This window comes from Rhodococcus sp. 852002-51564_SCH6189132-a (assembly GCF_001665495.1).
Taxonomy (GTDB): domain Bacteria; phylum Actinomycetota; class Actinomycetes; order Mycobacteriales; family Mycobacteriaceae; genus Rhodococcus; species Rhodococcus pyridinivorans.
This window is the reverse complement of record NZ_LZMJ01000004.1, coordinates 57,672-115,342: the sequence shown is the minus strand read 5'-3', so window position 1 is coordinate 115,342 and position 57,671 is coordinate 57,672. Positions and strand designations below refer to the sequence as shown.

The following is a 57,671-nucleotide window of genomic DNA, read 5'->3' as shown; positions in this document are numbered from 1 at the left end:
TCCGCGCCATCCTCGGCGGTCACCTGCACTACTCGACCTCGGCCACGTTCGCGGGCATCCCGGTGTCCGTCGCCTCGTCGACCTGCTACACGCAGGACCTGAACGTCCCGGTCGGTTCGCAGCGCGGGCACGACGGCGCGCAGGGTTTCAACCTCGTGCACGTCTATCCCGACACGATCGTGCACTCCGTGGTGCCCAGCGGAAGTTACGCCACCGCCGGGCAGCCCCACACGGCCGAGGACGCGGCGCGGCGTCTGGCCGAAGCCGGCATCCGCATCCCCGAGAACCCCGACCTCACCGTTCGGATCTAACCGACGTCCGGTCGGCCCGGGTGGCCGGTCTCCCAGGGTGCCGGGATCGGGTAGTACCGCTCCAGGAACTGCGTGACCTTCGCGGTGCGCAGCTCCAGGTCGACCTCGGGCGTGCTGCCGTCGTTGAGGCAGAACAGGTCGAGATTGCGGCGCGCCAGGATCGTGTCCAGATGTCGCAGACCGGACTTCACAGTGGTGTCGACGTACTCCACCTTCGCCGCGGTCTGCTGCACCGCGCGGCCGGTCAGCAGCGTGTAGTAGTGGTAGAAGGAGTTCGTCACCGAGATGTTGTCGGCCGCCCGGAACGGGCTCGCCGCCGTCGCAGCGAACTCGTCCCCGAACTCGCGTTCCATCTCCGCCATGATCGACCTGCGCAACGGGACCGGGGTGTGTTCGAGGTGCCGAGTGATGGTGACCCCGAAGCGATCCTGCAGGAGCTTGCGGTTCATGCGGGCGGAGTTCTCGAATCCGCTGCGCGACGGGTCGTTCCGACCCAGCCCGATCCGCACGTCGCACTCGATGAACTTGCTGACACCCCCGCCGGAGAAGAACAGGCTCGGGCTCACCCGGCGACCGAAGAACATGTCGTCGTTCGAGTACAGGAAGTGCTCGGACAGCCCCGGGATGTGGTGCAGTTGCGACTCGACCGCCATCGAGTTGTAGGTGGGCAGCGCTGACGGGTCGGCGAAGAACTCCTCGCTCCGCACGAACGTCACACGCGGATCGTCGGCGAGCCACGCCGGTCGCGGCGAGTCGGTGGCGACGAAGATCCGCCGCACCCACGGCGCGTACATGTGGACCGAACGCAGGGCGTACTTGAGTTCGTTGATCTGCCGGTAGCGCGCCGGCGAGTCGTCACCCTCACCGACGACGTAGTTCTGCATCAGCTTCGCGCGCTCGGCCTGGAACGACTTCGATGACCCGTCCACCCACGAGAACACGAGGTCGATCTCGAACGGGATGTCGCCGGGATGGCGGTCGAACATGCCCTCGATCGTGGGCCACAGTTGTCCGTACCGCTCGACCGTCGTCCGGCGCATCTCGTCGCGCAGGGCGATCGTGCGGGTGAGGGCGTTCGGGCGAGGCATGATCACCTCGTCGTCGGTGTAGGTCCACAGTTCGATGTCGACTCCGTTCGACGCGCCGTACCGCATCCCGCTGGTCAGTTCGACGCGCGGGCGGAACAGCCGGAACACGCGGTCCTTCCTGTCGCGTGAGAGCCGTCCGTCCGACACCGGAACCGGGCGTCGCTTGGAGCCGACAGCCTTCGAGTAGAACGGCTCGTCGGCGCATCCCTCGGCGAGCGCGGCACGCAATCTCTTCCGATCGGCACGGTCGATCGCCAGGATCGGGCGGTCGCTGTCGTCGCGGACGAGCAGGTAGTCGATGTGCGCCCGGTCGAGGGCGCGGCGCAGGAGCAGTACGTCCTCGATCTGCGCTTCGTTGGGCGTCGTGGTGGTGATGGGGATCGCGTAGCGATCCTCGAACCATACGACGTCCTCGTGGCGCGCGGGTCCGCGGACCGGGGCACGGTCGAGCGGCGGGGCGTCTCCGACCTGCTGGGAAAGGGAGACGTAGGGAGCGTTGTAGGGGGCCGGCGTGTGCGTCGGAATCTCCTTTCACGGGTCGGGGCAGGAAAGGCTCATTTTAACGCCGATCTGAGCTAAGTTCCCGGGTCGGTGATGTGACGATCCGATGAATGCCGACGCCGACGGTCTCGACGGGGTCGAGATCCCGAGGTGTAACCTGTGCGCAGGACTCGACACGGGGTGCCGGACACGGCTGAGAGAACACCCGTCGAACCTGATCTCGATTATGCGAGCGAAGGGATGCCGAGCCGGCGACAGGCCTGAGGTCTGTCGCCCTCACGCACCCTTCCCGACACAGGGAAGGCACAGAAGATGTCATTGCAGAACCAGGTCGTCCTCGTCACCGGTGCCGGTCGCGGCCTCGGCCACAGCATCGCGCAGGCGTTCGCCGACGAAGGAGCCGCCGTCGTTCTCGATTACCGGCGCAGCGGCGAGAGCGCGCACGAACTGGCCGACAAGATCGGACCCGAGCGGGCCGTCGCTCTGAAAGCCGATGTCACCGACCGCGCCGACGTCGAGTCGCTGTTCGCGCGGGCCCGCGAGCACTTCGGGCGACCCGTCACCACGGTCGTCAACAACGCCCTGCCCGACTTCTCGTTCAACGGCGACGCCCGCGCCAAGGCGGACGAGATCGGATACGCCGAATTCGGTGCCCAGTTCGACGGGGTCGTCGGTGGTGCCGTCAACGTCATCCAGGCCGCGCTGCCGGGCATGCGGGAAGCCGGCGGCGGCAGCGTCGTCAACATCGGCACCAACCTGTTCCAGCACCCCGTCGTCCCGTACCACGACTACACCGCCGCCAAGGCCGCGCTGCTGTCGCTGACCCGCACCTTCGCCGCCGACCTCGGCCCCGACGGGATCCGCGTCAACATGGTCTCCGGTGGTCTGCTGCGCACGACCGACGCATCGTCGGCGACCCCCGAAGCGGTGTTCGACCTCATCGCGTCGTCGACGCCGCTGCGGAAGGTCACCACCCCCGAGGATTTCGCGGCCGCGGTGCTGTTCTTCGCCTCCGACTGGTCGCGGGCCGTCACCGGGCAGAACCTGGTGGTCGACGGGGGACTGGTGATGAACTGATGACCGGACCACGCACCCTCCACCTCAACGCCTTCCTCTACGGCGTCGGGCACCACTCGTCGGCATGGCGGCATCCCGACTCCGCGGCCGAACGCATCGGCGACATCACGTATTTCGAGGAACTCGCACGCACCGCCGAACGCGGATGTCTCGACGCGGTGTTCTTCGCCGACGGTCACAGCGTCAACCCGAAGTACACAGCGGGCACCACCTGGTTCCTCGAACCGCTCACCGCACTGTCGGCGATGGCCCGCGCGACCGAGCGCGTCGGTCTGGTCACCACCGTTTCTGCAAGCTTCTTCACGCCGTTCCACGCGGCACGGATGCTCGCCTCGCTCGACCACATCAGCGGGGGACGGGTGGGCGCGAACATCGTCACCTCGATGTTCGACGAGGAAGCCCGCAACCACGGATTCGACGCGCTCCCGCCGCACACGGAGCGATATGCCCGGGCGGAAGAGTTCATCGAAGTGCTGTGCGCACTGTGGGATTCGTGGGACGACGGCGGTGTCCTCGTCGACCGGGTCGGCGGCAGGTTCCTGGACTCCTCCGCGATCTGTCCGATCCATCACCGGGGCAAGCACTTCCGCGTCGACGGTCCCCTGACCGTGCCGCGGTGCCCGCAAGGCCGACCCGTGCTGTTCCAGGCGGGGGCGTCGGAGACCGGGCGCAACCTGGCGGCCCGCCACGCCGAGGCCGTCTACTCCGTCGCGTGGGACATGACCGCGGCGATCGAGTACGCCACCGACCTGCGCGCGCGGATCGCCGCGGCCGGCAGGGATCCCGGTACGGTCGCCATCCTGCCCGGACTCGTCACCTACGTCGGTCGCACCGAGGAGGAGGCGTGGGCGAAGAAGGCGGAACTCGATGCGCTCCTCGACGTCGATGCCGCCGTCACCCAGCTCGGCGTCTTCACGGGTCAGGACTACACCGGCCACGACCTCGACGCTCCCGTCGACGACCTGCCACCCATCGAGGAGTTCACCGGGCCGCAGGGGCGCTACGCGACGGTGCAGCGCATTATCGAGACCCGCCGTCCCACCCTGCGCGAACTGCTCGGCTACCTCGCCGCGGGTGGTGGTCACGCGACGATGATCGGCACCCCCGAATCCGTCGCCGACAGCATCGAGGAATGGTTCAGCGCGGGTGCCTGCGACGGCTTCAACCTCATGTGCCCCGCCTATCCGGATTCCCTCGACGACTTCGTCGACCTCGTCGTCCCGGAACTGCAGCGTCGCGGCCTGTTCCGGACCGAATATCCCGGCTCGACCCTGCGCGACTCGCTCGGTCTGAAGACGGTATAGCGGAGCGCGAAGCGGTCATCGGAGCGGGTTGTAGCGCGCGCCGATGACCGTTTCGCGCTCCAGAGCAGCCCGACGTGCCTGCTGCCGACGACGTGCGCGCTCGAACCGATCGACGACGACGTGGAATCGCGACAGCTCCGCCCAGTTCCAGCGGATCACCTCCAGCCCGAGATCCCGTAGCGCATCCTCGCGCTCCTTCTCAGCGAGCAGATCGTGGCGCTCGGTGTACTTTCCGGCACCGTCGAACTCGCCGACGATGCCGAGTTCGCGCCACAAGAAGTCCACGCGGTACCGGCGTCCGTCACGAACGACGATCTCGTGCTGCAGGTCGGGCATCGGTAGACCCGCCTCGATCATGTGCAGCCGCGACAGCGACTCCCCGACACTCTCGCTCCGGCCGTCGACGAGGCGCGCGACCGACTCCGCCGCGACGATCCCGGTCCTACCTCGACATGCAGCAAGGATCCGGGGCAGGTCGAGATGCGCCGTCGGATCCGCACGCAACGCCGAATCGCCGATGACGAGAGCACGCGGACGCGACAGCGTGCGCGCGACGTCGACGACGGTACGAGCGAGCGACGTGACGCGCAGACCGTCCACGTCGACGACGTCGCCGTCCAGGTCGGAGGTGTGGATGTGCAGGTCGTCGCTCACCCGGCAGCTGCGCGTCGGTGGGCGCGTGACGTGGATCCGTCCCAGCGGCGCGTCCCACACGTCGAGGCCGTGGACGACCGCGGCCGTCACATGACTGAGCGCCTCGTCGACATCGAGACGAGAGCCGACGAGGCGTGCCCGGGCGAGGTGAACTCCCACGGGGCCGAGGGCGTCGACGTCCTCTCGTGTCATGTACGTGCCGCGAGCGATCCTGACGAGCCCGCCGTGCCGGAGCCGTGTGCGCACCGCACGATCCGATATGCCGGCCTCGGCGAGCATCGCCCTCGTCCACACCTGTCGGGTCATGGACCCGATCTTCGGGCACGGCCGGACCCGATCCGGGGCCGTCGCACTCCGATCGCCTCGGTCTGTGGAGAACACGAATGCCTGTGGACAACCACGTGACGCGGCCGTGCTCGCCCACCGGACGCCGGTACGATCAGCCTCCCGGCGTCGGCACGGGAGTGCTTTCCTCCGCTCCGGGAGCGCGTGCCGGATCGCTCGGCGCCTGATAATCGGAGCCGTAGAAGATCGGCAGGATGCCCTTGACGAGGGTCAGCGCCGAACCTTCACCCGAGGGCACCGTCGACAGATTCGTGGCGATGACGATCGTCAGGTCGGTGTCGGGGTCGTGTCCCATGAAGGTCATGAAGCCGGGAAGCTGACCGTCGTGCCCGAGCAGGGGACCGAACTGCGCCATGCCGAGTCCGTATCCGGCGGTTCCCCCGCCCACCGACTGCACGCTGTCGAGCCGGGTATTCTGCATCTGCTCATCGAGCAGACCGCCGCCGACCAGTGCCTTCACATAGGTGGTCATGTCGTCGACGGTGGAGATCGCGGCGCCCGCGGTCCACGCCCAGGAGGGATTGTCGTCGGTCACGTCATTCGGCTTCAGTGTTCCGGCGAGCGCTGCGGCCTGCTGGTCGTCCGGCAATTCGAAGGTATCGATGGTGGAGACGTTGGTGCCGAACATGTAGCCCCGCGGATGCGGATCCGGGATCGAGGAATCCTCGATCGCCGGGAACGAGGTGTTCCCGAGTTCGAGTGGAGCGAAAATGCGCTCGTCGAACGCATCCGCCACCGGCATGCCCGTCAGTTCCTCGATGACGAGCCCGAGCAGCACCGTATTGGTGTTGCTGTATTCGAACTGTTCCCCGGGCGGGAAGTTCACGGGCCGAGAGAACGCGATCTGCAGCAACTCCTCCTGCGTCCACACCTTCTCGGGTTCGCGGTCCAGTGTCGCATTGAACTCCGGGTCGAAGGTGTAGCTGTACAGGCCGCTCCGCATCTCGGCGAGCTGCGCGATGGTGATGGTGTCGCCGTTCGGGACACCGTCGATGTACTTCGAGATCGGGTCCTCGAGCGACACGCGACCTTCCTGCACCAATTGCAGGATGGCGGTGACGGTCATCGTCTTCGTGTTGCTCCCGATCCGGAAATGATCGTCGGCGGAGATCGGATCGTCGGTGTCGAGGGTGGACGTGCCGAACGTGCCGGTCCAGTCACCGCGGTCGGGGGAGCTGATCTGTATCACCGCGCCGGGAATGGCGTTGTCGCGCATCAACCGGTCGACGGTCGATTCCACCTCCGCCACATACTCGGGCCCGGCCTCCTCGGAGGAGGCAGGGGGCGTCGCGGATTCGGGCTCGGTGGTGTCGGAACTGCACGCCGAGACGGCCAGTACGACCACCGCCACGAGTGAGGTTGCGAGTGTCTTCATCGATCGTCTGCTTTCGGGATCGGTGGTCCCCGAAAGAGCAGGGGACTCTGTGGTGGTGTCACGAATCCGGACATGTCCCGCTGTCGAGGTGAATTTTTCACCCCCTCCGAACGATTCCGATCGCAGTGTCCCTCATGTCATCCTTGGAACAGGGCCGAATCCGTGTACGGAGGTCAGATCATGAAGGCACTGGTGTTCCACGGGCCGGGGAAGCGATCCTGGGAGGACGTTCCCGACGCAACCATCCAGGACAGTACCGACGCGGTGGTGCGGGTCGACGCGGTCACCATCTGCGGCACCGACCTGCACATCCTCGGGGGGGATGTGCCCGAGGTGACCGACGGCCGGATCCTCGGCCACGAGGCCGTCGGCACCGTGGTCGAGGTGGGGGACGGAGTGCAGACACTCGCTCCCGGCGACCGAGTGCTCGTCTCGTGTATCACCGCGTGCGGTACGTGCCGCTTCTGTCGCGAGAGCCGGTACGGGCAGTGCCTCGGAGGCGGCGGCTGGATCCTCGGGCACCTGATCGACGGCACCCAGGCCGAATTGGTCCGAGTTCCGTACGCCGACAATTCGACCCACCGCATTCCCGACGGCGTGAGCGACGAGCAGATGCTCATGCTCGCCGACATTCTGCCCACCTCCTACGAGGTCGGCGTACTCAACGGCTGTCTTCGACCGGCCGACGTCGTCGTCGTCATCGGAGCCGGACCCATCGGACTCGCCGCGATCCTCGCCGCACGACTGTTCAGCCCGAGCCGCATCGTCGCCGTCGACCTCGCCGACAGTCGCCTCGACGCGGCGAAGGCGTTCGGGGCTAACGTCGTGGTCAACAGCGGTCGCGAGGACGCGGCGGCCGTCGTCCGAGATCTCACGGGAGGTCTCGGCGCCGATGTCACCGTGGAGGCCGTCGGCTATCCCGAAACGTTCGAGCAGGCGGTCGCGCTCGTCAGGCCGTGCGGACACGTCGCGAACATCGGCGTGCACGGCAAACCTGCGACCCTGCACCTCGAGGACATCTGGATCAAGAACCTGACGATCACCACCGGCCTGGTCGACACCTACTCGACGCCCACACTGATCGGTCTCGTGAGCAGTGGTCAGCTCGACACGTCGCCGATGATCACGCACCGGTTCGCGCTCGACGAGTTCGAACAGGCCTACGACGTGTTCTCCCGTGCCGGCGAGACCGGTGCGCTGAAAGTACTCCTCACGGCCGGGTCGTGACGCTCATTCCTGCTGATCGGCGATATCGAGAAGTTGCTGGATCTGCTCCGGCTCGACCCCCGGAGCGAACCCGGCGAGACGACCGAGCGGCATCGACGCCGCCATCTTCAGAACACTCTCGTCGACCCCGACCTCGCCGCCGAGCGAACCGAACGCCTGCAGGACGATCTCGGCGGCCGCGGGGTTCTGGAACAGTTCTCCGAGAGACGACTCCATCGTCAGCGGAATTCGCACCGCGTCGCCCGTCACGTCGACGGTGAGCGTCTGCCGGATGTCGCGGCTCGACGCACCGATGTCGATGCTGTACGTGCCACCTTCGACCACCCAGGAATCGACGCGGGTGTCCCAGTAGGCGAGGTCGTCGCGTCGGATACTCACGGCCACACGTTGCGATTCGCCGGAATCCAGACGGACCTTGGTGAAGCCCTTCAACTCTCGCGGCGCCCGAGCAACGGACGAACCGGGTGCACCGGCGTACACCTGCACGACCTCGGCGCCCGCACGCCCACCCGTGTTGGTGACGGTGACGTGCACCGTGAGATCGCCGTCGGATTCCACAGCGGCATCGGAGTATTCGAACGTCGTGTACGACAAGCCGTGACCGAAGGGGAAGGACACGTCGAGGCGACGCGCGTCGTACGAGCGGTATCCGACGAACAATCCTTCTCCGTACCGCACATGGCCGTGTTCGCCCGGGAAGTTCGTGTGCGCCGGGGTGTCCTCGAGCCGGATCGGGACGGTCTCCGCGAGGCGGCCGCTCGGATTCACGTGCCCGTAGAGCACGTCGGCGACGGCGCCGCCACCGGCCTGCCCGAGCAGCCACCCTTCCACGATCGCCGGAACACGGTCGGCGAAGCCGCTGAGCCGCACGACACCGCCGTTCGACAACACGACGACGACGTTCGGGTTCGCCGTCAGCACAGCATCGAGCAGCGCGGTTTGACGCTGCGGGAGTTCGAGGTCGTCGCGGTCGAAACCTTCGGATTCGAGTTCGGCGGGTACACCGAGGAACGCGACCGCGATATCGGCGTCTGCGGCACGCTTCACTGCCTCATCGACGAGTTCGGCCGAGTCCGATCCGTCGAGCGCGTAACCGGCGGCGAAGGGAACGTCCCGGCCGGACAGCGACCGGATCTCGTCGAGCGCGTTGTCGAGGCGCGTCGGTTCGATCCGGGACGATCCAGCGCCCTGGTAGCGCGGCGTGCGGGCCAGTTCGCCGATCACCGCAATGTTCGCGTCGGTGGCGAGGGGGAGCAGGTCGTTCTCGTTGCGGAGCAGCACGATGCTCTGCCCGGCCACCTCGCGTGCGAGGGCGTGATGGGCATCGGCGTCGAAGGTCGCGCGGGGATCGGACGCAGCGACGGCCTTCTGCACCAGTTCGATCACCCGCGCGGCTGCCGTGTCGAGGACCGATTCGTCGACCGTGCCCGCCCGTACCGCCGCGACGATCTCGGCGTCCGTACGACCTCCTGTGGACGGCATCTCGAGATCCAGACCTGCCGCGAGGGACGCGACGCGGTCGTCGACAGCACCCCAATCACTCACGACCAGACCCTCGAAACCCCACTCGTCGCGCAGGACGTCGGTGAGCAACCACGGGTTACGGGACGAGTACACCCCGTTGATCCGGTTGTACGAGCACATCACCGTCCACGGCTGCGCGTCGCGCACGACCCGCTCGAAGGCACGCAGGTAGATCTCCCGCAGTGGCCGCGGGTCGACGTCGGCGGAGACCCGCATCCGGTCGGTCTCCTGGTTGTTCGCCGCGAAGTGCTTGAGTGACGCACCGACACCCTGCGACTGCATGCCGTGCACGAGCGCAGCGCCCAGAACACCCGAGAGCAGCGGATCCTCCGACAGGTACTCGAAGTTCCGGCCGCACAAGGGGGAGCGCTTGATGTTGATACCGGGCCCGAGCAGGACACCGACCTGCAGTGCGCGGGCCTCCGCGCCCAACGCCGCGCCGACGCGCTCGAGCAACTCCGGGTCGAAGGAACACCCCAGCGCGACGGCAGGCGGGAAGCAGGTCGCGGGCACGGACGAGTGCAGACCGAGATGGTCGCCCTCGGCGGTCTGCTTCCGCACACCGTGCGGCCCGTCGGTGAGCATGATCGAGGGGATGTTCTCGCGCGCAACCGGTTCGGTGTGCCAGAAGTCGAGGCCGCTGGTGAGCGACGCCCTCTCCTCGACGGTCAGTCGCGCCACGATCTCGAGGGGTGAGCGGAGGGCCGGTTCGGTCATGAGACTCCTTCTCGAAGCGCGGTCGGATCCATCCTGGTCGAGTCTCGATCATGTCCGATCGCGCCGGTGAAGGCGCGGGCAAGTTCCTCCATCACGTGCGGCCACGGAATCCGCTCCTGCTCGAGGCGGAGTCGTTCCACGCGCAACCGCGTGAAGACCTCATTTTCCGCGGGCGTCAGTCGCATCGGCACGTGCGAGCTGGGGGACGGTTCCTCTACCGCGAGAGCACTCCACGCTTCCAGGGTGTGGAGGTCCATGAGGAAACTGCGCACGTCAGGCAGGTAAGCGCGGAAACGGTCGAGAATCACGAAGCCGTGCGTGTCGAGATCACCCCAGTAAACGACATCCGAGTCGGCGAGCCAGGATAGTGCGGCCAGTTCGTGCACTGCGTAACCACTGCCGTGTACGGCCACGGTGCCCGGCAGATCAGGCAGCGCATGGAGGCCCTCTTTGTTCTCGAGGACCAGTATGCGCTCCGGGTGGAGCGGCAACTCGGCGAGCTCGTCCAGCGGCGCTGCACAATGTCGCGGTGCCGTGGGTAGCAAGGTGCGGTCACAAACCGCAATTTCGCACAATCGAGGCACCGAACGCACACCGAGGTCACGATTCCCCACAGCGCCTTCGAGAAGTACCTCGACCAGTCCGCGATGCCGCGAAATCCACTTGGTATCCACACCGGGCACCGGAAGCTGCCGAATGAAAACGCCCGAAGCCGGATGGTCGGCCAGCCACCGGACCACGCCGACAAGGCGCACGAAGTCGGCTTCGCCGAGTTCGAGCCACCGTGAAAGCGTCGAGCCGATCGCGTCGGCAAGCGCGGGGGTACCGGGTGCCAGAATCTCCACCAACTGCACCCGCCGGGCGGTGAGCCTGTGCCATTCGGACATCCGGCCTGCCGCGGCGGCAATCTCACCGGGACCTGCAAACACGACCCGCACCGGCACATCCTGCGTGCCGAAGCTCGGCCAGCGCCGCGTCTCCCAGTGCACGCGACCGATTCCGCGGTGCATCTGCCAGGCGCGCACCCATGCGACCACGGCGTCGGGATCCTCCGCGACCTGCCGTTCCGAGGGTGGGTGCAACGCAATCGACAGTGAATCGGATTCGGCTGCAATTGGATCGGCCACCCACTTGCTGCGACGATTCCGGTAGGCCGTCTCTGCCCTGGTACTTACGGCTGACGGCGGCACGCACACTGTACTCACTCGCGGGACTCCTCCGCGCTGCGGATCGGCAACAAGGCCAGCTGCGAGTACTTCTTGTCCCTGATGCTCACCGCGGCCACCCCATCAATGTAATCGTCGAGGGTTTGCAGCAACTTCAGCGGCGTCGCGAGCACCATATGGAAACCGAATCGGGTGAACACGTCGAGTGCTCGCCGCGTGTACGCAGGATCTGCACGGTCGAATGCCTCGTCGAGGATCACCGTGCCGTAGCGCGGCAACTCTTCCCCCGATGCCGCCAGCTGATAGCGCAGGGCGGCGGCGAGACAGAAGAACACCAGTTTCTGGGCCTGCCCACCCGACAGGCCGGAGCTGGAGTCGTGGAAATTGACGTCCACGCCCTCCCCGTCGACCTCGACTCCGATGAAGCCGACGTGCAGGCGGGTGTCCAGTACCAACTGCCGCCAGCGCCGGTCGGCGGGTTCGCCCGAGTCGAGGCGTTCGAGGATCCGCTCCATCTGTTCGAACCGTTGCTCGGCGGCGACCCGGTCCTCTTCCTTGAACGAGCCGCTGACAATGCGCTGCAGTTCCGCGAGGAAATCGGCCGCGGCAGGCGAACGCCGATCCTTCACATCGATCCGCAGAGTCCGGTCGGTGTCGAACGGAGAACGCCGGAGCGATTCGTTCACCGGCTCGATACGGGAACGGATCTCGCCCGGTGCCCTGCGGATCGCGCGGGCCAGCTCTCCGATGTTGCGGCTCGATTGGTCGTTGAGTAGCCGGAAGAACTCGTCCTCGTATGCGGGTAATCCGTCGTTGCGCAGTCGAGTGAGCACCGCGAGAGCATCGTCTACGTACTCTGCGTCGGAGCGCATCTCGGCGCGTCGTGACTCCCATTCGGCGAGATAGGCGGTGAGGATCGCGGTGATGCGCCGCTCGGCGTCCGTGGTTCTCGTGAGCGCCGCACGGTGCTCGTCGGTGATGGTTCGTCCGACGGTATGCAGCAACCGGTCGATGTTCTCGCTCGTCGGTCGACGTGCGGCAGCATCGAAGCGTGCGCGGATGCGCTTGTCGATCCCGTCGGGGACCGCCGAATCGGCGTGTGCTTCCACTTCTGCAAGCCGCTGCCGAGTGTGCTCCACATCGCCACGGTGGCGTTCGAGACCGGATCCGGCTGCGGTATACGCTGCGCGGGCCTCCTTCTCCTCGGTTTCCGCACGGGCAAGATCGAGCGTGAGCGAGGCGTACTCGGCATTGCCCTGCAACCATCCCTCGAGTCGATGCTCGATCGCGCCAACCGCTGCCTCGGCCGCTTCGACGTCGATGTCGGCCCAGGTCGTGTCGAGGATGATCTCCGCCGCGTGTCGACGCTGCTGTACCGTGCACTCTGCGTGCTCGAGCAACTCCTGCCGACGTTGCAGGCGGGCGATCTCGGATTCGACCTCGCCGATGCGGCGACGCAGATCGGAGAGCTTGGTTTCGTTGTCGAACCCGAGCACCCATCGGCTGCGGTCGTCGACGCGGTACCTGTCGTCCTTCTCGTGCCGCTCGCCGCCGTGCTTGACCTGACCGGCCCGGGTCACGCCGCGCGGCACACCTCGCAGGTCGTCGACGGTCGCCACGCACGCATAGTCGAAACGCTCGGCGAGGTGGTGCTGCAGCCACGCTGCGAGCGGTCCCGGCCGCACGTCCAGTTTTCGAACCAGCGATTCGTCACCGCTCGCCGGGGTGGCAGGCCGGCCGGAACGAGTACGCACCCGGCGGTACACCAACCGGGTGCCGAGATGCTGCGCGTCGACCACTGCTGCAACGCGTGAATAATATTCGTCGGGTACGAGCATCGTGCGAGCAAGCCCGCCGAGTACGCGCTCGATGGGGCCGGTCCACTCGGCATGCTCGGAGCGCACTTCGAGGAGTTCGCCCGCGAAGTGCAACATGTCTTCGCTGAGACCAGCTGCGGTGCAGACCAGTTCGCGTATCCGCAGTAGAGCGGGATCGAGATTGGAGCGTCGCCGGGCGAGCAGCTCTCGGTCGGCGATGAGTTGTCGGTGTTCGGAACGCAGTGTGCCGAGTGCTCGCACCACCTCGTACACATCGTTTCTGCGTGTACCGACTGTCGCGTCGAGCTCACGCAACTCCGTTTCGAGCTGGGCTCGCAGATGCGCGAACTCCTCAGCGGTGGTCGGTGCCTCTGCTTCCCACGATCCGACGGCGGTGTCGAACCTGCTCCGTGACTGTACGGTCCGAGTCAGGTCGGCTTCCGCCGCGTCGCGTTGCAGCCTGAGAGTGGACAACCGTCCACCGTCGGTGGTTTCGAGCCGCACCCGCAGATCGAGGGTGCGCTCGGCCGCGCGCTCGGCTTCGACCGAGGTCTTGTCGACGGCAGTCTGCAACAGTCCGATCTGTGCGTAGGCCTCGTCGAGCTTCTCTCGCAGCAGATCCACCGTCATCCGGGCATGCACGGCGTCGAGGTGGTCGTTCTCTTCCTGTAGTTCGCGTTGTTGCTGGAGGCCTCGGCGGCGAACCTCCGCGAGACCGACAAGGGGATCGAGTGCCTCGACTTGCCGACGCGCGTCGACGACGACACGGTGCGCCTCGCGCAGGTCGCGGAACTGGGACGTCGCGCGATCGGCCATCGCGAAGGTGTCGGGCTCGTCGAGCATGTAGTCGCGCAGCAACTGATCGAGACTGTTCAGACTCTTGGCCGACAGTGTTCGGTGCAACAACCGTTGGGCCGCCTCCGACGAAATGCCCAGCTTCGTGCGGAAGGCGCGAGCGAACGCCGTGTAACTGGGATTGACAGTAGCCCCGGGCCAACGCTTTCGGATGCCCCGGGTGTCGATACCGCGGCCCGCGAACGGCTCGAGATCGATCAGGTCGAAATCAAAATCGAAGATCAGATGCAGGTGAGAGACATCGTTGTTCGCGTTGGCTCCACGCCGCAGGTGCATGAGCTTGACGAGCGTCACGGGCGCGGCACCGTCGCCGGTGCGGTAGGTGAGCGCGACGGCACTCCAGGTGGCGCCCGTACGTAGATAGGAAGCGGTCAGGGAGTCGGTATCGACGTCGGCTTCGCGCCGCCACGCACCGCGGATGTAACTGACGAAGTTGCGCCCGGAACCGGCCGCGGATTCCTGCGCGGCCGCGTTGAATCGGACACTGCCGCCCGGCATGAGCACCGTGGAGATCGCATCGATGAGAGTGGATTTTCCGGATCCCGACGCGCCGGTGATCAGGAAACCCTTGCGCGCAATCGGAATGTCGTGGTGACCGTGTAAGGTTCCCCAATTCACCACCTGCACGCGGGCAAGCCGGAACTGGGACGGGTGGGGAGGGGTGGCCGTCACGGCTGACTCTCCGCGACGATGTGCCGGAACTCCGCTTCCACAGCAGCAACCTGATCGGCATCGAACAACTGCCGCAACACCGGAGAGACTTCCATCCGACCCTCCGTCGACGTCGACGCGAGAAGGCTGTACTTCTTCAACTTCTCCCACGAAGCGTTGACCCTGCGCCGGAAACCGGCCGGGTCGGTACTCGTGGCCGCACGGTACATCTCGAGCTGCCCGGCCATTTCGTCGAAATCGACGATGACCCGATCACCGGGTTGTGCGCGGAGGAGCAGCTGCCGCAGCGACAACAGCATCACGGTGTCCATGAATGTCAATCGCTCGGTGCGCAACACTGCGGGGGCCTTGTGATCGCCGGTTTCGGCGGGACGGGTGAATGCGAGCTGTTCGTCCTCGTCGACGACGAGATCGAGAAACACATCGGCCAACCGAGAACGCAGCACGCGCTCGTCGCGGATCACCGTCCGCCACACCTCGGGATGCTTGCCGGCGGTAATGAGCGGACCCTTGAGGAGCTGGACCAATGCGCGCCGGGTGTCGAGTTCGAGTTCGCCGGTGTCGCCGGGATACAGCCCGGTCGTGGTGTCGGTCATAGGCTGTCCTGTTCCAAGGTGGTGAAGGCAGGATCGGTGGGATCGAACAGATGCCGGCGTACCGTGGCCACCCGTTCGACGCCGGATGGGGAGCTCCAGCAAATCTCCTCATCGCCCTCCACGCGGTGTCCGTGCTCGACGGCGAGAACCAGAAGCCCGATGGCGCTTGCCAACCCTTGGGTTGCGGGATGTTCGCGCAGGACCTCGCCGATCGTCGCGCTACCGCGCACGCGCAGTGTGGCCGCTATGCTACCGACCAGCTCGTCCATGTCGATTTCCGATTCGCGGACGATGCGCCGCAGATCGTCGAGGTCGACCTCACCTGGCGTCTGCGACACCACCGGTTCGGCCACCAGATCGTCTGCGGGATTGTGCAACTGTAATGCCGCGACCGATTCGATACTCATGCCGATCCGCACCAGGTCGAGGTCGAGCGGTTCATAAGGCTTGCGGTGGGGTGCCACCTGCAGAGCGTGCTGTTGCGCCGAGCGCAACAGACGTTGCAATCGGCGATGTTCCTCGTAATGGCGGGACTGCACGAAATGCCGCAGTGAGCGTGACAGCGACGTCATCGTCGCATGCACTTCGCCACCTGCGTCCTCCATCTCGGTGAGCAAGGATCGGAACCGATGACGTTGCTCGGGAGACAGGCTCCGGGCGAACGGACGAGTCAGTACCGCCTCGATCCAGTCGTCGAGCTGTGCAGACCGTTCAGGATCGATGATCATGTCGTAGAACCCGGTGAAGCTGCGTCCAGCATCGGAACTGCCGATGAGGTCGACACCTCGGAAGACCTCGCCCAGAGTGTCGCCGCGGTCGCCTTCGTCGTCGAGGATCCGTGCGCGCAACTCGCGATTGAGCCCTTCGAGTTCGGCCCGTACTCGTGCGAAATCCCCGGGGATCTCGCCGGCAAGCGCGAGGATCTCCGACACGCGTTCCGCGGCCCGTGGGCCATCGAGGACAGGGAAGTCGCCGGATTCCACCGCTGCGATCTGCCGGTCGAGTGCGTCGCGCTCGGCCCGCAGCGTTGCCAGACGGGTTTCGCTCCGTGGGTCCGAATCGCGAGCCAGCGCCTGCAACTGGCTCGACAGGGTTGTCAGTCGTGATTCCGTGATCGAACTGGTGTCGGTCGTCAGTTGCGCAACGAAATTCAGTGCGACGAATGCGGACTCGGTCGGCTCCAGCGTCTCTTCGCGCGAGCCCGTATCGGCACGTCGGAGCAGAAATCCGGCGCGCACCCAATCTGCGCAGTAGGCCTGGGCGGTGCGTGGAAGGTCGAATCCCTGGTCGCGGAGGTCCTGCAGGTCTGCGTCGAGGCGGGCGAACAGTTCGGGGGCGGGAAGTCGCCGGGTTCCCCGATCGAAGTGTCGTCCCAGCATCCCGAGGATTGCGGGGGCGTGGTCGGCGCGCAGCAGCGTCCACGCGGCGTGCTGATCGCGCAGCCGCGTCAGGCGGTACAGGTCGGCAGTCGACACAGCTTCCCTCTCGCTTCGATCGCGCCCATGGTGGCACACGCCTACGACAACCGTCTCCTACGGGATCGGCTCGATGTCGGGGCGGTGACGACAGTGTCGGTAACAAGGGCCACAATGTCCGACCGTGTCGGTTTTCGTCGGGGGATGAAAGCGATCGGAGGATGACGTGATCGAAGTGCACGCACCCGCGGAGGGCGCCATGACGTTGCCCCGCGACCATCGATGGGTGGTGGTCGACGTCGAAACCTCGGGTGTGCGGTCCAACGCCCACAGGGTCCTGAGCGTGGCCGCCCTCGTGTTGCGCGAGGACGGCTCTGTCGAGCAGGAGTTCTCGACCCTCGTCGACCCCGGCTGCGACCCGGGACCGGTGCACATCCACAACCTCACGCGGGAGCGCCTCACCGGGTCGCCGCGCTTCGAGGACATCGCCGGTGAACTGGCCGGGATTCTCGACGGCGCCACGATCGTCGCCCACAACGCGTCGTTCGACTACGGATTCCTCGACGCCGAGTTCCGTCGGGCCGGCACGTCGCTGCCGGCGGAGCACCGTCTGTGCACGCTCGCGTTGTCGCGCCGGCTCGAACTCGACGTCCCCAACTTCCGATTGGCGACCCTTGCGCAGCACTGGCAGGTCCACCAGCTGCAGGAGCACGACGCCTACGACGACGCGCGCGTCCTGTCGGAGATCTTCCTGCGCAGCGCCGCGATGGCCGACAACCTGCAACTGCCGCTGCCCGTCGTCAACTGCCGCAGCCGCAAATCGGTGTATCCCGCATCCGTTCCGCGGGTCGCGTGCCAGTGGAAGAACCCGGGTCGCCTCGGCAACGATGGGCTCGTCCAAGGCATGAAGGTCGTGATCAGCGGCTCCACCGTCACTCCGCGGGTCGCACTCGCGAACCGGCTGACCGACGCCGGACTCGACGTGATGAACAACGCGAGCAGACAGACCAGCGTCGTGGTGTGCAACGACCCGACCGTGCAGACCGCCAAGGTCCGCAAGGCGATGGCCGAAGGCATTCCCGTGATCAGCGAACAGCAGCTCGAGGAGCTGTTGACGCGGGTGAGTCCGGGCGAATCGAAGGTTGCGACCGTCGTCGACATCATCCCGCCACCGGAACCGCAGGTCGCGGTGGTGCCCCCGGTCCGGCCGCCGACCGGACAGAAGCCCAAGCTGTGGACCGGACGTAAGGTACTGCTGCTCGGCGGCACGCACCTGCAGGCCGTCATGATGCGCTCGCGTCTCACCCAGCTCGGTGCCCGCCCGGCCCTCAACTTCACGGCCGCCGTCACCGACGTGCTGGTCCTCGACGGGGGAGAGGCCGACAAGCGGATGGCGCGGGTCGCGGCACGTGAGCTGCCCGTCCTGCGACCCGACGACGTCGATGCCGCAGTGGAGAACGGAGTGATGCCCCCGCACATGCGGGTGGAGTCACGGCTCACGGCGCCGGTGCTGTCCCGCGGTGAAGTGATCGACCTGCCGTCCGACAGTCACCGCTGGGCCGTGAACGTCGCCTGGAAGGCCGAAGCTGTCGGCGACGAATTCGATCTCGACATCGTCGCCTTCCTGCTCGGCGCCGACGAGAAGGTCGACACCGACGACGACTTCGTCTTCTACAACAATCCGCTCTACGACGACGGCGTCATCGAACTGACCATCGACGGTTCGAGTGAGCACTGCGTCCGCGTCGACCTCGCGGAACTTCCCGCCGAATGCGAACGCATCGCCATCGCAGCGGCCATCGACGGCAACCGCACCTTCGGCGAACTCGGCGCGGTATCGGTCGCGGTCGACAGTGAGACCGGCACCGCCGCGACCTTCGTGCTCGACGCCGGCACCACCGAACGCACCATGGTGCTCACCGAGATCTACCGCCGAGCCGACAAGTGGCGGCTGCGCGCAGTGGGGCAGGGATACGACGACGACCTCGCGGCCCTCGCACGCCGGTACGGGGTGGAAGTCGACGACTGATCTCTGCTTCGTCGCGCGGGTGGGGATCGACAGAGCACTGCAGAGCGCGAAATGGTCATCGGCGCGTGTTATTGCCCGCTCTGATGACTATTTGGCGCTCCGCTGTCGGGGTCGGTGGCGGCGAGTTGGCGGGCCCAGTCGGATTCGGTGTCGAGGAAGGCTTCCCCGCCGGTGGCGAAGGCGTCGCGGAGTTGGGTGAGGGCGTCGATGAACTGTTGCATCCGTTCTCTGGCCGACTCGGGTGTGCCTGCAGCTTTGCGTCGATAGCCTGCAGCAAGTTGTTGAGCGGAGTCGAAATCACCGAAGCCGTGGACGTCGGTGAGCCTAAAAGTGTGTTTGTACGACTGGTCGAACTCATCCAGCATGGTTTCGCAGATCCTTAGGATCTCTGCGACGACGTGAGGCTCGAGCCTGCTGAACTCCGGCATGTTCGTCCTGTTCGATGTCAGTTCGCGATGAAGGGTTCAACCGAGGCGACGAGGTTTTCCATGCCTGCACACCAATCGATTTGAGGTGCAGGGCCCGAGTGGTCGGTGTAGAGAACTCGGGTGACGAGTACAACTCCGAAATCTGTCTGCAGGGCGTACTTGCAGCCGTTTCGTGCGTCGGGGTCTACTTCTAGGAGCGCCGGTCTGCCGTTAATGCTTGTCTGGCTGGCAACATGTGCATTCTTTTGGAACTCCTCGTCCAAAGAGACATTGCCAGCCAGGATGTTGAGGCCGTATCCACGGCGCACGCCTGGGATGTGGTCCCTGTTGTCGTATGTGCAGCCGAGGAAGGTGTACGTCCCCATCGGCATGTCCGCGATTTCCTTCTTGGCCGCGTCGTACCCGGCCGCATTCATGACGTCATCGGGGATGTCGTAACAGGGATCGAAAGCGACGGGCGGGCGGCCGGAGTCGTCGGTGATGCGCGGGGTCCGGGTGGCCGACGTGGAAGCCTCGTCGCTCGTGGCCGGCTCCGCCGAACCCGGACTGCACGCCGTCGCCACTACCGCCAGTGCTGCGAGCGCGGCTGTTCCCCACCTACCCATGCGACCCCCCGATCGATTTGTCGGCAGACGCTAACACAACGGCTCGGCCCAGCACTCCGGAGCGCGAACTAGTCACAAGAGCGCGTTGTAGCGCGCTCCGATGACCGTTTCCCGCTCCGCGCGCTCATAGGTATCTGCAGGGTGGTCTGATTCGCAGGATCGGATTGATTGTGACCGCAATCGCAGATACTGTCTACACCGTTCCGAATAGCCAACGGGCGAGCGGATGGAAGTCGCATCGGTTGTTCCCCTTGCCCATTCGACCCCGATCGAATGCCAGCCGGACGCCGACACAACCGCTCGGGCGCGCGAAGTGGTCAGAGGTGCGCGTTATTGCGCGCTCTGATGACCGTTTCCCGCTCCGTTGTCGGGGTCGGTGATGGTGAGTTGGCGTGTCCAGTCGGATTCGGTGTCGAGGAAGGCTTCTCCGCCTGCCGCAAAGGCGTCGCGAAGTTGGGTGAGTACTTCTATGAACTGCTCGACGCGTTCCTTCGCGGATTCCGGGGTTCCAGCCGCCTTGCGGCGATACCCGGCGGCGAGCTGCTGTGCAGAGTCGAAATCGCCGAAACCGGCCGTGAATGCCAGTTTTTCGGTGACTCTTGCAGAGCTTCGGAACTCTTCGAGCATAACGTCGCATATACGCACGATCTCGGGGATGACTTCTGGTTCCAGCCTCACTGCCTCGGACATGCCTACTCCCCGCAGTATTCAGTCTTGGATGAATGGTTCCAATGTCGTTGCCAGATCCAGAACGCCCGCGCACCATTCATCTTGGGGGACTGCACCGGGGTAATCCTTGTGATAGATGCGACTCAGGCCCACGATTCCGAAGGTCGTCTGTAAGACGTATCGGCACGTGTCTCGCGCGTTCGGGTCGACTTCGACGAGTGCGGGCCGCCCATTTATCTGCACTGACTCGGCGACATGCCCGTTCCTTTTCAGTTCCTCGTCGAGTGTGACGTTCCCAGCCAGCACAAGCAGGTCGTAACGAGCCAGTACACCTGGGATGCTGATGGTTCCTTCGTAGGCGCAGCCGAGGAAGGTGTACGTCCCCATCGGCATGTCCGCGATTTCTTTCTTGGCCGCGTCGTACCCGGCTGCGTTCATGACGTCGTCGGGTATGTCGTAGCAGGGGTCGAAGGTGACTGGTGGTCGGCCGGAGTCGTCGGTGATGCGCGGGGTTCGGGTTGTCGTGGTGGCGGTTTCGTCGCCTACAGCGACGTCACCAGCTGAACCCGGGCTGCACGCCGTCCCCATGACAGCCAGTGCTGCGAGCGCGACGATGCCCCACCTGCCCATGCGACCCCCCGATCGATTGTCGGGCAGACGCTAACACAACCGTCCCGCTGTCGGGGTCGGTGGCGGCGAGTTGGCGGGCCCAGTCGGATTCGGTGTCGAGGAAGGCTGCTCCGCCGGTGGCGAAGGCGTCGCGGAGGTGGGTGAGGGCATCGATGAACTGCTGCATGCGTTCGCTCGCTGATTGTGGCGTTCCAGCGCCTTTGCGGCTATAGCCCGCAGCAAGTTGTTTGGCGGACTCGAAATCTCCGAATCCACGCGCGTCGTAGAGTCCGTCAGCGAGCGTCTTGGACTCTCGGAGTTCATCCAGCATCACCTCGCAGATTCGAAGTATCTCCGCGACCACACCCGGTTCGAGCCGCACGAAGGGCGACGACATCATCTCTCCTGACGATTCGACAGTTCAATCGGTGACATACGGCTCGATCGAAGACACCAACTCCTCGAAGTCGGTGCACCACTCTTCGATCGGCGGGCCCCCGGGATAATCCGGGTGGTAAAGCCTGTTCAAGATGACGACCCCAAAACTTGTTTGCAACAGGTAGCTGCATGTGAGGCTTCGATGGGGATCGACCCTCATCGCAGCAGGGCGACCGTTGATGGTCGTCGGTGTCGCTCCGGTCGGATTCTCCGCAAGCTGCTCGTCGAGAGACACGTTTCCTGACAACAAAGTGAGGTCGTAGCGAGCGAGCACCCCCGGGATCTTGACAGTGCCTTTGTAACGGCACCCCAGGTAGGTGTACGTCCCCATCGGCATGTCCGCGATTTCTTTCTTGGCCGCGTCGTACCCGGCTGCGTTCACGACATCGTCGGGTATGTCGTAGCAGGGGTCGAAGGTGACTGGTGGTCGGCCGGAGTCGTCGGTGATGCGCGGGGTTCGGGTTGTCGTGGTGGCGGTTTCGTCGCCTACAGCGACATCATCAGCTGAACCCGGACTGCACGCCGTCCCCATGACAGCCAGTGCTGCGAGCGCAACGATGCCCCACCTGCCCATGCGACCCCCCGATCGATTGTCGGGCAGACGCTAACACAACCGTCCCGGGCACTGCTCCGGAGCGCGAAATGGTCAGAGGTGCGCGTTATTGCGCGCCCTGATGACCGTTTCCCGCTCCGCTGTCGGGGTCGGTGATGGCGAGTTGGCGGGCCCAGTCGGATTCGGTGTCGAGGAAGGCTGCTCCGCCGGTGGCGAAGGCGTCGCGGAGCTGGATAAGTGCGTCGATGAATTGCTCGACACGCTCCTTCGCTGATTCCGGAGTGCCTGCAGCCTTCCGTCGGTACCCCGCCGCGAGCTGCTGTGCTGAGTCGAAGTCGCCGAAACCTTCGGTTCTGGTGAGCCATTCTGCGGTCGTTCGCGCGTCTTCGAACTCCGTGAGCATTGTGTTGCATATCCTCACGAGTTCGTCGATGACGCTGGGTTCGAGCCTGGTGGAACTCGACATGACCACCCTCTTCAGTTCGCGATGTGCGGTTCGATCGAGCCGACGAACTCCTCCATGCCCGCGCACCATTCGCTCTGGGGCGCCGGCCCTGGATGGTCTGTGTTGTACAGCCTTGTGACGAAGACCACGCCGAAGTCCGTTTGGAGTACATAAGTGCATGCATCCCGGTTTTCGGGATCCACCTCGAGTAGCGCGGATCGGCCGTTGATGGTCGCGCTGGTTGCTACATGCCCGTTCTTCTTCAACTCCTCGTCGAGGCTGACGTTTCCCGACAAGATGTTCAGGCTGTACCCCCGCCTGACTCCGGGGACAAGATCTTCCTTCTTGTATGTGCAACCGAGGAAGGTATGCGTCCCCATCGGCATGTCCGCGACTTCCTTCTTTGCCGCGTCGTACCCGGCCGCGTGCATGACGTCGTCGGGGATGTCGTAGCAGGGGTCGAAGGTGACGGGCGGTCGACCGGAGTCGTCGGTGATGCGCGGGGTGCGGGTGGTCGACGTCGTCGTCTCGTCTCCTGTGGCATCGTCCGCGGCGCTCGGACTGCAGGCCGTCGCGACTGCCGCGACTGCTGCGAGCGTGACGATTCCCCACCTGCCCATGCGACCCCCCGATCGATTGTCGGGCAGACGCTAACACAACCGCTCCGCTACCGCGTCAGCCCTGCTCGACCCCGCGCCAGAACTCGGGTAGTTCCGAGTTCAGTCGATCCTTTGCCTGCATGGGGAGCGAGTGCGTCGTGTCGGGAAAGACCAGAACCTCGGCATCAGCGAGTTGCCGTGCTCGATCGGCTGCTTTCTCGCTTCCGACGAGTGAATCACGCTCCGCGATAGCGACATAGGTGGGCATAACCAAAGCCGCAAGCTCGTCGTCGCTCAGGGGCGACGGGGTCGGTAGTGCGGCGGAGAAATGCTCCGAACCCTCCGAGATCATCGTCGCCATGGCGTCATCGGAGTCATAGTCGTCGACACCCCCGACCTTCGCGAGTGCCGTGTCCCGCCAATCGGTCGGAAGGCCCGGCAGTGTCGACACCGACGCCCAGAACAACATTCGGGCAGGGGGATAACCGAAGGTGAACACAGGCTCGAGCAGCGTCAGCGACCGGACTTTCTCGGGGAACTGCTTCGCGTAGGACGCTGCGCTCGCCCCGCCGAAGGAATGTCCGACGACATGAGCGGTCTCCACTCCGAGACCTGAGAGCGTGTCATCGATCCACAGCGCCTGGTCGTCCGTGGAGGTCAGAGGTACCGCCTGGACGGACAAGCCTGCGTCGCCGAGAGCATCGAACGCGAGAACGCGGTGCTCGGGGAGGAAGCCCGGAAGGTTCTCGCCCCACATCGGCACACCCGACGCGCGGCCCGGGACGAGAACGACGGGCACCGAGTCGACCGTCCGAGGCGACGTCCATTCGTAGACGCGGACCGTGCCGAACCGAGTAGGAACGTCATGAACTGCAGAAGGTGGCGGCAGCGCAGACATCGCTCTCTCGTAGGCAGCGACGTAACCGGCCCGACCGGAATCACTGCGGAAGTGGCCGACTCCCGGCGCGCCGAAGAAGAACTGATAGGCGGCGACCAGGCCGACGACTGCGAGTATCGCGACCAGCGCCGTGCCGGCGCGTCGAAGAAATCTGTTCGATCGAGTGCGCTGGGTCATCGGGAGCCTCTGATCGTCGACGTTGCAATATGTTCATATTGTATCGTGGGATCATGCCGAGAGTCGTCGACCATGCGCAACGCCGTAGGGAGATCGTGTACGCGCTGTGGGCGGTCATCCACGAGCGAGGAATCGACGGCGTGACCTTCCAGGCGGTGGCGGCCGCCGGGGGAGTGTCGATCGGCCGTATCCAGCACTACTTCGATTCCAAGGAACACCTCATCCGTACGGGCGCCGAATTCATGGTCGCCGAGGCCGAAAAACGCTACGAACGAGCAGAATCCGATCCGCAGGCAGCGCTCGTCGCGCTTCTCGCTCAACCAGTCCCGACGGACGAAGCCGGACGTCTCGGGGTGTCCGTCTGGTATGCCTACCTCGCCAAGTCCGCGAGCGACCACTGGATCCGTGCGTTCCTGGAAGAGTCGACAAAAGGCACAACAGAGGAGGCCCGGCGACTCCTCGAAGAACTGGGCATGCCACCCGACAAGGCGCGAACGGAAGCCCTACGCCTCGTCGCACTCGGCAACGGCATCACACAGGCCGTCCTGGTCGGCGTCACGGAACCGCCCGACGGCATCGCTCTCATCACCGACGAGGTCGCACGCACCACCAGCTGAACCCACGTGATTGCCGCGCAGCGGAACGGGCTACCCATTCGGGTAACCACCGGAAACATCGCAGTCGGGAGGCACGTTCATGAGTGACGACAGTTTCGGCACGCGCGACACCCTGAAGGTCGACGACACCGACTATCGCATCTATCGCATCGACAAGGTCCCGGGCTCGGAGCGATTGCCCTACAGTCTCAAGGTCCTGCTGGAGAACCTGCTGCGCACCGAGGACGGGCGACTGGTCACCAGGGAGCAGATCGAGGCCGTCGCGGGTTGGGATCCGAAGTCGACGCACAACCCGGAGATCCAGTTCTCTCCGGCACGCGTTCTCATGCAGGACTTCACCGGCGTGCCGTGCGTTGTGGACCTCGTCGCGATGCGCGACGCCATGACCCAGCAGGGCGGCGACCCGAAGCGCATCAACCCCCTGATCCCCACCGAGCTGGTCATCGACCATTCGGTGATCGCCGACGTCTTCGGCACCGAGGACGCATTCCGGATCAACACCGACCTCGAGTTCCAGCGCAACCGCGAGCGCTACGAGCTGCTGCGCTGGGCGCAGGGAGCGTTCGACGACTTCAAGGTGGTCCCGCCCGGCACCGGCATCTGCCATCAGGTGAACCTCGAGTACCTGGCCCGCGTCGTCTTCACGCGGGAGGACGAGGACGGCGGGCTCGTCGCCTATCCCGACTCGCTCGTCGGCACCGACTCGCACACCCCCATGATCAACGGCCTCGGCGTCGTCGGCTGGGGTGTCGGCGGCATCGAAGCCGAAGCGGCGATGCTGGGCCAGCCGGCATCGATGCTGATCCCGCAGGTCGTCGGCTTCAAGCTCACCGGTGAACTGCAGGAGGGCACCACGGCGACCGACCTCGTGCTCACCGTCGCCGAGATGCTCCGCAAGACAGGCGTGGTCGGCAAGTTCGTCGAGTTCTTCGGCCCCGGCGTCGCCAACGTGCCCCTCGCCAACCGCGCGACCATCGGCAACATGAGTCCCGAGTACGGCTCGACGATCTCGATCTTCCCGATCGACGACGCGACCCTCGACTACCTGCGTCTCACCGGTCGCGACGAGGGGCAGATCCGCCTCGTCGAGGCGTATGCGAAAGAACAGGGTCTGTGGCACGACCCCGATCGCGAACCCGACTACAGCGAGGTCGTCGAACTGGATCTGTCGAAGGTGCGACCGTCCGTCGCCGGCCCGAAGCGACCGCAGGACCGCATCCCCGTCGCCCTCGCGCCGAAGGCCGTGACCTCGCTGCTCAACGGTGAGGAAGTGCCCGACGTCGTCTCCCGCGTCCAGGACTCGGGTGTCGACGAGGGCGTGCTCGAATCATTCCCTGCCAGCGACCCGGTGTCGGTGCGCAGCGAGGACTCCCGCGACGAGCCGCGCGACCCGGTGCCCGACGACGCCGACACCTCGGCGCCGCCGTCGAAGAAGGTCCCGGTGCGGGTCGGGGACGGCGACGAGTTCGAACTCGACAACGGACACGTGGTGATCGCGGCGATCACATCGTGCACGAACACGTCGAACCCGTCGGTGATGATCGGTGCGGCGCTGCTCGCCAAGAAGGCCGTGGAGAAGGGGCTGCGGAGCAAGCCGTGGGTGAAGACCACGCTGGCTCCGGGGTCGCGGATCGTCACCGACTACTACGAACGTTCGGGTCTGACGCCCTATCTCGACAAGCTCGGCTTCAATCTCGTCGGTTACGGCTGCACGACCTGCATCGGCAATTCCGGCCCGCTTCCCGACGAGATCGCGGCCGCGATCGACGAGCACGACGTCAACGTCTCGGCCGTGCTGTCGGGCAACCGCAACTTCGAGGGACGCATCCATCCGCAGACGAAGATGAATTTCCTCGCGTCGCCGCCGCTGGTGATCGCGTATGCGCTGGCCGGGTCGATGCTCGTCGACCTCTTCAATGACCCGCTCGGCACCGACAGCGAGGGCAACGAGGTCTACCTGCGCGACATCTGGCCCACGACGCAGGAGATCCAGGAGGTCATCGACGACGCGGTGCGCGCGGAGATGTTCGAGACCGGCTACCAGGACGTCTACACCGGTGACGAGACGTGGCGGAACCTCGACGTGCCCGACAGCGAGGTGTTCGAATGGAAGGACGAGTCGACGTACGTGCGACGTCCTCCCTACTTCGAGGACATGTCGTCGGAACCCGAGCCGCTGCGCGACATCGAGGGCGCGCGGGTACTCGCGCTGCTCGGCGACTCCGTGACCACCGACCACATCTCGCCGGCCGGTGCGATCCGACGCGACAGCCCCGCGGGTCGCTACCTGCAGGAGCACGGCGTCGAGCAGGCCGACTTCAACTCCTACGGGTCGCGACGCGGCAACCACGAGGTGATGATCCGCGGCACCTTCGCCAACATCCGACTGCGTAACCAACTGGTGCCGGACGTCGAGGGTGGCGTCACCCGCTATCTGCCGACCGACGAGCAGATGAGTATCTACGACGCCGCGCAGAAGTACGCGGAGGACGGCACACCGCTGGTCGTGCTCGCGGGCGCGGAGTACGGGTCGGGCTCGTCGCGTGACTGGGCGGCCAAGGGCACGTTGCTGTTGGGGGTGCGCGCGGTGATCGCGCAGTCGTACGAGCGCATCCACCGCTCCAACCTCATCGGTATGGGCGTGCTGCCGTTGCAGTTCCCGGAGGGCGAGTCGGCGCAGAGCCTCGGCCTGACGGGGGAGGAGGAATTCACCATCACCGGTCTGGCGGACAGCGACGAGATCCCCGAGACCGTGCACGTGAAGGCGGGGGACACGGAGTTCGACGCGACGGTGCGCATCGACACCCCCGCCGAGGCCGAGTACTTCCAGCACGGCGGAATCCTGAAGTACGTGCTGCGTAAGCAGCTCGCGCAGTAGGCAGCGACAGACGGGGGCTCGTGGCTACTGCGCCGCGAGCCCCCGTTCCGCTGCGGCGGTGCGCACCGCGTCGATCACGAGGCGCAGCGGCGGCCGTTCCGACGCGACCCCGCGATGCGCGATGGAGATCGTGCGCACGAGCGGTTCGGTCAGCGCCACCACCTCGACCCCGGGTGAGCTCAACGTCAGCCCGAGATCGGAGACGAGCGTGACACCCAGCCCCGCGGCGACCATCGCCAGCGCCGTCGCCTGCTCACCGACCTCGTGGTTGATCCTCGGCTCGAACCCCGCACGTTGACACGCGAGGCTCACCGCGCGGCCGAAGTGCGAGTTCGGGCCGGCCAATACCCACGGATGCTCGGCGAGGTCGGCGAGTGCGATGGTGCCCGCCGGCACCGTCCCGGGCGGCACCGCGGCGTGCAGTCGCTCGACCGCGATCACCACCTTGGTCAGCTCCGGATCCCACAACATCGGGTAGCCGGAGTATTCGATGACGAACGAGAAGTCCAGCGATCCGTCACGGACGGCGCCGGCGGTCTCCTCGGGGGCGAGCTCTCGCGTGCGGACCTCGATGCCGGGATGCTCGGTGGCCAGCAATGCCAGCGCGCTGGGGATCAGAGTGGATGCGACGGAGGCCCATACCCCGGCGGTCAGGCGCGCGGTGACCCCGTCGCGGGTCTGTTCGAGCGCGGTCGTCGCGCGCTCCACCGACTGCAGGATCTCCTCGGCGTGTTCGGCGAGCAGCACGCCCGCCTCCGTCAACTGGACCCGACGTCCCCTTCGCTCGAAAAGCGTTGCGCCGACGTCCCGTTCGAGTTGGGTGAGCTGTTGCGAGACAGCCGAGGTGGTGTAATGCAGGGCGAGTGCGGCGGCCGTGACGGTGCCTCGGCGATGCAGTTCTCGAAGCATCCGTAACCGGCGCAGGGACAACTCCATGCCGTCAGCGTAGGGCGCGCCCGGGGACCTGCAACCGCTGTGAGCTCGCGTTGTGTAGAAATCGTGAACTCCGACCTTCGAGTTTCGTAACTGGACGCCCCGCGCCGCCCCCGGGCACGCTGGCGTCACCGGCCGAATCGACGTAGCGACGGCTCTGACGAACGGGGGACCGCATATGACCACCATGGCAACACGCGTCGACGCGGTGGACACCCGCAGGGACGAACCCTTCCTGCGTCTCACCTGGACGGACCCGATGACAGGTGCGCACGGCTATCTCGTCGTCCACACCCTGGTGGGCGATCTGGCGACCGGTGGCACCCGCATGCGGGCCGGGTGCACGATGTCGGAGGTCGAGGACCTGGCGCGCGGCATGGCCGCGAAGACCGCGGTGTTCGACCTGCCGGTGGGCGGCGCGAAGGGCGGGATCGACTTCGACCCGAAGGACCCCCGTGCCGTCGATGTGCTGCAGCGCTTCTGCCAGGCGATGCGTCCCTGGTTGAACGCGCACTGGGTCACCGCCGAGGACCTGGGCGTTCCCCAGCACCTTCTCGACGAGGTCTTCGAGCGGCTGGGACTGCACCAGTCCTTCCACGCCGCGATCAACCGTGCGGCAGACCCGGCGATCACCTTGGAGCGGGTACGCACCTCCCTGAACGCGCCGGTCTACGGCGGCTTCCTGCTGGGTGACGTGATCGGTGGTTACGGCGTCGCGCAGGCCTGCATCGCCACCGCGAACGCATACCGCTGGGCACCGGCCGAGACCACCGTCGCGATCCAGGGAATCGGCACGATGGGTGGCGGCGCAGCCTGGTATCTGCACGAAGCGGGCATGCGCGTGACCGCCGTCGCCGATGCCGCAGGAACACTGTATTGCGCTGACGGACTGGACATCCCGGCACTGCTCGACCTCCGCGACGAGTACGGGGAGATCGACCGCTCCCGCGTCCCGTCGCACGTCGAGCAACTGCCCCGCGACGCGGTGATCGGCATTCCCGCCGACATCTTCGTCCCCGCCGCCATCTCCTACGCCATCACGGCGGAGAACGTCGGCCGGGTCGCCGGGCGGGTCGTCATCGAGGCCGCGAACTCCGCGACGACGCCCGACGCCGAAGCCGTGCTCACCGGCCGCGGCATCCCGGTGATCCCGGACTTCGTGGCCAACGCCGGCGCGGTCGCGTGGGCATGGTGGGTGCTCCTCGGGTGGGTCGGGACCGATCCGGACGATTCCTTCCAGCGTCTGCGCACCGAGATGCTCACCAAGATCACGCTGCTGGTCGAGCGGTGGGCGCTCGATCATGTGCCGCCGCGGCAGACGGCACGGGAGCTCGGCGCGACCAACCACGCTCCGAGCGCCTCGCGCACGATCACCATCCCTTGACACGTCGACCTCGCTCATTCCTGCAGGTCAGCATCTTGACGGCGAGACTCGGCGGAAATGGCGGCGCGCGTCGTCCGGGTCCGGAAACGCGTATGTCGACCAAGACTTCTAAGGTGGACATGCCCGTCTCCGTCGACGGGCGGAAGGACGTCCGCAAGGGTGAGTGGAGTGCGAGTGGGGTCAGACGAGCGCGAACCCGAATTGAGGGATCGCGTGCAGCGCCTGCTTGCCTTCCTGGCCGAGCTCGTCAAGGCCCGCAGCGCGCCCGTCCGTGTCGTCGACAAACACCGTGCCGTGATGTCTCTCGAGGAGGGAAACATCAGGGCCGGCCTGCGTGCTCATGCCGCGTCGGGCGACATCGTCCTGCGTGCGCGTCGCGCCCAGCTCGAGGACCCGCCGCGCCCGTCCGCCGAGGTCGCGAAGTTCGTGCACGGCGACATCACGGATTCCGCCGTCGAGCCCGAACTCGACCCGCTGGCCATCGGCATCGACGGTGCCGACGCCTGGCTGACCGACTGGCGGACGTGGGCGGTCGTCGATCGTGAACGGCAGGCCGCCTCGCATCTGTACAGCTTCCTGCAGCGAGCGATGCTCGACCTCGAGGACCAGCCGGAATCGCTGGAGCTCGTCGTCGCGTCGGGTCTGCTGCACCTCTCCGAGGGCGTGGCGGGCGCGCGGGTCCACACGCACCTGATCACGCAGACCGCGCTTATCGAGCGACAGGGCGACTCCGGCGACCTCGTGGTCCGGCTGAGTCCCAACGCCGGGCCGTCGCTCGAAGACGTCCAGCTCCTCACCGGACTGGAAGTCTTCGACCCGACGAGCGTCCGCGAATTGCACGATTCCCTCGTCACCCAGGTCGCCTCGCCCCTCGACCCCGCGGCCCGCGCGTTCTTGAAGAGCTGGGCCGAGCGTGCGCTCACCGTGCCGGTCGACGTCGTCGATCGTGCGGACGAAGCGTCGTCGTCGGATGCGTTCGTGACGCCGTCGCCGGTGCTCGTGCTGCGTAAGCGCGGCGCCCACGCGCTCATCGAGTACTACAGCCGCATGACCGAGGCGGCTGCCCACGAGTCGAATCCGGTGCCGCTCGGGCTGGCGCAGCTCGTCGAAGCGATCGAACCGGCCGACCGGGTCGCGTGGCTCGACCGCATCGGCACGCCGTCGACCGAGTTCACCGGGGAGCAGTTGCTGCCGCTGCCCGCGAACGAGGAACAGCGCGACATCATCGACCGGCTCGCCGGCGACAGCGGTGTCGTGGTCGAGGGTCCGCCGGGTACGGGCAAGACCCACACCATCGCCAACATCGTCGCGGCGCTACTCGCGCGTGGGCAGCGTGTGCTGGTCACCAGTGAGAAGGCGCAGGCGCTGCGTGTGCTCCGGGAGAAGCTCCCGTCCGAGCTGCAGGAACTGTGCGTGGCCGTCACCGACCCGGTGCACGGCGGCACGGTCGAACTCACTCGCAGTGTCAGCGAAATCGCCATCCGCAAGGCACAATTCAACGTTCGGCGCGCGCAGGAACGTATCGACGAGCTCACCACGCAACGCAACGACGCACTCGAGCGTCGCGCGACGCTGATGGAACAGATCCGGCAGGCGCGCGCGGAGGAGACCGAGGCCCACGCCGATGTCGCCGCCGGCTACGAGGGGACGGCCGCGTCGATCGTCCGGCGGGTCCGCGCGCACGAATCCAAGTACGCGTGGTTGCCCGCGCCTCTGCTCACCGACACCCCACCGCTGACGGTCGACGAACTCGTCACCCTTCACTCGTTGCATCAGCGGTCGAGCGTCGAGCGCGCGCGCCGTCGCCAGCAGCGCTTCCCCGAATTGTCCCTGCCCACCCAGAGGGAACTGCAGTACGCGTGCGCCGCCGTCTCCCAGGCGTCGAGCGGCACGACCAACGGCGAGACACAGGGGCTGTTGCGGGTCCTCGAGGGTGCATCGCTCGAAGCACTCGGCCGCATCCGCGACCTGTGCGAGCAACTGCAGGGTGCCCTCGAGGACGCAGACCGGCTCGACGCCCGAATCCAACGCGTCGCCGACGACGTCCTGTCGGGCCGGGCCCAGCACCTGTGGGGGAAGACCGCCGAGCTCGCCAGGCTCGTGCAGGCCGCGCAGGAGGCCGACCGGATCGTCGGTGCCAGCTCGGTGGACACCTCCGTGACGGGACGTCAGGCCTTCGAGGCGTACGACGCGCTCGCCCGCAAGCTCGAGGCCGGCGACACGTGGCGCAGCGGATTCACCCGGTTCCGGCGCAGCGACGAGCAATCCGCCGTCGAGGCGCTCGGTGAGATCGCGACCGTCGAGGGTGTCGCCGCCACCACCGCCCAGACGGCGCGCATCGTCGCCGAACACCTCCGTGCGCTCGAGGCGATCCGGGTCGCGCGGGTGGTCCTCCGCGACCTCGGTATCGACATCGAACTCGACGAGTCGCGCAGCCGCGCGGTCGGCACCCTCGCGTTCCTCGACCGCGACCGTGCCATCGTCGACAATCTCGTGGCGCGGGTACACGACGTCGAAACGGCACTGCGCGAGGTTCATCCGGGGGCGCCGCGGATCACGAGCATCGAGCAGGCGCGGTCCACCGCCGAGTCGGCACGGACCATCGCCGCCGCGGGCACCGCCGAAGCGAGCAAGAACTGGCTCGAATCCATCGGCATGTACGTGCGGAGCCAGATCTCCGGGGGAGCGTCGCCCGAAGGACGCGCGCTGGCCCGCGCCTTCCACGACGCCGACTTCGACGCCATCAACGCGGCCCTGGATGCGTGGGACCGGGCGGCGGGGGAGCAGCGTGAGGAACTGGAACTCGTCTCCCTCCACGCGCGCCTGACCACCGCGGCACCCGCACTCGCTCAGGCCCTCGCGGAGAATCCGTTGAGCCTGGCCTGGCCGGTTCGTCTCGCCGACATCGACGAGGCGTGGGCGTGGCGACGCGCCGACGAATGGGTGCGACGCTTCCACGAGCGCAGCGACGACGGACAGTTCGAACGCGACCTCGACGCACTCGAGAAGGACATCGCGCGACTCACGACCGAACTCGTCGAGGAGAAGGCGTGGAGCGCGTGTCTCGACCGCACCACGGCCGAACAGGTGCAGGCGCTCCATTCGTACCGCGATCACATCGCGAGCATCGGTAAGGGCACCGGCCGCTACGCGGAGCGCTATCGGGCCGCGGCACGCGAGGCCATGCAGGTCGCGCAGGGGGCGGTGCCGGCCTGGGTGATGCCGTTGCAGCAGGTGCTGGCTTCGATTCCGCCCGAACAGAATTCGTTCGACGTCGTCATCGTCGACGAAGCGAGCCAGACCGACATCAGCAGCCTGTTCCTGTTGTGGCTGGCGCCGCGCGTGATCGTCGTCGGCGACGACAAGCAGTGTGCACCGAGCGCGGTGTCGCTCGGTGCGCTCGACGGGGTGTTCAGCCGCCTCGATTCGTATCTGCCCGACATCCCGAACTACCTGCGCGACAGCTTCACTCCGCGATCGAGCCTGTTCTCGTTGCTGCGGTCGAGGTTCGGCAGCATCGTCCGGTTGCGCGAGCACTTCCGGTCGATGCCGGAGATCATCGCGTGGTCGAGCGACCAGTTCTACGCCGACGATCCGCTGGTTCCCATGCGGCAGTACGGCTCCGATCGTCTGCAGCCGCTACGCACCACACTCGTCGAGGACGGGGCCGTCACCGGGCAGAACTCGACGCTGACGAACTACGCCGAGGCACATGCCCTGGTCGACACGCTCGTGAAGTGCGTCGAGGATCCCGCCTACGACGGTAAGACCTTCGGTGTGGTGGTGCTGCAGGGGCAGTTGCAGGTCGACATCATCCAGAACGAACTGCTGGACCGCCTCACGCCGGAGCAGTGGGACGAACGCAGGCTCCGCGTCGGCACGCCCCCGGACTTCCAGGGCGACGAACGGAACGTGGTGTTCCTGTCGATGGTCGTGGCGCCCGAGCAGAACATCGCGGCGTTGACCCGGACCGAATACCAGCGACGCTTCAACGTGGCGGCCTCGCGTGCCCAGGACCAGCTGTGGCTGTTCCACTCGAGGACCATCGACACGCTGCGCCGCACCGACCTGCGGTACTCGTTGCTCACCCACATGCGGACGACGTCCCCGCGGCCGGCCGAGCCGATGCCCGACGGCGTGACGCGCGACGAGCGGCACGAAGCGTTCGACAGCCTCTTCCAGCAGGACGTCTTCCTGGACATCGCTACTCGCGGCTATCACGTGAACCCGCGGGTCGAGGTGAACGGCCACTTCATCGATCTGGTCGTGACCGGGGCGGCAGGCAAGCTGGCAGTTGCCTGTGACGACGAACAGTGGCACACGAGCCCCGAACGGCAGAACGCCGATCTGGAGCGGGAGCGCGAACTGCACCGCAGCGGTTGGAAGTTCTGGCGGGTCCGGGAATCGGAGTACTACCTCGACCCGGTCGCGGCCCTGTCAGGACTCTGGGAGGAGCTGGAGCGTCGCGGAATCACGCCGGGCCGGGTGGATGCAACGGTCGTCGACGACACCGTGGATGCGGGTACACGAACGATGACGGGGATCGGCGACTACTGAGACGACTCGGCCGCCCCAGCGTTCGCGGTGGCCATCGGATGGGGAAAGATCCCCGAAGGGAAGGCATCCGGGGATCTTTCGTGTGCAGATCTATGACGGCATCGCGATGAACGTCAGCGGATCCGACTTCTCGAATCGGCCGCTGACATTGCCCGCGAGGCCACCTTCGAGTGCCGTGTCGCCCAGGAGATCGAGCTTGCCCGCCGGTGCGCCCTCCGAGAGGTCGAGATCGCTCAGGTCGACCCACACGATGTTGGGGCGCGTCGTCGACTCGAACACGTAGCGCTTCTCGGCGAGGTCGGCCACCGTCTGCCAGATCGTTTGCGAGACATACGGTTTTCCGGGTTCGGGCACGCGGAACGGCTGCGCGACATTGCGGATCACGCTGAGAACGCCCGCGATCGCCTGCACCTGGCTCTGCGGTTCCGGCAGACTGCTGACGTAATGCGCTGCGCGAGCGAACCTGTCGGACGCATCGCCGGTACCGGGAAGTGGTGCGTCACCGCCGAATCCCTTCACCTTCTTCAGCAGTCCCAGCTGTTCACCGTAGGCGGGAGAGTTCGTCATGACGGCGTAGTCGCGGCTGTGCCAGACCGTCGGTGTGCCGTCGAGGTATTCGATGATCGCGGAGTCGCCGGTCGCGTCGTCTAGTGCGAGATGCACGGCGGGTACCTCACCGGTCGCCGGGTCGCCCAGCGGAACGACCTGCACGCCGGTCTTCTCGATCCAGTCGACGGCCTCGGCGACGGTCGCGAAGTTGTCGAGGAAGTATTGCATCCACACCGCGACACTGAGCGCGGGTCGGCTCTTGTCGTGGGTGCCGTAGTCCGATTCGGTGAGCCACAGGATGTGTCCGCCGAGGCCGGCCTCGTTGAGTCCGTCGACGGTCATCATGTCGTAGGCGCCCGCGACCACACTGCCGTACTTCGAGGTCCACGAGAGTTGTCCACCGACACCGTCGTCGCGGGTGATGCCACGGGGGAGCGCCCACAGATTGGTGGCGGTTTCGCGGTGGTAATCCATGTTGCGTCCCACGAGCACTTGACCGGACGGGCCGTTCCACACAACTCGTGTGCACATATGCGCCACCTTCAGGCGGTAGATCCGTGTCGACGAATTATCTCCTCGTGAATCGACGTACTCCGGTTCGCATTCCTGTGTCGATTCACAAGCGATATCGAGGTTGTATCACGAGGTGGTGCGAGAAATCTGGAGAAGACTCGGTTCGCCGGATTAAGCGGGAGGGTGAATTCTTCTCGTCACCCGTCCGACGACAGTGCGTCGAAGACCGCCTTCACGCGCACCTCGTCCTCGATGCCGAGAATGTCCGCCCAGAAGAACCCCGCCTCGGTCGTGTAGGCGTGGCCGTGTCCACCGGGGACTTCGGCGGCGAACACCATGTCCAGGGTGACCTGCCAAAACGTCACGAACGGAATCCACGTCATCCCCTTGTCGATGTCGGCGCCGCGTTCCTCGCGCAACCAGTCCGGGCGGTGCCGCACCAGCTGGGAGGACCACCACACGATCGGATCGCTGGGATGCTGCCAGTACACGATGCGGGGAGATTCCCAGTCGCGGAGGCCGTCGAGATCGGTGAGGTCGTCGGGAGTCGCAGCGAATCGCACGTTCTGGCCACCGTAGATGACCGGAAGAATTTCGCGGCTGCCGGGATCGCGCGAATCGGTGATTCGTCGCCATTGCTCCGTGAAATTCGGTGTGCCCACCCACAGAGCGCCGTCGGTTCGGGTAATCATGTCCTGCACGCCGGCGAAGGCCGATTGACCTCCGTACGAGCCCAGCGATTCCCCGAAGACGAGTAACTTCGGGCGGGCTTCCGGATCGAGGACACTCCATCTCGCGTACACCGCCTCGAACAACGCGCGACCTGCATTACGGGGCGAGACCCGGTCAGCGAGGAAAGCCAGGGGACTGGCGAGGAACGAATACTGCATGGCCGCGATGGCAGAGTTGCCGTCGGAGAGGTATTCCAGCGCGGCGGCGACATCCTGGTTGACCCAGCCACGACCGGTCGTCGTGGCCACGGCGAGGTACTCGCGGTCGAAGGCACCGGTGCGGTCGAGTTCCGCAACGACATGCGAGGCGAGCACCTCCATCTCGTCGTAGTCCGTGTAACCGTCGAGACTGTCGAGGGAGCGGTAACCTGCGTAGACCCGGATCGGCATCATCGCGGGTTCCCCGGTCACCGCGGTGATCTCCTCCGGAGACGGACCGCCTGCGACGAACGTGCGGCCCTCACGGCCCAGCGAATCCCACGGTTCGAGCGACGCGTCCGACCCGGATCGTTCCGGTCCCTGCGGCTGCTCGACCCCGTCTGCAGTGCCTTCGTCCACAGCCATCGCCGATCCGTTGGCGATCCGCGCGATCTCCACCGACAGCAGACCTTCCACCGCCCAGAACACGATCAACCCGACCAGCACGACACTCACGATGCGCGCCAGGGGTGCCGGCAATACGCGGACGACGAGTCCGGTGACCCACTGCGCCACCCGCCGCAGACCGCGACCGATGACGAGCAGGAGCAGCGTCACCACCACGGCGACGAGCAGCACACCCGGATAGTCCCAGCTGCTGCCGGGTTCCATCCCGACGAGTTCGCGGCTGATGTCCTGCCACCACGAACCGAGGACGAGGAAGGTCGGCACCACCACGACGGCGACCGCTGCGAGCAGGTACCAGCCGACCTTCTTGACGGTCGCCGACCAGTTCGTCTCGAAGCCGCACTTGCGGACGATCCACGCGAGGAGCACGCCGATGCCGTAGCCCGTGATGACGCTGATGCCGGTCGCGACGCCCTGCAGGTACCACGGGCGGGGAAGCAGTGACGGTGACAGCGACCAGCAATAGAACAGCAACGCGACGGCCAACCCGACCGGATGGAACCGGCCCAGCCACCTCAGGGTCCCGTCCTTCAACCGAGCCGAGAACGAGGAGGGCTCGGGAGGTGCGGGCGGTGTATCGAGGGTCGTGGTCATCGGCGGTCACTTTCGTCGGTACCAGGGCGCAGGAAGGCATGGCGAAGAGACGGAATGCGAAGCCGTAGGGGAGAAGCTAGCAGAGCCTCGGGCAGCGTGCCGTGCTCGACTACTCGTCTGCGGTGTTCAACTCTTCGACGGCCTCGGCGATCCGCTGCGTGTCGGTGAGCGTCCACCCCTCTGGGGACGTCACGGCGGCCCAGCCGTAGGGGATGAGATCCTCGTAGTTGTGGCCGTGACCGACGGGTGGCGACGTGCCGACCATGATGTCGGCCGCGACCTGAGCGAAGGTGACGATGGGGTACCACCGCATCGACGGTGAGCGACCCGCGCCCGGAGGTTCGGCGAGCCAGTCGGGTCGCTCGAAGAGCAGTCCCGGTCCCCACCACACCACCGGATCGGACGCATGCTGCAGATACAGGACCCGCGGGTCGTTCCACGGTCCTTGCTGGTCCTCGAGCGTCTGCAGGTCGGAGGCGAACCGCACTGCGACGCCGTCTTCGTAGACGGGCAGGACCTCGGGGCTGCCGGGATCACGATGGTCGACGATGCTGCGCCACAGCTGGTTCGAGTTCGGCGGTCCGACGAACAGCGCGCCGTCGATCTGGCTGCGCATGTCGGTGAGGTCGTCGAAGGCGGCTTCGGCGGATTGCGAGCCGAGGCTCTCGCCGTAGACGACGAGCTTGGGTCGCTGGTCCTCCGGCAGTTGCGACCAGCGTTCGTGGACACCGTTGATCAGTGTGTTGCCGGCGGCCTTGGCGGCGGAGCCGTCGACGAGGAAGGAGATCCAGCTCGGCAGGAAGGAATACTGGATCGCGGCGATCGCCGAGTTGCCGTTGTAGATCGCTTCGATCGAGTCGGCGGCGAACGGGTTCACCCACCCGGTCCCGGTGGTGCCGGCGACGACGAGGATCTCGCGTTCCCACGCCTTCGTGCGGTCGAGTTCGTCGAGGATCAGCTGCACCTGCTCGTCGGTGGTGCCGTCGGCTTCGAGTCCCGCGTACACCCGTACGGGTTCGAGAGCGGGAGCGTCGTTCAGTTCGGTCAACTGCTCGGCGTCCATCCCACCGGCGACGAACGTGCGTCCCTGACGTCCGAGACTCTCCCACGACGACGTCGACGCCGGGCTGCCCGACCGCTCGGGAATCTGGGGCTGCTCCACACCGGGGTCGGTGCTGTTGTTGTCGTCGGCGAACACGATACGTGCCGCCATAGAACTGCTCGCGAGCAGAACCTGGTCGACGAACACGACCACCGCGAGCACGAGGATCACCGGTGCGAGAACGCCGGCCGCGACGACCGGAACACGCAGGCGGGTCGCGAGGAACTCCGCGAAGCGTCGTCCGACCCACCGCAATCCGCGTGCGATGTAGAGGAGCGCGGTGAAGACCGCGACGCTCACCAGTCCGGTGCGGAGATACGCGAAGCCCGTCGTGGTCTCGATACCCATGAGGGCACGGATTTCGTTCTGCCATCCCGCCGCGGCGAGCAGGCTCCCCAGAAGCGTTCCCACCGCGACGAGAGCGACGACCACCTCAGCGACGCGGCGGATCGTGTAGCGCCGGCGCCACCATGCGAGACGCGGGGCGATCCACCGCCGTGCGGGGAAGGCGATGAGCACACCGATGCCGTACCCGACGATGCCCGTCACGCCACTGATGAGTCCCTGGAAATACCACTCGCGGGGGATGAGGGAAGGGCTCAGGCTCCACGCGAAGAAGAACAGGGCGACGACGAGACCGACGAAGTCGAGGCCGAAGACGGAGAGGTGGCGTCGGGTGTTCTTACTCGACTCGTCGGTTTCGAGGGTGGTGGCAGGAGCGGTCACGATGCGACAATAACTGCCACGGAACCTTGGAGCCGGGTCATGTCGGCGTATCCATTCGTATGCTCCGCCGATCTGGGGATCACCGAGAGTAGAGATCTACAGTTTCCCAGGTCCCAAGCTACTAGGCAGGCCCAAGAGCTAGCACACCGTCTCCTCATCCGGATCTGGCGCGAGACCCTGAAGTGCGTTGTCAGATGTAAGTTCGCTTCTTGTGCACGATTTGCGGTCATGGCGCAATTGGGATCGAAAGGTGCTGGGGAGCTGAGCCGGTGTAACAATCCCGGTACTGACCGGAGATGTACTCAGCGAGGAGTCCGAACTAGGAGGAGGGAGCGCTGAACGACACCGGGCGAGAACGGCGTTCAGGTCCACCGTGTTGGTTGACCTCCCTCTGGGCCGTCGTGCTCACCCCAGGAGTATGCAAATTTGGTATCCGTACTTCTGAACGAACTTGAGAATCGTGTCCAAGGATCTGTCGCAGGCATGCGCTAACTTCGCATCCGCGGCCTTTAATTTGTGGCGGAGGATTTCGATTGCACCTGGCTAGAGACAAGACGGGGACAACTGAGCCGTCCGGCACAGCACCGCAGCGTTGGGAACGATATTTAACATGGAACGCCGCGGTAGCCAAGGTTGTATACCCAGAAACTGATGAAGCCGTGCCCGCCTATATGGACCTTGAGCAAGACCTTATCGACGAGATTGCAGTCGCTGCAGAAGGGCACTCGGATTCCTCTCGGACGTCACTGGTGGACGTCGTCAGAGGCGTCACCGTAGAAGAAGGCGATACATTCTCGTTGGCCAAAATTGTTGTGGCAACCCGCGCCATGCCAAGCCAGTCTCTTCGGGAACCCCCGTGCCTCGCCTTCCTAGCGGTGACGGTGATGGCTGCCGAAGAGATGGGTAAGGCCGGCGAGGGGCTTGCCCCGCACGCCTACTATGCGCGGCTCGCACGACTTCTCGGACTCGTTGATCAGGATGCCGCCCTTCAGAAGCAGTATCGGCAGCACGCAGAGCTTCTGTGGAAAAGGGTCAACAAGTGGCTTGAGAACCTGGAAGGTGGGCGCGGAATTCCGACGGCATTCGCATTGACACACCGATATGTCGGATTGCCAATTTCTCAGGCACTCGTTCGAGAATCGGATCGCCGGCGCCTCTCATTTATGTTCGTGCAATACGGTCTAAGTCCTGGCATGCGATTAGCACCCGAAGACCTGAAGCCGTACCTCGACATGTGGTTAACCTCTTCATCCTCAGCAACCTCTAGTAACTTACGCCGCCTATGGAGCCGTTCAGACTCACGTGATCGAATTGCCGCTATTGCTGCAGTTGAACTCGCGAGCTGGGACGGTGGTCATCCCGATGCCCAAAATCGGCACGCCGGAGGGCGTGCGATCCTCGTCGCTAATATGCGCACAGGTTTCCTGGGGTCTTCATTCGACCTCTCCCTCGCTCTACGTCCAACCGGGACGCAAATGAACGGCCGGATGGAAATCTTCGAGACAGCAGGTAAGTGGTCGGCAATTGCATTCGTTCCGGGTGCGGCCGGGATTTGGCGAACAAGCTATACTGAAGAACTTGATTTTGGATCAATTCTCGATGGACTTGTGCGGATCCGACACGCTAACGCAGCCGGAGAGTTGGAGTACAAGAGGTACCCGAGAAGAATTGTTCCACTCATTTACGACGAACTTCAGTCGGCGTATGTGCAGGCCGATCGCTTACAACTCGGCCTTGATTCACTACTCCTCGTGCGCACTACCGGGACGTCTTCAGTTGCATTTGGGACAGTTGAGGAAGTTAAGAAAGTTCTTAGTAGTTGCGCACGGCCGGGGTTCGAAACAACCACAATTCTTGATGGATTGCCGGCAGGTTGGACACTATTTACAAATGTACAGATGTTCACCGCCCCAACCTTTACTAAATTTAATGAATTAATTCCCCTTGCTCGGAACCAACTCACAGTTGCAGGTGGACTCCAGATTCCGTCCCGAATCCGCAAATGGTCAACGATAAGCCCTCCTGAAATTCGGGCAACTGTACAAAGTGAGAGATTCCTCCGAGTCACCCTTGTCGACGCCGAAAACGAAGAATTGATCCACGAGTGGAGGTCCGATTCAGGGACACTAGTAACACCGATTTCCGGTCTCGGTTTGCAAGATGGGGATTACCAAGTATCGCTCTTCACCGGATCGAAAACAGTTCCTACTCAACAAGCATCGATACGCCTTCGCTCGGGCGATGCTGTGGACGGACTGACCTGGAATCGCGCGCCTCGGTTGACATACAACTTGGATACCCCACGGGGACTTTTTACGGCGTCGGAAGAACTAGGGTCAAAGATTGTAGTCGATGGGCTTTCCTGTGACGGGGCTGCGAATATCGAGACATCATGTAGTGCAAAGAGTGAGATTTCTTGGAACGGTTCTCGAACGAGTTGCCAGAGAAAACGGGTAAGCATTGGGACTCCAGATCCTACGTCATGCGTCGTTACAGGGGCACATCATATTAAACTTCCTACTTGGTTCGGCGGCGCGTCTCCGAAATTTATCGAGGGAGAATGCACATCCTGCGGTCTTGTCAAGCGATTTCCCGGATGGGCTTTCTCAAATCGAAAATTAAGAAAAGAAAATATCGATAAATCACCACACTGTGCTATCACCGTCGCGCAGCTTCCTCCTGTGGCCGAAGCGACGATTGAATGGGACGCCGCACTGGACGCTCTAGTACATCTTGGAGGAGGAGAATCCACTTCATTGGAGACCGTCGCGAGGCAACTTCAGGGGTCCGCAATCTTCGTTGAGAACTTTGCGAGAGCGCTCGAAACCCTCGGCCATATTGCAATCGAGCGCGATCCAAGGGGGAGGGCGAAGAGATGGGAACTTTCGCCTGCGTGCCTTGCCCAGACAGCCAGCGGACAATTCCGACTTACCGGCGGATGGACTCGACCGTCGATTTCTAGCATCAAGTCTCGCGTGGGTCCTGGTGTTATTTCTCGGGTTGCGCAGGAAAATGGACCCTCGGAGAGGCTGGTTCAGTCCCTTTCCGCCAAGGATCTAAAATTCATTGCAGAACTTGAGGAAGCAGCCATTGTGCCGGACTCAGGCGCCGTCCTCCTGAAAGCGTTGCCCCGGCTCTCTGATGTGGGTGCCGCGGTCGATAGAATTAGTCTTCCAGGATTTGAGTCGGCAGAACGGTTCAACCTCGCTTCTGCAACATGGATTCCGACGGGAGATGTTTCGAACGCAGGCGCGTACCGAATTAAGCGGGGATTTGAGAAGCTGTATATTTACCGTAACGAAGCGGACGTGAAAGAAGGGTCGGCTGCGGTGGCAGGACCACATCTTACGAAACATCTGGCAGCTAACGCCATCGGTAAGACGCTAACCTTTTACCTGCCACACACCGAAGAAATCCTCACTCCGCTCGGATGCCAGCTTCCAGGTTTGTACGACCGTGCTGCGGTGGCGTTCGCTGGGCATCTTCCACTGCCAAGTTTGGTGAAAGTCTCCGGGGAGCAGCGCAGGTGTCTTTCATACAAGTCGATCGACCAGAAATACGCTGATTTATTGACTACTCTCTTGACCACGTGAGGCTGGAAATGGATCCGATTAATCCTGTGTCTCTCGCCAATGCGTTGCGTGATACCTACCTTAGGTATTTCGATACCGCCTTTTGGCTCAATGACGAAGCTATAATGGAAGAGCGCCGTAAGCTTCTTGCTCAGCCGGGAGCACTCCTTGGGAAGGTCCTGATCGAGCCGGTCATCCCCTACCTGAACACGGTGCCGTTGGCGGACGTCGCGGCGCAAACAGACTTGCCAATTTCTATCGTGATCCGGGTGGCGGAGTCTCTCTTCCAGGGAGCTAGCTCCGAAAAAATCCATCTACGGGAACATCAAGCAAATTCTATAATCCATCACTTCCTCAATGGCGCGTCCGCTGGACGAAATGTCGTGGTTACGTCAGGCACGGGATCCGGCAAGACTGAGTCATTTTTATTACCCCTTTTGCTGCGAATCGTGAGCGAGTCCTCGGAGTGGAAACCTCAGAGGCCTTGGACGCCGTGGTGGAAAAGTGCCAAACCGTCCTGGACCGCGGTGCGGAGCGGCGAAGACAGGTTACCGGCTGTGCGAGGGCTTATTCTATATCCGACAAATGCGCTTGTAGAAGACCAGATGACGCGGTTGCGCAGGGCAGTGCGGAAGTTACGGGAAGATGATACATCTCGACCAATTTGGTTCGGTCGATATACCGGTAACACGATCGGAACTGGTGATATAACTAGTACGAAAGTAAGCGAGGTTGCACAAGAACTTCGAGCTTGCGCTCAGGAGTACGACGCACTAGTCGAATCGCGAAGCCGCGGAAAATCGGACGTTGATTTAAGTCAATTCCCAGATCCGCGGTCGGGCGAAATGATGACCCGATGGGATATGGTCGCTCATGCTCCCGATATCCTAGTGACAAACTACTCCATGCTCAACACGATGATGATGCGCCATCGTGAAGAAGACATATTTGCGCAGACTGCAGCCTGGCTTTCCGACAGTCAAGATAATGTGTTCACCCTAGTTGTCGATGAACTCCACCTATACCGCGGCACTCAAGGCAGTGAAGTTGCCATGATCCTCCGAGCCCTGTTTAGAAGGCTCGGAATATCTCCCCAGAGTCCGCAGCTGAGAATTATCGCGACGTCCGCTTCGCTGTCCGACTCAAACGGCGGTCGCAAGTATCTTGAGGAATTTTTTGGTGTCGATCCGGATAGCTTTTCGATCGAGGCTGGCCGGCAACTGAAGGTAACAGAATCAGAGAGCCTCAATTCGGAGTCCCTATTAAGAGAGGAGATTGACGCTGGCGATCTGACTCACGCTATCGCCGCCGCATGTTACGACGACGAGGAAGGGCGAATACGAGCGACTCCCCTCGAAACGATCGCCAAACGCATGTTCCCGGGGGACAAAGACGGGCTGCTCACCGAGAATGCTCTGGCGCAGCTTGCAAGAGCCGACCTTGCGTCTGCAGAGGTCGAGGCGATCCCCCTCCGTGCGCACTTGTTCGTTCGAGCGCCGCGGGGGATTTGGGCGTGCACGAATCCAGATTGTCCAGGTGCCACGGAGCATTCGAACAATCGGAAGATTGGCCGCTTGTACACCACACCGATTGGGGCGTGCTCTGACTGCGGCGCACGTGTCCTTGAGCTTCTGTACTGTTACGAATGCGGCGATATTAGCCTTGGCGGGTACATCGTGGATACTCACGGTTCGGAGGCTCTGCTTTCGCCAACACCCCTCATCGAGAGCCAGGGTGCAAGACCAGTCTTTCTGCGCGCCGCGAAGCAGTTCTATTGGTATCGTCCTGGAACCCTTACCAGCTACGATGACTGGACGCGCGACGGTATCAAACTTTCGTTTGCGCCGGCCACTTGGAACCCATCACTCGGTATCATCTCGAGGGACGGCGAACCCACTGGTGTTCGGCTCGCCTTCACAGGCGAGTTACCCGAAGACCGGATACCTGCCTTGCCGGATCGTTGTCCTGCGTGCAGCTTCAGACCCGCGAGTCATCTGCCAAAAGGAAAGTTTCGCGCTGGACAAGTCACGTCTGCAATCCGTGCGCACACTGCAGGTGTAGCGGCGACCACCCAGTTGTATCTCTCACAACTTATTCGTTCACTTGCTGAAGGGCAATGCGTAGAGAACAGCGCGAATTCAAAAACCATCGTTTTTTCTGACAGTCGAGATGATGCAGCCCGCACCACCGCCGGAGTTGCGCGCAACCACCATCGCGACCTCATCCGGCAGGTGCTCCGACAGGAACTCTCTAGAGGTGCCGACCCTATCGGTGCTCTGGATTCAATTGTCTCGGATCCATCGCAGCTTGCTGCCAAACCCGAATTTCTCGCTGGCGCCGTAGCGCGAATGAAACAAATAGCCGGCGAAAAGCTTTCGGTAGACGAGAAGATCGCACTCGAGCGCACGTTAGAGCAACTCGGCTCGATCCAGACCGTCGGTTTCGGAGATATGTGTGAGCGCATAACTAATGTGCTGGTTGGGCTGGGGGTAAACCCCGGGGGGACAGATCCGTGGAACCAACAACTGGAGGACTCGCTCGAGGGTGAAACTCCGTGGTACCGAGCATTTCGCCCACCGCAACCCGGCCTTTGGTCTGAACCACCAATCACGATGGGGCAAGAAAAGCTCAAATCAGCCTTGCGATCCGCAGTTGTTGACGCGACCTTCGACCGGGCGCGCCGTGACCTTGAGTCTGTAGGCATCGCACGTGTCGACGTTGATGGATGGACTGCAGTTCCCGGGCCCTTGGGCGAAGAGCAACAGTCGGAACTGTTGCATGCTGTTTTGAGAATTCTTGGCTTAATGGGTCGTACGGAAGGTAGTAGTCGCAGCGGAGTAGAGCCGAGCGCGGTTATTCCTGCGCCTGTGCGGAAGTACATTGCTGCGGTAAGTGGTGCTCGCAATTTGGATGAGGAGCAGCTTACCAGTCAGCTTGTGGCGCTTATGGGCGGCAGGGCAGTGTCACGCGCGGTAAGTGGATGGTTGCTCAAAACGACTTCGGCAGATTCAACTCTTCGATTCCATCCTCCGAGTGAATTTCAATGGCGTTGTATCCGTTGCCATTTTGTTCACCTTCAGCCAAGCCTCGATATATGCGCGAACCGTCAGTGTTTCAGTTCGGGCCTGGAGAAGCGGCCCGTGCCTGCAGAAGCAGACGACTATTATTCATGGCTCGCGCATCGAGATCCCCGCCGGCTAGCTATCGCCGAGCTGACAGGGCAGACAAAGCCCCTCGCCGTACAGAGAGACCGGCAGAGGTGGTTCAAAGCAGCCTTTACTCATTCCGAAAATTGCCTCACGGATGAATTGGACGTGCTGTCGGTAACTACGACAATGGAAGTCGGCGTAGATATTGGATCGCTTCGTTCCACGCTTATGGCGAATATGCCACCGCAACGGTTCAACTATCAACAAAGAGTCGGACGGGCCGGTCGCTCGGGCCAAGCGCTCAGTTTCGCATTAACAATTTGCCGCGACCGGACGCATGATGAATACTATTTCAACAGGCCTGAACGCATCACTGGCGACGTGCCGCCTCAGCCCTTTCTTGACTTAGGAAGGGCCCAAATTGTTCAGCGCGTGGTAGCTAGTGAATGCCTGTATGAAGCGTTCGCATCTCTTTCGCCTGGGCCTACATGGACCCCGAGTAGCAATCACGGAACATTCGGACAAATATATGAGTGGATTCCGTTCTTTCGGGTAAATGTTGCGGAGTGGCTTCGTGGTTCCCCAGAGGTCGATACAATAGTTGCTCGGTTGGTCGCTCATACGCCGCTCCCGTCCTCTGAGCATGAGAAAGTTCTAGATTTTGTCAGAACAGTCTTAATTAGTAGGATTGATGAGGTTGTTCGTGTCGAAAGTGACTCACCTGACACGGAGTTGAGTGCTGCGCTTGCTCGGCATGGAATTGTGCCGATGTTTGGATTCCCTACGAGAGTCCGAAATTTGTGGAGTAAACCGGTGCGTACACGGCGAGATATGGAACGCTTCGCGGTTAGCGATAGAGCGCTCGAAGTAGCTATTCGCAATTTTGCGCCAGGTGCGGAAATCGTTAAAGACGGTCTTGTGCATACTGTCAACGGGTTCGCTGCATATATAGTCCGAGGAAATAGGGTCGAACCGGCTGATCCAATTGGGGTTTCGCGCGTGGTGAGTACGTGTGAATCCTGCGGTCAGACGAACTTGTCTTCGAGCACGACATGTAATGCCTGCGGCAGCGTAATGACACAAATGAACCTATACGAACCGCGTGGATTTCGGACGACATACGAACCTCGTCCATTCAACGATGACCAAGAGGTTTTGAGTACGACGTCGGCGCCAGCGCTGATTCCTGGCGACACGCCTACTGGATCGACCAAGCTGAAGAATTTTAAAATTGATCTGTACGAACAAGCGCAGCTGGTTACGGTTAATGACAATTTCGGGCGTGGATACCAGTTTAGTAAGGGCGTCGATAAGTCAATAGTCGCCGAAACGCCGGACGCTTCAATCGGCACGATGAACACTATTGGCGAGGTACGTGTTACGGACGCACTTCTGGTTACGCTTGGCCCACTTGATATCGGTTCAGGAACAGTTGCGCTTTATGATCTTATGTCAGGTAAGGCGGCGTATACCTCGTTTGCAGAGGTAATCTTGCGCGCAGCGCAAGTGCTGCTTGATCTTGACGCGGTTGAAATCGCAGCGGGTCTCGTGCCCATGCGAATGCCGGCCGTATCGATGCGGGGCAATTCTACGTTTCAAGTTGGGGCTGGCGTATTTCTGGCTGACACAGCTGAGAATGGGGCAGGCTACGCGACAGAGCTCGGTGATGGCGTCGTGTTTCAAAGACTTCTGGCGGACGCGTTGAAAGAACTCCGTTCGGCTTGGGAGGATCCGGCGCACGCGGACAATTGTGATACTTCTTGTCCTGACTGCTTGAGATCCTACAATAATGCTCGCCGACACCCACTGCTTGATTGGCGCCTAGCACTCGACATGTTGGAACTAGCTAGCGGGGAAGTGCTGACCGTATCGCGGTCGATGCCTGAATGCGGTGCATGGATCAATGCAGCGGCGCATGCACTTCCTCAAACGACATCGCGAACAGTGCAGGGGGTTCCAGCGTTGGTGCGCGGAGATAGGTGTGTGCTGCTAGCGCATCCGTTGTGGCGTGCAGAAGAAGAGTTCCAGGTGCGGATTCAACAGGAGGCGATTAAGGCTGCCCAGGGCGAGTACGCGGTTGTTTCGCTTCTTGACTTGCGAGAGTTCCGAAGGAATCCAATTTCAGCGTTGAAACTGCTCTCTTAGGTCTAATCGGCTCGATCCACTCGTGGAGCAGCGGATTTGTGGTCGACCCGAAGTCGCAGGGACCCAATAACTGGTTCGTCGAGTTATTTAGCAACGAGGCCGGGGATCGCCAGGTTGTAATTTGGTGGAAAATGGAGTGCTATTATGAGCGAGGATAGTTAATCAGACGGGGCACATTACTGCAATCTTCGCGTCCGTACGCTGTAGCGGCGAGCGATCGCGTCGTTTGCCGCGACAAACCCGAGCTTCAAGGTCGTTGGTTTACGGCGTGCGCCTATATGTCATGATGGTTCCGCAAAGAACTCGCCGTGAGGCTTCGGGTCGGTCGTGGGTATTGGTCGACACGGGTTTTGGTCTGGTAGCCCGTTCGAAGGGTTCTGAGTGTCGTGCTGCACGGAGAGCCTGTGATTCTTGTGGGTGAAATTAGCTTCAGGTAGTGGCGAGACGACGCAATCAGTGCCCGCTATTGAACATTTTTCGCCTGATTGGGGAACCGCTGGTGTTTATTCGCATGGACCTGGATATGAGATTAATAGATTCCTCCGCTTCAGTCGCTGGATGCGGCGATGAAACTTTGGAAAAGATTCTGCAGTATGTGAGTAGTAGCGAGTGCGTAATTGGCGGCCAAAGTACTCGCGTGCCAGACACAGACACTTTTTCTTAGTTCCATCCTCCCGGAGATGCGTAAGCACGGTTGCGCTTGTGATGGTGGCTAGAACACCTGGACAACTTCAATGGTTACGTTTGTCGTTAATTACCGCCAATGTGCGTTCCGCTACCTGTATAGGATCTTCATGTTCCCATGCTCGAATCACGGTCCAGCCTTCCGCTGTCAGAATTCGGTCGGTATCGCGATCTCGCTCGCGGTTTCGAGCCATCTTCTCGCGCCAGTACTCGCTGTTGGACTTCGTTACAGTACGGCCGTGTGTCGGGCAGCCGTGCCAAAAACACCCGTCAATGAATAGGGCAATTTTTGTCGGTCTAAACACGACGTCAGCTCGTCGGCGTAGGCCCGGTAGAGGCGAAACGTCCACCCGATAGCGCACACCTGCGGCGTGGAGCAATCGGCGCACTGCTAGCTCGGGCGCAGTGTCGCGCGTCCGCTGCTGCTGCATACGACTTCGTACAGCTGGTGTGCTTGCCCAAGACGACTCAACTGTGTCTTGTCGAGGGGTCCGGACGGGAGTCCCCCTCAGGCGGGGAGGTGAAGAGAGGGAGTCTATCTGCTGACTAGTGCCGCATCACGCAACGTTTGCCCTGTCGACGATCTCCCGTAGCTGTTGATCCTCGGCGTGCTTGTTGCGCCAGATGATGTAGCGACGGATCATCGACGCTTGCTCCCGGTGACTGCCGTGGTCGGTGCCATCGAGCGCGAAGTACCGCAGCGCGGTGAACTGCGCCTCGATCCGGTTGAGCCACGAACTGTTCGTCGGGGTGTACGCGATCTCGACGTTGTTCGCCTCCGCCCACAGGCCGACCCGTTGGCACTTCCTCGTGGTCAGGTGCGGCGAGAAGTTGTCGCACACGATCGCGATACGAACCTCCGCCGGGTAAAGAGCGCGCAGGTAACGGCAGAACTCGAGGAAAGTGGAGCGGTTCTTCGTCGTCTTGACGTGCCCGTACAGCTTGTCCTTGCCCAGGTCGTAGGCGGCGAACAGATGCCGCACCCCGTGCGGTCGGGTGTAGGTCGCCCGCCGCCGGCGCCGCGGCTCCCGGTCCGGGTCCTTGTGCCTGCCGCCGCGTTCGGCCCACTGCCGGCCCGGATGCGGCTGCAGATTCAAGGGGCCGAACTCGTCGAGGCAGAAGATCGCCTGTGGCTCATCGGGATCGGACACGACATCGCCATCGGCGATGGCATACAGGTGCTCGACCCGAGCCTTCTTCACCGCGTAATCGGGGTCCCGAGATCTCTTCCAGGTCTTCACTTTTTGAAAGGAGACACCCTCCTCGCGGAGCAGCACGCGCAGACCCTCGTGGCTGATGTCGTCGACCACCCCCTCGGCGACCAGGAACTCGGCGAGTTTGGTCAGACTCCAGGTCGAGAACGGCAGATCGTGCTCGACGGGGGCGGACTTGGCGATCTTCTTGATCTCCCGGCGTTCCGGCAGGGTGAACTTTTTCGGCCGGCCGCCGGCGTACTTCGGGTACAGCGAGTCGAATCCGTCGGCGTTGAAGTTGTGGATCACATCGCGGACCCGGTCGGCGCTGGTGAAGCTGACCTCGGCGATCTTCGGTACCGGCATGCCCTGGGCCGAGAGCAGGACCATCTGGGCGCGCCGCCAGGTCACCACCGATCCGGTGCCACGGCGGATGATCCGTACCAGCCGTCTGCCTTCGTCGTCATCGATCTCTCGCACGCGTACTCGTTCTGCCACTCGACCAGGCTGACCGATCCCGTGGCCGACACGCCGCAACCGGTCGGCGTGTCGGCCAGAACGGGCAAAGGTTCACGGGTGCGGCACTAGAAAGCGGCCATGTTGTCATAGGTAGGTCCGATCGTTGAGAGTTCGTAGGTAAGCTTCGAGTCCATGGTCCGGCGGTAGCGTGGATGGAGCAATGGTCGAGGATGTGACCCTCGGCCTGGAGGATCACACCAATCTGGTCGTGCGCGCAAGCACAAGCGGTGTAGCTGTTGTTCCGTTGTAGATGCTGATACGTCCCGCGTGGCGCTGTGTAGTGACCGCGAGAGGAAACGGCTCTCATACGCCTGGCGTTGATCGGAAGGCAATATAGGTGAGTACATGTACTGCAGCGGCACGCAAGCCTACCAGCGGAGTTCTCCGCTACGTAAATGAACCAATGCATACGCACACTAGAAACTCTGCAGTGTTCAACTTTTAAACTCGTAGCCGCTCATTTTGTGCAGAGCTGCTCGATTGCACTGGTCGCGCGATCTCCCGGAATTTTTCACGGACGGACTCTCGTACGGTGCCGCCGTTAAGCTGCTCGACGACGTGCAGTTCGAAGGCTGCAATCCTGACCTGAGGCGTTGAGCGCGAAATTGCGAGCTGCGTGAGTTCTCTGTAGTCGATGTACTCGTAAGTCACGTGCACGCCGTGCAGAGTCTCGGACGTCGGGAGTCCTGCTGCATCTCTTGAGTGGGCTACGAACAGGACCTCGACAGTCCAGGCCTCGGGGTCGTCGAGAGCTGACCACGATTCTGCGAGGCGCTGCTCGACGATCCGACCCAAAGAGCGCGCATGGTCTTTAACATAAGTCGCTGAGAGGTGGCCTCCGTGGGCTTCGAGCGCGATCGCGCGCCGCTCGTCGACGTTGGCGAACTCGACGTCGCCCAGCTTGTGGCGGCTGAGGTTGGACGCATTGACTCCGTCTCCGAGGCCACGGGCACGCCAGCCCTGGCCATCAAAGGCGAGCACGGCGAGGCAGTCCACAACTCTCTGCTCTATGACCCCCTGCGTGTACGTCTCGTGCTTCGTGAGGTGGTCGGTAACCGCTGTGAACAGGTCGTCTGTCACAGTCAGGTCGAGGGGTACTGGCTTCACCGTACACAGTTCGATCATGCGCAGGAGCCAGGCCCGGAGGACGCGTGCGACCTGACGCCTCGGGACGAAGGGCAGCGATTCGATGGTACTGAGCAGCGTGACGAGAGCGTGGGCATCGTCACCACCGCGGTTTCGAGCCCACGAGGAGTTGAGTGTTTGTACCGCTTTGGCGTTGTTCAAGACTGGGTTACCCGTGGCTGCCGGATAGCGGGCAAAGAGTTTGCCACCGATATTGCCTCGGGGCTTGAACTCGTAGAGGTAACTCGCTGGGTGATCATAGAACTCGATCGGCGTGAGGCACCAATGAAGCATCTGCAAGTACGGCCAAAACGGTTCCTTGCTGCCCTGGTCGGCCCGCCTGAGTCGATTAAGCAGGCGCTCTACATCGACTTCAGGCAACCAGGTGTCAGTCTCCTTGCCCGCGATAGCGCTCGTCTCGGCAACCGATGAGTCAGGGAACAAGGCGAGCGAGAGTGCCTGGTCTGAATCCCAGAGATCCTCCCCGGCAGCGGCTTCGTTCAGTTCGGGCAGAAGGCTAAGCCTGCGAGCGATGAACGCCACAGAACCGTGAGCAACGTCGAGACTCGCTTCAGTAGTAGCGAGCAACCTAGCGACCTGCGAGCAGGAGAACAATTCCTCACCGAGCAAATGGGCGATCAGGGACGCTCGGGAAAGGAGTCTGCGGGCGACAGAGTGTGGAAGACCTGCAACATCTGAACTACCTTCGCGCAGTTTTCTGTAGAGATCGAAATATGCCCTAGCGCCGATCTCATCAAGCACCGGAGGGGTGAACTTGAGTACTTCGTCGACGGCCGCCCGAAGTTGCGGGTCGACGGCGCCGTCGAGTTGCCAGCGCTCAGTGGCTTCCTCAAGCACAAGCGCGAAGTCATCGGGACCCAGGCCCTGCGAATGAGCGAGCACTGCGGTTGCCTCGATCGCAGCGTGCTCGCGCTCGATCGCGAGGGGGAGTTCCCAGCCGCGGATAACGTGAGCAAGGGCAAGGTTCGATGTGTCAGCCACGGCCGCCCTCGTTCCAGAATCCGGGAGGCCGCCCGCCATGGGTCCGCCAGAGGTCTCGGAGCGTGATGGCACTCTCGTCCGCATTGAGACCTAGGGCTTCGAGCCACGCAAAGGCCTCGGCGACGGTCAGCCGGCGGTGGCCGGACTCGACGCGTGACACTGCGGCCTGGTCGATACCGAGTTCAGCGGCTAGCGTGCCCTGAGAGGCATGGCGCTCGTTCCTCAACTCTGAGAGCGCGTTGGCAAGAGCGTGATGGAAGTCGTTCTCGGCACTTGTTCCTGATGACACGCTACAAATCTAGCTTCGACGAGATGTCGGCCGGCGTTGCTAGGATCGCGCTATGTCAAAAGCGCATAACTCAGCAGCGTCCAGTGGCGCAAACGGCCTTACCTTCGTCTCTCTATACTCAGGAGCGGGCGGCCTCGACCTCGGGTTCGCGCGGGCGGGGTTTACCCCTGTATTCGCCAATGACATCGACCCGTACGCGGTCCAGACCTACAACCGGCTGCATGAGGTGCGCGACCCCGAGTGGCGAGAAGCGGCTCGTCGATTCGAGGGTCACACTGCTGTCTGCGGCGACGTGCGGGTCGCCGCAGCGGAACTCAAGGAAGGGATGGCCGACCTTGTCATCGGCGGACCCCCTTGCCAAGGATTCTCGGTTGCCGGTCGTATGGACCCGAATGATCCGCGCTCACGCCATGTGTTCGACTTTCTTGGGCTGGTCGCCACGGTGAAGCCACGGGCATTCGTGATGGAGAACGTCGCGGCGCTTGCGCGCAACCGGCGTTGGGCGGACATTATTGCAAACCTCAAAGACATGGCAGCGCTCGACTACAAGATCGAACTGATCGTGCTTAACGCCTCGCACTGGGGCGTGCCCCAAGCCCGTGAGCGCATGTTTCTCGTCGGCGTGCCACATGACGGACCGGACTTTGCCCTTCCGGAACCTCCCACGATCGACGCGCCTCCCACAGTTCGCTCGACGTTGTCGACCCTGCCCCGCGCAGGAGAACCGGGCAATGATTCCCTGTGTACCGCCATCATCACGTTGGCGAAGTCACCGGTACTGCGACGCTCGCCCTACGCGGGGATGCTGTTCAATGGCCAGGGGCGTGCAATGGGACTCGATCGCCCCGCCCCCACGCTGCCCGCGTCCATGGGCGGAAACAGGACTCCTATCGTCGACGAAGGGGATCTATACGACGGCGAGGAGCCGTGGATCGTTGACTACCATCGGCGGCTGTTCGTTGAGCGAAAGAACCCGTTGGCGAAGCTTCCACCCGAGGCCCGTCTCCGTAGGATTACAGTCGAGGAGGCCGCTGCGATCCAGACGTTCCCGAAGGACGTACCGTGGCAAGGTGCGCAGTCGGCCCGCTTCAGGCAGATAGGTAACGCGGTCCCACCGAGACTCGCCTACCAGGTCGCTGCAGCCGTCGCTGATACGTTGCTACGTACGCCGAGCAAAGAGGCTGAAATTGAGTCGGAGCATGCGCTTGCACTGATCTGAAAAGACTAGGAGTTGGAACCCCGAGGCGCATTCACAATTCGTGACACCTCGGGGTTCTGCAAGTTTCATGTCTTGGGGTCTGGTGGCGCTCGAAGTGTGTCAAGTTCGGCGTTCGTAAAATGCACAGCGGGGCGAAGTCGGTAGGTCTGCGTTGTTTCGGCGGAAGCACGAACGCTGGGAAGATCATCGATATCCTGCGCTGTAGAAGGTTCCTTCTACCTCCGACGGTAATCACGTCGGTGTAAACACAACCCGGTCGATCATGCCGCGGCCACGATCCAGCTGTACCCGGCCACTAGGTTGGTGTCAGCCGACTGACCGGTGGCAGTCCTCCGCATACGCTATGGCGCCGGCGAGTGTTGTAGTGCTCGATGCAGGGAGCACGGAAACCAGCTCGTTCGACGTTGCTGGTGACCACCTGGCAGTAGGCCCATTCGATCTGCAAGGTGAGGTTGAGGCGTTCGGCCTTGCCGTTCTGCCACAGACAATGCGGTTTGATGAACTTCTGCCGAATCTCGAATTCGGCGCAAACAGGGCGCAGCGACCACCGGTAGACAGGCGTTGTCGGTCATCAACCGTTCAATCCGGGCAATGTCGTGGCTGGTGAAGTGGTCGATCGCGCGGATCAAGAGATTTGGTCAAGCCCCAGAAGGTGGTGTAGGACGGTGATCCCTTCTCCTGTCCTGACTATGCAGCAGGAATCGCGGCAGCAGGTTCCGTAACCACCTCCCCGGCACTGTCCGGCGCGGTGCCCACAGCACGACAACGAGCCAGCACCTCGAGCCCGAGATACCGCCGGCCCTCCGTCCATTCATCGGTCTGCTCGGCCAGAACAGCACCGACCAACCTGACGACCGCGTCACGGTTGGGGAAGATCCCCACCGCATCGGTCCGACGTCGGATCTCTCGATTGAGACGCTCGGCCGGATTATTCGACCACACCTGAGTCCACACATCCTTCGGAAATGCGCTGAACGACAACAGATCCTGGCGGGCATTGCCCAGGTGCTCGGCGACCGCCGGGAGCCGGTCCTCGGTGTACTCGACAAGACGATCGAACTGGGCATCGACCGCATCGGCGGTCGGCTGGTCGTAGACCGAATGCAACATCGCCTTGACCGCTGGCCACATGCTCTTCGGACACACACCCATCAGGTTCGCCGCGTAATGGGTCCGGCATCGCTGCCACGCAGCACCGGGCAGGTTCGCCGCGATCGCATCGACCAGACCACGGTGTGCATCGGAGGTGACCAACCGGACCCCGCTCAGACCGCGGGCGACCAGGTCGGCGAAGAAGGTGTTCCATGCCGGACCGGTCTCGCTGGTGGCCACGTGCAGGCCCAGCACTTCGCGGTGCCCGTCGGCGTTGACTCCGGTGGCGACCATCGCGACTGCGTTTACGACCTGCTTGTTCTCGCGGACTTTCATCGTCAATGCGTCGGCGGCGACGAACGTGAACGGGCCCGCGTGATCGAGTCGGCGTTGCCGGAACGCGGCGACCTGTTCGTCGAGGTCTTCGGCCATGCGTGAGACCTGGGACTTCGACAGTGCGTTGATGCCGAGGGTTTTGACCAGCTTGTCCATCCGGCGGGTGGAGACCCCGGCCAGGTAGCAGTCGGCGACCACGGTGATCAATGCCGCTTCGGCGCGTTTACGGCGTTCGAGGAGCCATTCGGGAAAATACGTCCCGGACCGGAGTTTGGGGACGGCGACGTCGATGGCGCCGACGCGGGTGTCGAGCGGGCGGCGTCGGTATCCGTTGCGCTGGTTGACTCGTTCGGTGGACTGTCGGCCCCATTCGGCGCCGCAGACCGCGTCGGCTTCGGCGGACAGCAGGGCGTTGATCATGGTTTGTAGCAGTTCGCGCATCAGGTCGGGAGACGCGTCGGTCAGGGCTTGGTGCAATACACCCGCAGGGTCGACAATGTGGGGTGCGGTCATCGTGATGACTCCGTTCGAGGATTCTGTGGAAGGTTGACTCGAAGGATCACGCGGTGACCGTTTCACGTCCAGCAGCGACACGCTGTCGGTTGTGGTGCTGGTCACCGGGTTACACCACTCTATGGGGCACTACTGAGCGCCTCGACGATCTCCCGCACGCTATCGACGAGATCATCGATCTGCGAAGCCGCTTGTCTGATGATCTCGACAATGGCGTTCACCTGGATGTACGTGCCGATCCAGGGGATCTTCTTGACGGCGAACTTCAATGCCTGGGTGGTGTTCTCGAGTGAGACTTCCGCTTCCAGCATCGTGGCGAGTCGCTGAACCCCGCTGATAGCCGCCTGTCTGACCTTGTCGGAGGTGAAGAAACACATCTCTTTCGCTACTCGGCCTACCGGGCCTTCCCACTCCATAGCTGCTGCCTGGCGTTCGGCGTGTTCGGTGAAGCTTTGAGCCGCGGCGCCGTCCCAATGCGGATCGAGTTGTTCATAGCCGGCGCGGACGTTGGAACCGCACGTCTCCATACCTTCGGCTGCGATGCGGTATGCGTCGCCGATACGCTTCAGTTCGTTCCAGTTTCCCGTCAATGGCTCCACGAACTGCAGGAGCGGACTCCATCCCGTTGCAGCGTGAATCGCGTCGTCTAGATCTCCGAGCCAACCTGCTGCGTCCGCGATGACTTGCCGAATATCCTCGGCTCCTACTTCGGACAGCGGAAGGTCTACTTCCTCTGCCTTCCGGTAAGTCACCGGGTCGAGGAACGGAGCTGCGGGGCCGGGCGCTGGGGTGTACGAGTCGTAGTGGGCGTCGATCAGCTCTTCGAACAATATGTTCGCGTTGAGAGCGTCATATGTTTGGGCCTCTTGGTCTGCGTACATCCACGCAACTCGGTTGAGCTCCACACCGGTCGACCGAGTAACCGCCGCCAAGCCGCCGTACCGGGAAGACATGAAGTCCGCGGTCGCTGCCAGAGGGGCGCTCAATAGTGCAAGTACACCTGCGCCCAATCCTTGCTGAACACTGCATTCCGCACGTATGTAGTCGGTGGAGGCCGAGGCGTCGTCGGCAATGTCATCGAATAACACAGCGACTCCGGCTACTTCTTCGGGAGCTGCCTTGAATGTTTCGCCCATGACACTTTCTGTCTTCTTGATGCGCTTCGTTAGGTGGGTCGAAGCGTCGAAATGATGGCGTCTGCAACCCCGCCGTCGTATGCGCCATCGATATCCTGGTGGACTTCGACCATCAACACCATGGTTTCTGCGGTGGCGTAACCTGGCGTCGCCACGACGTCGAAGCGGGCCGAGCCTGGTTCGCACGAACTGATTCGCGGGATATCGGTAACGAGGGCTGAGACGCGGACCGCGGGCAGCCCTGCGACTTCGAACCACACGGGGTCGGTGTACTCGACCGTCGGCAATGTTCCGGCATTGTCGTCGAAAATCCACTCGACGGAGCGGACCTCTTGTTGCGCTACCGATTCGAGGTCCAGGTCACGCGAACCTGCCGCGCCGGAGATCGCAAGCCAGCCCCCGTCTTCCTCCGG

40 protein-coding genes, 1 pseudogene and 1 riboswitch (2 of these 42 cut by a window edge) are annotated in these 57,671 nt (G+C 63.5%); of the genes and pseudogenes, 12 read left to right on the top strand and 29 right to left on the bottom strand.

Going from position 1 to position 57,671, the window contains the following annotated elements:
- On the top strand, nt 1-311 hold the final stretch of the coding sequence (locus A5767_RS00815) for a phosphodiesterase (protein ID WP_019288141.1). The gene continues 610 nt to the left of window position 1, outside the view; only the last 311 of its 921 coding nucleotides appear in the window; the start codon falls outside the window, past its left edge; the stop codon is at nt 309-311.
- Here the strand turns inward: A5767_RS00815 and A5767_RS00810 are convergent.
- Nucleotides 308-1,780 carry a stealth family protein gene (locus tag A5767_RS00810; protein WP_064851410.1) on the bottom strand — a complete coding sequence of 491 codons (1,473 nt, stop codon included), beginning with the start codon at nt 1,778-1,780 and terminating at the stop codon, nt 308-310. The two genes, A5767_RS00815 and A5767_RS00810, sit on opposite strands and share 4 nt — an antisense overlap.
- A 286-nt stretch (nt 1,781-2,066) precedes the next feature.
- Nucleotides 2,067-2,158: riboswitch (TPP riboswitch) on the top strand.
- 54 nt (nt 2,159-2,212) lie between these two features.
- Between A5767_RS00810 and A5767_RS00800 the strand changes: the two genes are divergently transcribed.
- Together A5767_RS00800 and A5767_RS00795 are read left to right on the top strand one after the other, a co-directional pair.
- Nucleotides 2,213-2,977, top strand: coding sequence for a 3-oxoacyl-ACP reductase (locus tag A5767_RS00800; RefSeq protein WP_033097362.1), 765 nt, complete (start codon nt 2,213-2,215; stop codon nt 2,975-2,977).
- Nucleotides 2,977-4,281 carry an LLM class flavin-dependent oxidoreductase gene (locus tag A5767_RS00795; protein ID WP_064851408.1) on the top strand — a complete coding sequence of 435 codons (1,305 nt, stop codon included), beginning with the start codon at nt 2,977-2,979 and terminating at the stop codon, nt 4,279-4,281. The genes A5767_RS00800 and A5767_RS00795 overlap by 1 nt, the downstream gene beginning before the upstream one ends.
- Before the next feature lie 15 nt (nt 4,282-4,296).
- Here A5767_RS00795 and A5767_RS00790 read toward each other — a convergent pair whose 3' ends face one another.
- Entirely contained in the window at nt 4,297-5,241 is a 945-nt protein-coding gene (locus A5767_RS00790; protein ID WP_050993401.1) for a type IV toxin-antitoxin system AbiEi family antitoxin domain-containing protein, read from the bottom strand.
- A gap of 133 nt (nt 5,242-5,374) precedes the next feature.
- Nucleotides 5,375-6,655: a serine hydrolase domain-containing protein gene (locus tag A5767_RS00785; RefSeq protein WP_019288146.1), complete on the bottom strand. Its 1,281-nt coding sequence runs from the start codon at nt 6,653-6,655 to the stop codon at nt 5,375-5,377.
- 180 nt (nt 6,656-6,835) lie between these two features.
- Here A5767_RS00785 and A5767_RS00780 point away from each other — a divergent pair, with 180 nt between their 5' ends.
- A complete protein-coding gene (locus A5767_RS00780) occupies nt 6,836-7,882 on the top strand; it encodes a zinc-dependent alcohol dehydrogenase family protein (RefSeq protein ID WP_064063243.1) in 1,047 nt (348 codons plus the stop codon).
- A 3-nt stretch (nt 7,883-7,885) separates the two neighbouring features.
- On the opposite strand, the gene A5767_RS00775 is transcribed toward A5767_RS00780, so the two are convergent.
- From A5767_RS00775 to A5767_RS00755, 5 genes are read right to left on the bottom strand one after another with little or no spacing between them, the layout of a single operon-like run.
- Entirely contained in the window at nt 7,886-10,123 is a 2,238-nt protein-coding gene (locus tag A5767_RS00775) for a glycoside hydrolase family 3 C-terminal domain-containing protein (RefSeq protein WP_064851407.1), read from the bottom strand.
- Nucleotides 10,120-11,313 carry a DUF3322 domain-containing protein gene (locus A5767_RS00770; RefSeq protein ID WP_231913086.1) on the bottom strand — a complete coding sequence of 398 codons (1,194 nt, stop codon included), beginning with the start codon at nt 11,311-11,313 and terminating at the stop codon, nt 10,120-10,122. The genes A5767_RS00775 and A5767_RS00770 overlap by 4 nt, the downstream gene beginning before the upstream one ends.
- Before the next feature lie 11 nt (nt 11,314-11,324).
- Entirely contained in the window at nt 11,325-14,633 is a 3,309-nt protein-coding gene (locus A5767_RS00765) for an ATP-binding protein (protein WP_064851406.1), read from the bottom strand.
- Nucleotides 14,630-15,229 (bottom strand): DUF4194 domain-containing protein, encoded by a 600-nt coding sequence (locus tag A5767_RS00760; protein WP_033097366.1) that lies wholly within the window; start codon nt 15,227-15,229, stop codon nt 14,630-14,632. The genes A5767_RS00765 and A5767_RS00760 overlap by 4 nt, the downstream gene beginning before the upstream one ends.
- Entirely contained in the window at nt 15,226-16,704 is a 1,479-nt protein-coding gene (locus tag A5767_RS00755; protein ID WP_019288152.1) for a DUF3375 domain-containing protein, read from the bottom strand. Before A5767_RS00755 ends, A5767_RS00760 begins: the two co-directional genes overlap by 4 nt.
- A gap of 199 nt (nt 16,705-16,903) precedes the next feature.
- On the opposite strand from A5767_RS00755, the gene A5767_RS00750 reads away from it, so the two are divergent.
- Nucleotides 16,904-18,673: a TerD family protein gene (locus A5767_RS00750; RefSeq protein ID WP_064851443.1), complete on the top strand. Its 1,770-nt coding sequence runs from the start codon at nt 16,904-16,906 to the stop codon at nt 18,671-18,673.
- Between the two features lie 68 nt (nt 18,674-18,741).
- Here A5767_RS00750 and A5767_RS00745 read toward each other — a convergent pair whose 3' ends face one another.
- The 9 genes from A5767_RS00745 to A5767_RS00705 all read right to left on the bottom strand — a co-directional run bounded on the left by A5767_RS00745 (nt 18,742) and on the right by A5767_RS00705 (nt 24,094).
- Nucleotides 18,742-19,101, bottom strand: a complete 360-nt coding sequence (locus tag A5767_RS00745; protein ID WP_064851405.1) for a hypothetical protein — start codon at nt 19,099-19,101, stop codon at nt 18,742-18,744.
- A 17-nt stretch (nt 19,102-19,118) separates the two neighbouring features.
- Nucleotides 19,119-19,706 carry a DUF3558 domain-containing protein gene (locus A5767_RS00740; protein ID WP_064851404.1) on the bottom strand — a complete coding sequence of 196 codons (588 nt, stop codon included), beginning with the start codon at nt 19,704-19,706 and terminating at the stop codon, nt 19,119-19,121.
- 330 nt (nt 19,707-20,036) lie between these two features.
- Nucleotides 20,037-20,396, bottom strand: a complete 360-nt coding sequence (locus A5767_RS00735) for a hypothetical protein (protein ID WP_064851403.1) — start codon at nt 20,394-20,396, stop codon at nt 20,037-20,039.
- 18 nt (nt 20,397-20,414) lie between these two features.
- Nucleotides 20,415-21,005: a DUF3558 domain-containing protein gene (locus A5767_RS00730; protein ID WP_064851402.1), complete on the bottom strand. Its 591-nt coding sequence runs from the start codon at nt 21,003-21,005 to the stop codon at nt 20,415-20,417.
- Nucleotides 20,929-21,384 (bottom strand): hypothetical protein, encoded by a 456-nt coding sequence (locus tag A5767_RS00725; RefSeq protein ID WP_331712081.1) that lies wholly within the window; start codon nt 21,382-21,384, stop codon nt 20,929-20,931. Before A5767_RS00725 ends, A5767_RS00730 begins: the two co-directional genes overlap by 77 nt.
- Nucleotides 21,385-21,405: 21 nt before the next feature.
- Complete coding sequence (locus A5767_RS00720) at nt 21,406-21,996, bottom strand: DUF3558 domain-containing protein (protein WP_064851401.1); 591 nt, start codon at nt 21,994-21,996, stop codon at nt 21,406-21,408.
- 85 nt (nt 21,997-22,081) lie between these two features.
- The gene (locus A5767_RS00715) at nt 22,082-22,441 is read right to left on the bottom strand and encodes a hypothetical protein (RefSeq protein WP_064851442.1); all 360 of its coding nucleotides are present in this window, start codon (nt 22,439-22,441) and stop codon (nt 22,082-22,084) included.
- Between the two features lie 11 nt (nt 22,442-22,452).
- Nucleotides 22,453-23,040 (bottom strand): DUF3558 domain-containing protein, encoded by a 588-nt coding sequence (locus tag A5767_RS00710; protein WP_064851400.1) that lies wholly within the window; start codon nt 23,038-23,040, stop codon nt 22,453-22,455.
- A 55-nt stretch (nt 23,041-23,095) separates the two neighbouring features.
- On the bottom strand, nt 23,096-24,094 hold the full coding sequence (locus tag A5767_RS00705) for an alpha/beta fold hydrolase (RefSeq protein ID WP_064851399.1): 999 nt from the start codon (nt 24,092-24,094) through the stop codon (nt 23,096-23,098).
- Between the two features lie 53 nt (nt 24,095-24,147).
- Between A5767_RS00705 and A5767_RS00700 the strand changes: the two genes are divergently transcribed.
- Both A5767_RS00700 and A5767_RS00695 read left to right on the top strand, forming a co-directional pair.
- Entirely contained in the window at nt 24,148-24,711 is a 564-nt protein-coding gene (locus A5767_RS00700; protein WP_039584070.1) for a TetR/AcrR family transcriptional regulator, read from the top strand.
- Nucleotides 24,712-24,790: 79 nt separating this feature from the next.
- A complete protein-coding gene (locus A5767_RS00695) occupies nt 24,791-27,589 on the top strand; it encodes an aconitate hydratase (RefSeq protein WP_064851398.1) in 2,799 nt (932 codons plus the stop codon).
- 24 nt (nt 27,590-27,613) lie between these two features.
- On the opposite strand, the gene A5767_RS00690 is transcribed toward A5767_RS00695, so the two are convergent.
- Nucleotides 27,614-28,525 (bottom strand): LysR family transcriptional regulator, encoded by a 912-nt coding sequence (locus A5767_RS00690; RefSeq protein ID WP_024103548.1) that lies wholly within the window; start codon nt 28,523-28,525, stop codon nt 27,614-27,616.
- Nucleotides 28,526-28,700: 175 nt separating this feature from the next.
- Here A5767_RS00690 and A5767_RS00685 point away from each other — a divergent pair, with 175 nt between their 5' ends.
- Both A5767_RS00685 and A5767_RS00680 read left to right on the top strand, forming a co-directional pair.
- The gene (locus A5767_RS00685) at nt 28,701-29,906 is read left to right on the top strand and encodes a glutamate dehydrogenase (RefSeq protein ID WP_006554792.1); all 1,206 of its coding nucleotides are present in this window, start codon (nt 28,701-28,703) and stop codon (nt 29,904-29,906) included.
- Between the two features lie 213 nt (nt 29,907-30,119).
- A complete protein-coding gene (locus A5767_RS00680; protein WP_231913080.1) occupies nt 30,120-34,463 on the top strand; it encodes an AAA domain-containing protein in 4,344 nt (1,447 codons plus the stop codon).
- A gap of 90 nt (nt 34,464-34,553) precedes the next feature.
- Here A5767_RS00680 and A5767_RS00675 read toward each other — a convergent pair whose 3' ends face one another.
- The 3 genes from A5767_RS00675 to A5767_RS00665 all read right to left on the bottom strand — a co-directional run bounded on the left by A5767_RS00675 (nt 34,554) and on the right by A5767_RS00665 (nt 39,284).
- The gene (locus A5767_RS00675) at nt 34,554-35,543 is read right to left on the bottom strand and encodes a linear amide C-N hydrolase (protein WP_064851396.1); all 990 of its coding nucleotides are present in this window, start codon (nt 35,541-35,543) and stop codon (nt 34,554-34,556) included.
- A gap of 179 nt (nt 35,544-35,722) precedes the next feature.
- The gene (locus A5767_RS00670) at nt 35,723-37,456 is read right to left on the bottom strand and encodes an alpha/beta hydrolase (protein WP_064851395.1); all 1,734 of its coding nucleotides are present in this window, start codon (nt 37,454-37,456) and stop codon (nt 35,723-35,725) included.
- Nucleotides 37,457-37,565: 109 nt separating this feature from the next.
- Nucleotides 37,566-39,284 (bottom strand): alpha/beta hydrolase, encoded by a 1,719-nt coding sequence (locus tag A5767_RS00665; protein WP_064851394.1) that lies wholly within the window; start codon nt 39,282-39,284, stop codon nt 37,566-37,568.
- Between the two features lie 659 nt (nt 39,285-39,943).
- On the opposite strand from A5767_RS00665, the gene A5767_RS22875 reads away from it, so the two are divergent.
- Complete coding sequence (locus tag A5767_RS22875) at nt 39,944-42,877, top strand: hypothetical protein (protein WP_156665102.1); 2,934 nt, start codon at nt 39,944-39,946, stop codon at nt 42,875-42,877.
- Nucleotides 42,878-42,885: 8 nt separating this feature from the next.
- Nucleotides 42,886-48,150, top strand: coding sequence for a DEAD/DEAH box helicase (locus tag A5767_RS00660; protein ID WP_064851441.1), 5,265 nt, complete (start codon nt 42,886-42,888; stop codon nt 48,148-48,150).
- A 731-nt stretch (nt 48,151-48,881) separates the two neighbouring features.
- Here the strand turns inward: A5767_RS00660 and A5767_RS00655 are convergent.
- The 4 genes from A5767_RS00655 to A5767_RS24070 form a co-directional block, all read right to left on the bottom strand.
- On the bottom strand, nt 48,882-49,346 hold the full coding sequence (locus A5767_RS00655; RefSeq protein ID WP_269454678.1) for a very short patch repair endonuclease: 465 nt from the start codon (nt 49,344-49,346) through the stop codon (nt 48,882-48,884).
- 45 nt (nt 49,347-49,391) lie between these two features.
- On the bottom strand, nt 49,392-50,525 hold the full coding sequence (locus tag A5767_RS00650; protein WP_064851392.1) for an IS630 family transposase: 1,134 nt from the start codon (nt 50,523-50,525) through the stop codon (nt 49,392-49,394).
- A 462-nt stretch (nt 50,526-50,987) separates the two neighbouring features.
- Nucleotides 50,988-52,673 carry a hypothetical protein gene (locus A5767_RS00645; RefSeq protein WP_082937547.1) on the bottom strand — a complete coding sequence of 562 codons (1,686 nt, stop codon included), beginning with the start codon at nt 52,671-52,673 and terminating at the stop codon, nt 50,988-50,990.
- Nucleotides 52,666-52,962 carry a helix-turn-helix domain-containing protein gene (locus tag A5767_RS24070; RefSeq protein ID WP_197483172.1) on the bottom strand — a complete coding sequence of 99 codons (297 nt, stop codon included), beginning with the start codon at nt 52,960-52,962 and terminating at the stop codon, nt 52,666-52,668. The genes A5767_RS00645 and A5767_RS24070 overlap by 8 nt, the downstream gene beginning before the upstream one ends.
- Before the next feature lie 52 nt (nt 52,963-53,014).
- On the opposite strand from A5767_RS24070, the gene A5767_RS00640 reads away from it, so the two are divergent.
- Nucleotides 53,015-54,181: a DNA cytosine methyltransferase gene (locus tag A5767_RS00640; RefSeq protein WP_064851390.1), complete on the top strand. Its 1,167-nt coding sequence runs from the start codon at nt 53,015-53,017 to the stop codon at nt 54,179-54,181.
- A gap of 295 nt (nt 54,182-54,476) precedes the next feature.
- Here the strand turns inward: A5767_RS00640 and A5767_RS22300 are convergent.
- From A5767_RS22300 to A5767_RS00625, 4 genes and pseudogenes are all read right to left on the bottom strand, one after another.
- Nucleotides 54,477-54,810 (bottom strand): annotated as a pseudogene (locus A5767_RS22300) (integrase core domain-containing protein); the annotation flags it as partial.
- A gap of 58 nt (nt 54,811-54,868) precedes the next feature.
- Nucleotides 54,869-56,122, bottom strand: coding sequence for an IS256 family transposase (locus tag A5767_RS00635; protein ID WP_064851389.1), 1,254 nt, complete (start codon nt 56,120-56,122; stop codon nt 54,869-54,871).
- A 119-nt stretch (nt 56,123-56,241) separates the two neighbouring features.
- Nucleotides 56,242-57,258 carry a hypothetical protein gene (locus A5767_RS00630; RefSeq protein WP_197483171.1) on the bottom strand — a complete coding sequence of 339 codons (1,017 nt, stop codon included), beginning with the start codon at nt 57,256-57,258 and terminating at the stop codon, nt 56,242-56,244.
- 29 nt (nt 57,259-57,287) lie between these two features.
- Nucleotides 57,288-57,671, bottom strand: partial view of a hypothetical protein gene (locus A5767_RS00625; protein ID WP_082937551.1) — the 3' portion only. Its footprint extends 186 nt past the window's final position; 384 of the gene's 570 nt are visible here — the last part of the coding sequence; its start codon lies beyond the right edge, outside the window — the gene reads right to left on this strand; its stop codon occupies nt 57,288-57,290.

What these genes read in the sequence shown, in the direction of transcription:
- A5767_RS00800 (WP_033097362.1), top strand. Translation starts at nt 2,213, where the DNA reads ATGTCATTGCAGAACCAGGTCGTCCTCGTCACCGGTGCCGGTCGCGGC.
- A5767_RS00795 (WP_064851408.1), top strand. Translation starts at nt 2,977, where the DNA reads ATGACCGGACCACGCACCCTCCACCTCAACGCCTTCCTCTACGGCGTC.
- A5767_RS00790 (WP_050993401.1), bottom strand. Translation starts at nt 5,241, where the DNA reads ATGACCCGACAGGTGTGGACGAGGGCGATGCTCGCCGAGGCCGGCATA.
- A5767_RS00785 (WP_019288146.1), bottom strand. Translation starts at nt 6,655, where the DNA reads ATGAAGACACTCGCAACCTCACTCGTGGCGGTGGTCGTACTGGCCGTC.
- A5767_RS00780 (WP_064063243.1), top strand. Translation starts at nt 6,836, where the DNA reads ATGAAGGCACTGGTGTTCCACGGGCCGGGGAAGCGATCCTGGGAGGAC.
- A5767_RS00775 (WP_064851407.1), bottom strand. Translation starts at nt 10,123, where the DNA reads ATGACCGAACCGGCCCTCCGCTCACCCCTCGAGATCGTGGCGCGACTG.
- A5767_RS00760 (WP_033097366.1), bottom strand. Translation starts at nt 15,229, where the DNA reads ATGACCGACACCACGACCGGGCTGTATCCCGGCGACACCGGCGAACTC.
- A5767_RS00750 (WP_064851443.1), top strand. Translation starts at nt 16,904, where the DNA reads ATGACGTTGCCCCGCGACCATCGATGGGTGGTGGTCGACGTCGAAACC.
- A5767_RS00745 (WP_064851405.1), bottom strand. Translation starts at nt 19,101, where the DNA reads ATGCCGGAGTTCAGCAGGCTCGAGCCTCACGTCGTCGCAGAGATCCTA.
- A5767_RS00740 (WP_064851404.1), bottom strand. Translation starts at nt 19,706, where the DNA reads ATGGGTAGGTGGGGAACAGCCGCGCTCGCAGCACTGGCGGTAGTGGCG.
- A5767_RS00735 (WP_064851403.1), bottom strand. Translation starts at nt 20,396, where the DNA reads ATGTCCGAGGCAGTGAGGCTGGAACCAGAAGTCATCCCCGAGATCGTG.
- A5767_RS00730 (WP_064851402.1), bottom strand. Translation starts at nt 21,005, where the DNA reads ATGGGCAGGTGGGGCATCGTCGCGCTCGCAGCACTGGCTGTCATGGGG.
- A5767_RS00725 (WP_331712081.1), bottom strand. Translation starts at nt 21,384, where the DNA reads ATGATGTCGTCGCCCTTCGTGCGGCTCGAACCGGGTGTGGTCGCGGAG.
- A5767_RS00720 (WP_064851401.1), bottom strand. Translation starts at nt 21,996, where the DNA reads ATGGGCAGGTGGGGCATCGTTGCGCTCGCAGCACTGGCTGTCATGGGG.
- A5767_RS00715 (WP_064851442.1), bottom strand. Translation starts at nt 22,441, where the DNA reads ATGTCGAGTTCCACCAGGCTCGAACCCAGCGTCATCGACGAACTCGTG.
- A5767_RS00710 (WP_064851400.1), bottom strand. Translation starts at nt 23,040, where the DNA reads ATGGGCAGGTGGGGAATCGTCACGCTCGCAGCAGTCGCGGCAGTCGCG.
- A5767_RS00705 (WP_064851399.1), bottom strand. Translation starts at nt 24,094, where the DNA reads ATGACCCAGCGCACTCGATCGAACAGATTTCTTCGACGCGCCGGCACG.
- A5767_RS00700 (WP_039584070.1), top strand. Translation starts at nt 24,148, where the DNA reads ATGCCGAGAGTCGTCGACCATGCGCAACGCCGTAGGGAGATCGTGTAC.
- A5767_RS00695 (WP_064851398.1), top strand. Translation starts at nt 24,791, where the DNA reads ATGAGTGACGACAGTTTCGGCACGCGCGACACCCTGAAGGTCGACGAC.
- A5767_RS00690 (WP_024103548.1), bottom strand. Translation starts at nt 28,525, where the DNA reads ATGGAGTTGTCCCTGCGCCGGTTACGGATGCTTCGAGAACTGCATCGC.
- A5767_RS00685 (WP_006554792.1), top strand. Translation starts at nt 28,701, where the DNA reads ATGACCACCATGGCAACACGCGTCGACGCGGTGGACACCCGCAGGGAC.
- A5767_RS00675 (WP_064851396.1), bottom strand. Translation starts at nt 35,543, where the DNA reads ATGTGCACACGAGTTGTGTGGAACGGCCCGTCCGGTCAAGTGCTCGTG.
- A5767_RS00670 (WP_064851395.1), bottom strand. Translation starts at nt 37,456, where the DNA reads ATGACCACGACCCTCGATACACCGCCCGCACCTCCCGAGCCCTCCTCG.
- A5767_RS00660 (WP_064851441.1), top strand. Translation starts at nt 42,886, where the DNA reads ATGGATCCGATTAATCCTGTGTCTCTCGCCAATGCGTTGCGTGATACC.
- A5767_RS00640 (WP_064851390.1), top strand. Translation starts at nt 53,015, where the DNA reads ATGTCAAAAGCGCATAACTCAGCAGCGTCCAGTGGCGCAAACGGCCTT.
- A5767_RS00635 (WP_064851389.1), bottom strand. Translation starts at nt 56,122, where the DNA reads ATGACCGCACCCCACATTGTCGACCCTGCGGGTGTATTGCACCAAGCC.
- A5767_RS00630 (WP_197483171.1), bottom strand. Translation starts at nt 57,258, where the DNA reads ATGGGCGAAACATTCAAGGCAGCTCCCGAAGAAGTAGCCGGAGTCGCT.